The organism is Thioalkalivibrio sp. ALM2T, from assembly GCF_000381505.1.
Taxonomy (GTDB): domain Bacteria; phylum Pseudomonadota; class Gammaproteobacteria; order Ectothiorhodospirales; family Ectothiorhodospiraceae; genus Thioalkalivibrio; species Thioalkalivibrio versutus.
Genome location: NZ_KB906567.1, coordinates 1 through 56,983, shown reverse-complemented (window position 1 = coordinate 56,983; position 56,983 = coordinate 1). Strand labels below are relative to the sequence as shown.

At 64.9% G+C, this 56,983-nt stretch carries 51 protein-coding genes (1 of these 51 cut by a window edge); 19 read left to right on the top strand and 32 right to left on the bottom strand.

The window, feature by feature from the left end; all coding sequences use genetic code 11:
* From F816_RS0111455 to F816_RS0111435, 5 genes are all read left to right on the top strand, one after another.
* Positions 1-1,119, top strand: partial view of a nodulation protein NfeD gene (locus F816_RS0111455; protein ID WP_019594847.1) — the 3' portion only. It extends 423 nt beyond the left edge of the window; only the last 1,119 of its 1,542 coding nucleotides appear in the window; the start codon falls outside the window, past its left edge; its stop codon occupies positions 1,117-1,119.
* Positions 1,120-1,158: 39 nt separating this feature from the next.
* Positions 1,159-1,977, top strand: a complete 819-nt coding sequence (locus F816_RS0111450) for a slipin family protein (RefSeq protein WP_019594846.1) — start codon at positions 1,159-1,161, stop codon at positions 1,975-1,977.
* A 3-nt stretch (positions 1,978-1,980) separates the two neighbouring features.
* On the top strand, positions 1,981-2,886 hold the full coding sequence (xerD, locus tag F816_RS0111445) for a site-specific tyrosine recombinase XerD (RefSeq protein ID WP_018950504.1): 906 nt from the start codon (positions 1,981-1,983) through the stop codon (positions 2,884-2,886).
* Positions 2,887-2,981: 95 nt separating this feature from the next.
* A complete protein-coding gene (locus tag F816_RS0111440; protein ID WP_019594845.1) occupies positions 2,982-3,695 on the top strand; it encodes a DsbC family protein in 714 nt (237 codons plus the stop codon).
* A gap of 54 nt (positions 3,696-3,749) precedes the next feature.
* A complete protein-coding gene (locus F816_RS0111435; protein ID WP_019594844.1) occupies positions 3,750-4,151 on the top strand; it encodes an OsmC family protein in 402 nt (133 codons plus the stop codon).
* A 339-nt stretch (positions 4,152-4,490) separates the two neighbouring features.
* On the opposite strand, the gene trxA is transcribed toward F816_RS0111435, so the two are convergent.
* A complete protein-coding gene (trxA, locus tag F816_RS0111430; RefSeq protein ID WP_019594843.1) occupies positions 4,491-5,366 on the bottom strand; it encodes a thioredoxin in 876 nt (291 codons plus the stop codon).
* A gap of 337 nt (positions 5,367-5,703) precedes the next feature.
* Here trxA and parE point away from each other — a divergent pair, with 337 nt between their 5' ends.
* Positions 5,704-7,590 carry a DNA topoisomerase IV subunit B gene (gene parE, locus F816_RS0111425; protein WP_026333251.1) on the top strand — a complete coding sequence of 629 codons (1,887 nt, stop codon included), beginning with the start codon at positions 5,704-5,706 and terminating at the stop codon, positions 7,588-7,590.
* A 10-nt stretch (positions 7,591-7,600) separates the two neighbouring features.
* Here parE and F816_RS0111420 read toward each other — a convergent pair whose 3' ends face one another.
* The 9 genes from F816_RS0111420 to F816_RS0111380 form a co-directional block, all read right to left on the bottom strand.
* Positions 7,601-7,858, bottom strand: coding sequence for a type II toxin-antitoxin system RelE/ParE family toxin (locus F816_RS0111420; protein WP_019594841.1), 258 nt, complete (start codon positions 7,856-7,858; stop codon positions 7,601-7,603).
* On the bottom strand, positions 7,845-8,078 hold the full coding sequence (locus F816_RS0111415; protein ID WP_019594840.1) for a hypothetical protein: 234 nt from the start codon (positions 8,076-8,078) through the stop codon (positions 7,845-7,847). The genes F816_RS0111420 and F816_RS0111415 overlap by 14 nt, the downstream gene beginning before the upstream one ends.
* A gap of 81 nt (positions 8,079-8,159) precedes the next feature.
* A complete protein-coding gene (locus F816_RS0111410; RefSeq protein ID WP_019594839.1) occupies positions 8,160-11,243 on the bottom strand; it encodes an efflux RND transporter permease subunit in 3,084 nt (1,027 codons plus the stop codon).
* 12 nt (positions 11,244-11,255) lie between these two features.
* Complete coding sequence (locus F816_RS0111405; protein WP_019594838.1) at positions 11,256-12,890, bottom strand: efflux RND transporter periplasmic adaptor subunit; 1,635 nt, start codon at positions 12,888-12,890, stop codon at positions 11,256-11,258.
* A complete protein-coding gene (locus F816_RS0111400) occupies positions 12,887-14,146 on the bottom strand; it encodes a TolC family protein (protein WP_038085810.1) in 1,260 nt (419 codons plus the stop codon). Before F816_RS0111400 ends, F816_RS0111405 begins: the two co-directional genes overlap by 4 nt.
* A 78-nt stretch (positions 14,147-14,224) precedes the next feature.
* Entirely contained in the window at positions 14,225-14,596 is a 372-nt protein-coding gene (locus tag F816_RS0111395; protein WP_019594836.1) for a hypothetical protein, read from the bottom strand.
* 94 nt (positions 14,597-14,690) lie between these two features.
* Entirely contained in the window at positions 14,691-15,797 is a 1,107-nt protein-coding gene (locus F816_RS0111390) for an alkene reductase (RefSeq protein ID WP_019594835.1), read from the bottom strand.
* 92 nt (positions 15,798-15,889) lie between these two features.
* Complete coding sequence (locus F816_RS0111385) at positions 15,890-17,026, bottom strand: glycerate kinase (protein WP_019594834.1); 1,137 nt, start codon at positions 17,024-17,026, stop codon at positions 15,890-15,892.
* Between the two features lie 10 nt (positions 17,027-17,036).
* Positions 17,037-18,398, bottom strand: coding sequence for a GntP family permease (locus F816_RS0111380; RefSeq protein WP_019594833.1), 1,362 nt, complete (start codon positions 18,396-18,398; stop codon positions 17,037-17,039).
* 123 nt (positions 18,399-18,521) lie between these two features.
* Here F816_RS0111380 and F816_RS0111375 point away from each other — a divergent pair, with 123 nt between their 5' ends.
* The 3 genes from F816_RS0111375 (at position 18,522) to putA (ending at position 23,590) form a co-directional block, all read left to right on the top strand.
* The gene (locus tag F816_RS0111375) at positions 18,522-19,094 is read left to right on the top strand and encodes a Spy/CpxP family protein refolding chaperone (protein ID WP_019594832.1); all 573 of its coding nucleotides are present in this window, start codon (positions 18,522-18,524) and stop codon (positions 19,092-19,094) included.
* Positions 19,095-19,167: 73 nt separating this feature from the next.
* Positions 19,168-19,821 (top strand): cupin domain-containing protein, encoded by a 654-nt coding sequence (locus F816_RS0111370; RefSeq protein ID WP_026333248.1) that lies wholly within the window; start codon positions 19,168-19,170, stop codon positions 19,819-19,821.
* Positions 19,822-19,912: 91 nt separating this feature from the next.
* Positions 19,913-23,590 (top strand): bifunctional proline dehydrogenase/L-glutamate gamma-semialdehyde dehydrogenase PutA, encoded by a 3,678-nt coding sequence (gene putA / locus F816_RS0111365; protein ID WP_019594830.1) that lies wholly within the window; start codon positions 19,913-19,915, stop codon positions 23,588-23,590.
* A gap of 43 nt (positions 23,591-23,633) precedes the next feature.
* On the opposite strand, the gene F816_RS0111360 is transcribed toward putA, so the two are convergent.
* The gene (locus F816_RS0111360; protein ID WP_019594829.1) at positions 23,634-23,960 is read right to left on the bottom strand and encodes a DUF3634 family protein; all 327 of its coding nucleotides are present in this window, start codon (positions 23,958-23,960) and stop codon (positions 23,634-23,636) included.
* A 220-nt stretch (positions 23,961-24,180) separates the two neighbouring features.
* Here F816_RS0111360 and F816_RS0111355 point away from each other — a divergent pair, with 220 nt between their 5' ends.
* Both F816_RS0111355 and F816_RS0111350 read left to right on the top strand, forming a co-directional pair.
* The gene (locus F816_RS0111355; RefSeq protein WP_018938814.1) at positions 24,181-24,540 is read left to right on the top strand and encodes an MbcA/ParS/Xre antitoxin family protein; all 360 of its coding nucleotides are present in this window, start codon (positions 24,181-24,183) and stop codon (positions 24,538-24,540) included.
* A gap of 12 nt (positions 24,541-24,552) precedes the next feature.
* Positions 24,553-25,299, top strand: coding sequence for an RES family NAD+ phosphorylase (locus F816_RS0111350; protein WP_019594828.1), 747 nt, complete (start codon positions 24,553-24,555; stop codon positions 25,297-25,299).
* Positions 25,300-25,434: 135 nt separating this feature from the next.
* On the opposite strand, the gene F816_RS0111345 is transcribed toward F816_RS0111350, so the two are convergent.
* Together F816_RS0111345 and F816_RS0111340 are read right to left on the bottom strand one after the other, a co-directional pair.
* Positions 25,435-26,409 (bottom strand): hypothetical protein, encoded by a 975-nt coding sequence (locus tag F816_RS0111345; RefSeq protein WP_019594827.1) that lies wholly within the window; start codon positions 26,407-26,409, stop codon positions 25,435-25,437.
* A 231-nt stretch (positions 26,410-26,640) separates the two neighbouring features.
* Positions 26,641-27,096, bottom strand: a complete 456-nt coding sequence (locus tag F816_RS0111340) for a hypothetical protein (RefSeq protein ID WP_019594826.1) — start codon at positions 27,094-27,096, stop codon at positions 26,641-26,643.
* Positions 27,097-27,421: 325 nt separating this feature from the next.
* Between F816_RS0111340 and F816_RS0111335 the strand changes: the two genes are divergently transcribed.
* Positions 27,422-28,333, top strand: a complete 912-nt coding sequence (locus F816_RS0111335) for a D-hexose-6-phosphate mutarotase (protein WP_019594825.1) — start codon at positions 27,422-27,424, stop codon at positions 28,331-28,333.
* A gap of 136 nt (positions 28,334-28,469) precedes the next feature.
* On the opposite strand, the gene F816_RS0111330 is transcribed toward F816_RS0111335, so the two are convergent.
* From F816_RS0111330 to F816_RS0111295, 8 genes are all read right to left on the bottom strand, one after another.
* Positions 28,470-29,309, bottom strand: a complete 840-nt coding sequence (locus F816_RS0111330) for a hypothetical protein (RefSeq protein ID WP_019594824.1) — start codon at positions 29,307-29,309, stop codon at positions 28,470-28,472.
* Positions 29,309-31,420: a molybdopterin-dependent oxidoreductase gene (locus F816_RS0111325; protein WP_019594823.1), complete on the bottom strand. Its 2,112-nt coding sequence runs from the start codon at positions 31,418-31,420 to the stop codon at positions 29,309-29,311. Before F816_RS0111325 ends, F816_RS0111330 begins: the two co-directional genes overlap by 1 nt.
* A gap of 454 nt (positions 31,421-31,874) precedes the next feature.
* Complete coding sequence (locus F816_RS0111320; protein ID WP_019594822.1) at positions 31,875-33,593, bottom strand: TrkA family potassium uptake protein; 1,719 nt, start codon at positions 33,591-33,593, stop codon at positions 31,875-31,877.
* A gap of 32 nt (positions 33,594-33,625) precedes the next feature.
* Positions 33,626-34,009 carry a DUF6394 family protein gene (locus F816_RS0111315; protein ID WP_019594821.1) on the bottom strand — a complete coding sequence of 128 codons (384 nt, stop codon included), beginning with the start codon at positions 34,007-34,009 and terminating at the stop codon, positions 33,626-33,628.
* A 283-nt stretch (positions 34,010-34,292) separates the two neighbouring features.
* Positions 34,293-34,760 (bottom strand): HEAT repeat domain-containing protein, encoded by a 468-nt coding sequence (locus F816_RS0111310; RefSeq protein ID WP_019594820.1) that lies wholly within the window; start codon positions 34,758-34,760, stop codon positions 34,293-34,295.
* Positions 34,761-34,809: 49 nt separating this feature from the next.
* A complete protein-coding gene (locus F816_RS0111305) occupies positions 34,810-35,202 on the bottom strand; it encodes a hypothetical protein (protein ID WP_019594819.1) in 393 nt (130 codons plus the stop codon).
* Positions 35,203-35,726: 524 nt separating this feature from the next.
* The gene (locus F816_RS0111300; RefSeq protein WP_019594818.1) at positions 35,727-36,674 is read right to left on the bottom strand and encodes a hypothetical protein; all 948 of its coding nucleotides are present in this window, start codon (positions 36,672-36,674) and stop codon (positions 35,727-35,729) included.
* A 535-nt stretch (positions 36,675-37,209) separates the two neighbouring features.
* Positions 37,210-38,031, bottom strand: coding sequence for a matrixin family metalloprotease (locus F816_RS0111295; RefSeq protein WP_019594817.1), 822 nt, complete (start codon positions 38,029-38,031; stop codon positions 37,210-37,212).
* Between the two features lie 507 nt (positions 38,032-38,538).
* On the opposite strand from F816_RS0111295, the gene F816_RS0111290 reads away from it, so the two are divergent.
* Positions 38,539-39,021 carry a hypothetical protein gene (locus tag F816_RS0111290; protein ID WP_196801687.1) on the top strand — a complete coding sequence of 161 codons (483 nt, stop codon included), beginning with the start codon at positions 38,539-38,541 and terminating at the stop codon, positions 39,019-39,021.
* 481 nt (positions 39,022-39,502) lie between these two features.
* On the opposite strand, the gene F816_RS0111285 is transcribed toward F816_RS0111290, so the two are convergent.
* Entirely contained in the window at positions 39,503-39,874 is a 372-nt protein-coding gene (locus F816_RS0111285) for a rhodanese-like domain-containing protein (RefSeq protein WP_019594815.1), read from the bottom strand.
* 136 nt (positions 39,875-40,010) lie between these two features.
* On the opposite strand from F816_RS0111285, the gene F816_RS0111280 reads away from it, so the two are divergent.
* Positions 40,011-40,379 carry a rhodanese-like domain-containing protein gene (locus tag F816_RS0111280; RefSeq protein ID WP_019594814.1) on the top strand — a complete coding sequence of 123 codons (369 nt, stop codon included), beginning with the start codon at positions 40,011-40,013 and terminating at the stop codon, positions 40,377-40,379.
* Between the two features lie 192 nt (positions 40,380-40,571).
* On the opposite strand, the gene F816_RS0111275 is transcribed toward F816_RS0111280, so the two are convergent.
* Positions 40,572-40,775 carry a hypothetical protein gene (locus tag F816_RS0111275; RefSeq protein WP_019594813.1) on the bottom strand — a complete coding sequence of 68 codons (204 nt, stop codon included), beginning with the start codon at positions 40,773-40,775 and terminating at the stop codon, positions 40,572-40,574.
* A 199-nt stretch (positions 40,776-40,974) separates the two neighbouring features.
* Between F816_RS0111275 and F816_RS0111270 the strand changes: the two genes are divergently transcribed.
* Together F816_RS0111270 and katG are read left to right on the top strand one after the other, a co-directional pair.
* Positions 40,975-41,523: a glutathione peroxidase gene (locus tag F816_RS0111270; protein WP_019594812.1), complete on the top strand. Its 549-nt coding sequence runs from the start codon at positions 40,975-40,977 to the stop codon at positions 41,521-41,523.
* A gap of 233 nt (positions 41,524-41,756) precedes the next feature.
* Positions 41,757-43,949 carry a catalase/peroxidase HPI gene (gene katG, locus F816_RS0111265; protein WP_026333245.1) on the top strand — a complete coding sequence of 731 codons (2,193 nt, stop codon included), beginning with the start codon at positions 41,757-41,759 and terminating at the stop codon, positions 43,947-43,949.
* Positions 43,950-44,266: 317 nt separating this feature from the next.
* Here katG and F816_RS0111260 read toward each other — a convergent pair whose 3' ends face one another.
* Both F816_RS0111260 and F816_RS0111255 read right to left on the bottom strand, forming a co-directional pair.
* On the bottom strand, positions 44,267-45,469 hold the full coding sequence (locus F816_RS0111260) for an NnrS family protein (RefSeq protein WP_019594810.1): 1,203 nt from the start codon (positions 45,467-45,469) through the stop codon (positions 44,267-44,269).
* A gap of 229 nt (positions 45,470-45,698) precedes the next feature.
* Positions 45,699-46,031 carry a DUF3634 family protein gene (locus F816_RS0111255; RefSeq protein ID WP_018950663.1) on the bottom strand — a complete coding sequence of 111 codons (333 nt, stop codon included), beginning with the start codon at positions 46,029-46,031 and terminating at the stop codon, positions 45,699-45,701.
* A gap of 383 nt (positions 46,032-46,414) precedes the next feature.
* Between F816_RS0111255 and F816_RS0111250 the strand changes: the two genes are divergently transcribed.
* Positions 46,415-46,654 carry a type II toxin-antitoxin system ParD family antitoxin gene (locus F816_RS0111250; protein ID WP_026333243.1) on the top strand — a complete coding sequence of 80 codons (240 nt, stop codon included), beginning with the start codon at positions 46,415-46,417 and terminating at the stop codon, positions 46,652-46,654.
* Positions 46,655-46,658: 4 nt separating this feature from the next.
* Positions 46,659-46,949, top strand: a complete 291-nt coding sequence (locus F816_RS0111245; RefSeq protein WP_019594807.1) for a type II toxin-antitoxin system RelE/ParE family toxin — start codon at positions 46,659-46,661, stop codon at positions 46,947-46,949.
* Positions 46,950-47,253: 304 nt separating this feature from the next.
* On the opposite strand, the gene F816_RS0111240 is transcribed toward F816_RS0111245, so the two are convergent.
* From F816_RS0111240 to F816_RS0111205, 7 genes are all read right to left on the bottom strand, one after another.
* Positions 47,254-47,553 carry a type II toxin-antitoxin system RelE/ParE family toxin gene (locus F816_RS0111240; RefSeq protein ID WP_019594806.1) on the bottom strand — a complete coding sequence of 100 codons (300 nt, stop codon included), beginning with the start codon at positions 47,551-47,553 and terminating at the stop codon, positions 47,254-47,256.
* Positions 47,554-47,571: 18 nt separating this feature from the next.
* Positions 47,572-47,826, bottom strand: a complete 255-nt coding sequence (locus F816_RS0111235) for a YlcI/YnfO family protein (RefSeq protein ID WP_019594805.1) — start codon at positions 47,824-47,826, stop codon at positions 47,572-47,574.
* 358 nt (positions 47,827-48,184) lie between these two features.
* Positions 48,185-50,197, bottom strand: coding sequence for a DUF3732 domain-containing protein (locus F816_RS14670; RefSeq protein WP_081622701.1), 2,013 nt, complete (start codon positions 50,195-50,197; stop codon positions 48,185-48,187).
* The gene (locus F816_RS14665; RefSeq protein ID WP_081622700.1) at positions 50,194-50,658 is read right to left on the bottom strand and encodes a three component ABC system middle component; all 465 of its coding nucleotides are present in this window, start codon (positions 50,656-50,658) and stop codon (positions 50,194-50,196) included. Before F816_RS14665 ends, F816_RS14670 begins: the two co-directional genes overlap by 4 nt.
* A complete protein-coding gene (locus tag F816_RS14660) occupies positions 50,655-51,791 on the bottom strand; it encodes an adenylate cyclase (protein WP_081622699.1) in 1,137 nt (378 codons plus the stop codon). The genes F816_RS14665 and F816_RS14660 overlap by 4 nt, the downstream gene beginning before the upstream one ends.
* 347 nt (positions 51,792-52,138) lie before the next feature.
* Complete coding sequence (locus F816_RS0111210; protein ID WP_019594800.1) at positions 52,139-55,633, bottom strand: DNA methyltransferase; 3,495 nt, start codon at positions 55,631-55,633, stop codon at positions 52,139-52,141.
* A gap of 256 nt (positions 55,634-55,889) precedes the next feature.
* On the bottom strand, positions 55,890-56,258 hold the full coding sequence (locus F816_RS0111205; protein WP_019594799.1) for a nucleotide pyrophosphohydrolase: 369 nt from the start codon (positions 56,256-56,258) through the stop codon (positions 55,890-55,892).
* Positions 56,259-56,695: 437 nt separating this feature from the next.
* Between F816_RS0111205 and F816_RS15000 the strand changes: the two genes are divergently transcribed.
* Positions 56,696-56,983, top strand: a 288-nt coding sequence (locus F816_RS15000; RefSeq protein ID WP_019594798.1) for a transposase, incomplete at its 3' end; no start/stop codon positions are given.

Sequence of the window (56,983 nt, the reverse complement as noted above, 5' to 3'; positions counted from 1 at the left end):
GCCACGCCGGTGCAGATGGGGGGCGGTGGGCTCCCGGGCATGGATCCGCCGGAAGCGGGCGAGGACGCCGACGAGGCCAGTGGCGACGAACGCAGCGACGACGACGCGGACGAGGCGCCAGCGGGCGAAAACGGAGCGCCTGACGGCGAGGTGGATCCGGCCAGCGAGGAAGAACTGCTGGAGGACGATCCGGCACCGCGTCGCGGCGACGACGCGATGGGGCGCAAGGTGCTGGAGGACGCGGTGTCGTACATCCGCGGTCTGGCCGAGCGCTATGATCGCAACGCCGACTGGGCGGAGGAGACGGTACGCGAGGGCTCCAACCTGACCGCCTCCGCGGCGCTGGAGCAGAACGTCATCGACTTTGTGGCGGACAACCTGGACGACCTGCTCGCCCAGATCGACGGGCATACCGTGCGCATGCACGACGGTGAGCGCACACTCTCCACCGAGGGACTGGAGATCGTGCGCATGGACCCGGACTGGCGCACCCAGTTGCTGTCCGTGATCACCAACCCGAACATTGCCTATATCCTGATGCTGCTGGGGATCTACGGCATCATCTTCGAGCTGGCCAATCCGGGCGCGATCTATCCCGGAGTGATTGGCTCGATCGCGCTGATCCTGGCGTTCTTTGCGCTGCAGGTGATGCCGGTGAACTACGCGGGCCTGGCGCTGATGCTGCTGGGCATGATCTTCATGATCGCGGAGGCCTTTGTGCCCAGTTTCGGGGCCCTGGGCATAGGAGGAATCGTGGCGTTTACAACCGGTTCGATCATTCTGTGGGACGATCCCAACCTGAACGTGGCCCTGCCGCTGGTGATCGGCACGGCCATCGCCATCGGCATCCTGTCGGTCTGGGTGCTGGGGCGTCTGTTCAGCATGCGAGGCAAGAAGCCCGCCACCGGCCATGAAGAGATGATCGGCATGCTTGGCGAGGCGCGCGAGGACTTTGAACGCAGTGGCCGGGTCTGGGTCCACAGCGAGCAGTGGAACGCGGAGACCTCGGCACCCGTGCGCGAGGGGCAGAAGGTGCGGGTGACCGCCATCGACGGGCTCAAGCTGCAAGTCGAACCCGCGACCGAAGAGGACACCCCGGGCACTGCATCGACCGGCTGACCGGCCGGTGCAGTACTCACAACGTAGAAGGAGCAGGACATGAACGATCTCGGTTTCTTTGTCGTTCCGCTAGTCATCCTGATCGCCATCATCGTGATGTCGATCAAGGTGCTGCGCGAGTACGAGCGTGGCGTCATCTTCTTCCTGGGGCGGTTCCAGGCGGTCAAGGGTCCGGGCCTGATCATCGTCATCCCGGGCATCCAGCAGATCGTGCGGATCGACCTGCGCATCATCACCCTCGACGTGCCCAGTCAGGACGTGATCTCCCAGGACAACGTGACGGTACGGGTCAATGCGGTGTTGTACTTCCGCGTGGTGGATTCGGCCAAGTCGGTGATCCAGGTGGAGGACTACTACGCCGCGACCAGCCAGCTGGCGCAGACCACATTGCGCTCGGTCCTCGGCAAGCATGATCTTGACGAGATGCTCTCCGAGCGCGACAAGCTGAACAACGACATCCAGGAGATCCTCGACTCGCAGACCGACGCCTGGGGCATCAAGGTCACTAACGTCGAGATCAAGCACGTCGACCTGGACGACTCGATGATCCGAGCAATCGCCCGCCAGGCCGAGGCCGAGCGCGAACGCCGCGCCAAGGTCATCCACGCGGAGGGCGAATTGCAGGCGGCCGAGAAGCTGGTGCAGGCCGCGCAGAAGATGGAGGCGAGCCCCGCCGCGTTGCAGCTGCGCTACCTGCAGACCATGGCCGACATGTCGACCAACGGCAATGCCAACAGCATCTTCTTCCCGCTGCCACTGGAGCTGACCAAGGTGTTCGAGAGCCTGGCCGGAAAATTCCGCGCAGAGACCCCGGGGGCACCGGGCAATCCGGGCAATCCCGGGGACGGCCAGCCGTAACGCGTGACCACTGCCGAGACGGCCTCATCGGCCCTCGATCGTTTCCTGGACGAGCTCTGGGCGGTCGAGGGCCTCTCCGACCACACCCTGGCGGCCTACCGCCGCGACCTGGAAGGTCTGGGACACTGGCTGGAGCCCAGGGGCGTGGATCTGGAGACCGCCGGGGCGGCCGACCTGCTGGGGTACGTCAGCGCACGCATGCAGGCCGGGGCGCGGCCGAAGTCCATCACCCGGGCGCTGTCCAGCATTCGCCGCTTCTATCGCTATCGGGTCTATCAGGGTGAGCGCGAGGATGACCCCAGCGCCGGGATCGAATCGCCCCGCGCCGGGCGTCCGTTGCCGGACAGCCTGTCCGAGGCGCAGGTGGATGCCCTGCTGCAGGCGCCCGATCTCGAGACCCCGGTGGGCCTGCGCGACCGCGCGATGCTGGAGCTGATGTACGCCACCGGCCTGCGCGTCTCCGAGCTGGTGGGCCTGGAGCAGTCAGAGGTCAACAGCCGCCAGGGCGTGGTGCGCATCACCGGCAAGGGCGACAAGGAACGTCTTGTGCCGCTGGGCGAGGAGGCGGCCCACTGGCTGGCCCGCTTCCAGCGCGAGGCGCGACCGGACCTGATGGACGGTCACCCTCCCTGCGAGACGGTGTTCGTCACCCGCCGCGGGCGCGGGCTGACGCGCCAGGCCTTCTGGTACCGCATCAAGGCCCATGCGCGCCGTGCTGGCATCGAGTCGCCGTTGTCGCCGCATACCCTGCGCCACGCCTTCGCGACCCACCTGCTCGATCACGGGGCGGACCTGCGCGTGGTGCAGATGCTGCTGGGCCACAGCAGCCTGTCGACCACGCAAATCTATACCCACGTCGCACGCGCCCGCCTGCAAAGCCTGCATGCGGAACATCATCCCCGCGGATGACGTCTACTACGCGTTCTTGCCAGTAAAAAGCCCGAGGCCCCCGCGCCTGGGACTGCTAGACTGGCCCCGCTTTTTGTACAGCCACGAGAGAATCCATGCTCCTGAAACGCGTTCTTCCCCTTGCCGCGGCCCTGGCCGTGTTCAGTACCCCGGTCATGGCGACCGATGCCATTGAGGAATCCATGGCCCGGGTGATTCCGGATGCCGAGGCCGACAGCATCCGGCAGACCCCGGTGGACGGCCTCTACGAGGTGCGCTACGGCACCGATATCCTCTATGTCTCCGAGGACGGCCGGTATCTGATTCAGGGCAGTCTGGTCGATCTGGAAACCCGCGAGAATCTGACCCAGGCCGCGCTCAGCGGCGTGCGCGCCGACATGTTCGCCGCCATCGACGACAGCGAGCTGGTGACCTACTCGCCGAACGGCGACACTCGCGGTGTGCTGAACATCTTCACCGACCCGAATTGCCCCTACTGCCGCGAAATCCACCAGGACCTGCCGGAGTATCTGGCGGCTGGCATCAAGGTGCGCTACCTGATGTTCCCGGTCCTCGGTCGCGATTCTCCGGAGATCATGGATCGCATCTGGTGCGCGGATGACCGCGAAGACGCGATGGACCGTGCCAAGGAAGGCGACAAGCTGAACGACATCGACGGCAGCTGCGCCACGCCGCAGGATCAGCACATGGCCATGGGCCAGCAACTCGGGCTGCGCGGTACCCCGGCCCTGATCACCGAGGGCGGTCAACAGCTCTCCGGTTATCAGGAACCACAGGCCGTGATCGAGCGCATCCTCGGCAGCAACTGACGTCTCGACCGATTCGGGTCGCGCAAGGCGGTCCGGACCCCTGAGGGAGGGAACATGCTGGAGTATCAGCTGAACGTCGAACGGGTAGACGCGCACGGCAGCCTGGCCCGGGCCAAACAGGCCGAGGTCACGCTGGATACTGATATGGACGGGCGTGACGATGCGCTGAGTCCGCCGGAGCTGTTGCTGGCGTCACTCGGCGCCTGCATGGTGCGCGGCATCCAGCGGGCCCTGCCGATGCTGCGCATTGAGGTGGGCAGCATCGCCATCCAGTTGCGCGGCTGGCGTCAGGATGACCCGCCCGCGATGGCGAAGATCGAATACCGCGTCGAGATCGAAACCGATGCCGACGAGGAGATGCTCGAGATCCTGCACCGCAACGTCTGCAAGGGCACGATCTACTCGACCCTCGCCGCCGGCACCGAATTGACCGGCGAGGTGGTCGCCAAGCAATAGGTCGCCGGCCATCAGCTTGGGATGTCATCCCGGAAACCGCATCGCGGTTATCCGGGATCTCTCGGGCGTGGATGACAGCTTTGGGAGACCCCGGCTCCCCGCTTCGCTGCGGCCGGGATGACGAGGGTGTTGAGGTCGGGCCATAAGGCCGGGATGTCAGGGGTTGAGGGGAGTCTGGCCAGGATAGACCAGTGGTGGCCGGCAACGCCCCATCGGCGAGGGGGCTCGCCTCCTACAGAGGGCTTTGTATGTCTGTGGGAGGCCAGCCCTCTGGCCGATGGGACATGGTCGAAGTCGCTGGCGCCGAAAGTATTACAGCGGCGGCGACCGAGACCGGCTTCAGTACAGCAGCGAGGCCATCTGTCGGCGGAACTGTCCCACCAGCGGGTGATCGTTGCCGAGTACCTCGAAGGCAGCGAGCAGGCCCTTCTGGCCGGCGCCGTCGTTGTAGCTGCGGTGCTGTTTCATCAGCTGCAGGTACAGCCCCAGGGCCTCTTCGGCGCGGCCGGAGAGCATCGCGTAGGCCGCCATCTGCTCCAGAGCTTCGGGGCGAGGATTGTCACCTTTTAGTTCCTGTGCGACGGCCTGCGGGTCGACGCCGGCCGCCGTCTTGGCAAACACCAGGCGGGCGCGCAGGGTCTTGGCCTCTTCCTTCTCGCTTTGATCCAGCGGCAGTTTGGCGAGTTCGGTCTCGGCCGCCTCGGGATCGCCGGACTGGGCCAGGGCGCGCGCCAGCTCGATGCGCAGGTCGCCATTGTCGGGGTCCTCCTCCAGCGCGGCCCTGAGGGTCGCCAGGGCGCCGTCCACGTCGCCGGTCTTCGCCTGCTCGCGCGCCTGTTCGATCAGCTTGTCGGAGGGCTTCTCCAGGTACTGGTCGATCATCGCGCGGATGTTCGGCTCCGGTTGCACGCCCATGAACTGATCCGCCGGCTTGCCGTGGCGAAAGATCATGACGGTCGGCAGGCTGCGCACACCGTATTGCTGTGCCAGGGCCTGCTGCTCGTCGCTGTTGACCTTGGCCAGGCGGAACTTGCCGGTGTACTGCGCGGCGAGCTGCTGCAGTAGCGGCATCAACTGCTGGCACGGCCCGCACCAGGCGGCCCAGAAGTCCACGACCACCGGGCGCTGGTGGGACTCGTCCAGCACCGCCTGCTGGAAGTTTTCCTGCGTGACGTCGAGGATATCGTCGCCGGTTGCGCTTGCGGCATCTGCCATCGGAACCCTCCTAGAATACTTGAACACGAAATCTGCACTGCATTGTTGGGATCGCCCCCGGGATTGCAAGCAGCCTTTCCCCCGCAGGCTTTGGTACGCTGCGCACAGTCCGGCACCCGGGGTCGCTCCGGCAACGAATGCCAGCCACCCTCGTCATCGCGAGGCGCGCAGCGCCGTGGAGATCTCTGCGGGTGGCCCCGGCGCTGGCTGGAGCGGACGCCGGGCGTTGCATTGGGAGGTTGCTTCGTTGCCTTCGGCTCCTCGCAATGACGGTGCAGGATGACCGATGCCGTGCCCGGTACGGGGTGTGATCAATATCAATCAAGGGGATTCCTGCGTGAGCTATTCCGCATCCGATATCGAGGTCCTCGAGGGGCTGGACCCGGTGCGCAAGCGCCCGGGCATGTACACCGACACCACCCGCCCGAACCACCTGGCGCAGGAGGTGATCGACAACTCGGTGGACGAGGCGATCAGCGGCCACGCCAAGCGCATCGATGTGATCCTGCACAAGGACGATTCGGTCTCGGTCAGTGACGACGGCCGTGGCATGCCGGTGGATCTGCACCCGCGCGAGAACCGCCCCGGGGTCGAGGTGATCCTGTCCACGCTGCATGCGGGCGGGAAGTTCTCGGACAAGAACTACCAGTTCTCCGGTGGACTGCACGGGGTGGGCGTGTCGGTGGTCAATGCGCTGTCGCAAAAGCTCGAGGTGCAGATCAAGCGCGACGGGCGCGAATACCGGATGGCCTTCTCCGGCGGTTACAAGACGCAGGACCTGGAGGCGGTCGGCGACGTCGGTAAGCGCAACACCGGCACCACGCTGCACTTCTGGCCGGACCCACAGTACTTCGATTCGCCGCGATTCTCGGTGCCCCGACTCAAGCACATCCTGCGCGCCAAGGCGGTGCTGTGCCCGGGCCTGACCGTGACCTTCCGCGACGAGACCACTGGCGAGGCCTGCGAATGGTGCTACGCCGCCGGGCTGCGTGACTACCTGGTGGAGGCCCTGGATGGTCTGGAGCGCCTGCCGGAGGAGCCGTTCATGGGTTCGATCTCCGGGGCGACCGAGGCCGCCGACTGGGCCGTGACCTGGCTGCCGGAGGGCGGCGAGGTGGTCAGCGAGAGCTACGTGAACCTGATCCCGACCACCCAGGGCGGTACCCATGTGAACGGCCTGCGCACCGGTCTGACCGAAGCGGTGCGCGAGTTCTGCGAGTTTCGCAGTCTGCTCCCGCGCGGCATCAAGCTGGCCCCGGAGGATGTCTGGGAGCGGGTGGCCAGCGTGTTGTCGTTCAAGATGCAGGATCCGCAGTTCGCCGGGCAGACCAAGGAGCGGCTGTCCTCGCGCCAGGCCGCGCCATTTGTTTCCGGCGTGGTCAAGGACGCCTTCAGCCTGTGGCTGAACCAGCACCCGCAGCAGGGCGAGCGCATCGCGGAACTCTCGATCCAGAACGCACAGAAGCGCCAGCGCGCCGGCCGCAAGGTGGTGCGTAAGAAGATTACCCAGGGCCCGACCCTGCCGGGCAAGCTGGCGGACTGTGCCAGCCAGGATCTGGAGCGCACCGAGCTGTTCCTGGTCGAGGGCGACTCGGCCGGCGGCTCGGCTAAGCAGGCGCGCGATCGCGATTTTCAGGCGATCATGCCGCTGAGGGGCAAGATCCTGAATTCCTGGGAGGTCGATCCGGACCAGGTGCTGGGCTCGCAGGAGATCCACGACATCTCCGTGGCGCTGGGCGTGGACCCGGGGCAGGCCAGCCTGGACGGACTGCGCTACGGCAAGGTCTGCATCCTCGCGGATGCCGACTCCGACGGCGCCCATATCGCCACGCTGCTGTGTGCGCTGTTCCTCAAACACTTCCGCCCGCTGGTGGAGCGCGGGCATGTCTACATCGCGATGCCGCCGCTGTACCGCGTCGATGTCGGCAAGCAGACCTTCTATGCCCTGGACGACGACGAGAAGGCCGGCGTACTGGAGCGCATCGAGGCGGAGAAGATGAAGGGCAAGGTCTCCGTGACCCGCTTCAAGGGCTTGGGCGAGATGAACCCGCTGCAACTGCGCGAGACGACCATGAACCCGGACACCCGGAGGCTGGTGCAGCTAACGCTGGATGCCACCGACGACACCCTCCAGCTGATGGACATGCTGCTCGGCAAGAAACGCGCCTCCGAACGCCGCGCCTGGCTGGAAGGCAAGGGCCACCTGGCCGACGTCGAGGTCTGACACCGGCGCTTCAGCGATAGACCTCACGGCGGTGGCCGATCTTCACCACCGTGACGATCAGTTGGTCATCCTTGATTTCGTAGAGGATGCGATAAACGCCCTGCCGCACGCGGTAACGTTCCTGCGCGGATAACTTCTCGCTGCCCGGTGGGCGGGGGTCTTCCGCCAGTGAGGCGATGCGTTCCAGGATGCGGCGTACGTCCTTGTCAGGAATCCGTCGGAGGTCCTTGGCGACGGATTTGCGGACAACGACCTCAAATCTTGCCATGCGCCTTCAGGTCGTCGAGGAGTGCCTCGTAGGTCATGGTTGGCTCTGCGACGCGATCTTCGAACGCCTGCAAATCCTCCTGATCCTCGATCAGTGTCTGGCGCACGGCACGATTGACCAGATCGGAGACCGAACATTGCGTGGAGGCGGCCTTCAGGCGCAGTGCCCGGTGTAAGTCCGGTTCGAAATAGACGGTGGAACGTTTGTTTGGCTCGTTCATCGGGGCCTCCATGATGCTTGGTACCATGGACATCGTAACGCTGTGACGTCATGACGTCACAGCGATTGGTCCGAACCTGCGTCAGGCCCGCGCCGATGGGCGCGAGCGCAGCCAGTGGTACAGGGCTGGCAGCACCAGCATGTTGAGGGCGGTGGAGCTGAGCAGGCCGCCCAGGATTACGATGGCCATCGGGGCCTGGATCTCGGTGCCGGTCTCGCCCAGGCCCAGGGCCAGCGGGATCAGCGCCAGCGCGGCGGTAAGGGCAGTCATCAGGATCGGGGTCAGCCTCTCCAGCGCGCCGCGTTCCACGGCCTCGTCCAGCGGTACGCCCTCGGCCGCCAGGCTCTGGTAGCGGCTGATCAGCAGCAACCCATTGCGCACGGCGATGCCGAACAGGGTGATGAACCCGACCAGGGCCGCGATGGTCATCACGCCGCCCATGGCGAACACCGCGATGACCCCGCCGATCAGGGCCAGCGGGATGTTGACCATCACCAGCAGGACCAGGGTCAGTGAGCGCAGGGCCAGCTGCAGCACCAGCAGCATGGCGACCAGGACACCGGCGGAAACGATCACGATGGTCCGGGTGGCCTGTGCCTCGGCCTCGAACTGGCCACCCAGCTCCACGCGATACCCCTCGGGCAGCTCCACCCGCTCGTCGATGGCGGCGCGGACCTCGTTGGCCGCGCCATGCAGGTCGCGGCCCGCCACGTTCGCGCTGACCACCAGGCGGCGCTCGGCATTCTCCCGGTTGATTTGGTTGGGGCCGCGTTCAATCCGGGGTTCGGCGACCTCGCCCAGACGGATGTGGTGTCCGGTCGGCGTGCGAATCGGGATGTCCGCCAGCCCGTCGATCACGCGGTGTTCCGCGGGTAGGCGCACGACCAGGTCGAAGCGTCGTTCGCCCTCGAAGATCTGCGCGACGCGGGCGCCACGCCAGGCGGTCTCGATGGTCTCGGCGGCATCGGCCACGGTCAGGCCGTAGCGGGCGAGGGCGGTGCGGTCGGCATGTAGCCGGACCTGGGGCACCGCCGCGACGGGCTCGACCGACAGGTCGACGATGCCGTCGATTCCTTCCAGGGTCGCCTCGACCTGCTTCGCCAGACGCTGCAACTCGCCCAGCCCGGGGCCGAGAACCTTCACCGACAGGTTTGCGCGCACGCCGGTGAGCATGTGGTCAATGCGGTGCGAGATCGGTTGGCCGATGTTGAACTGGCCGGGAAAGGCGGTCAGTCCCGCGCGCAGCTCCTCGAGAAACGCCTCCTTCCCCTGCGGTAGCGGGCCCAGGCGGACATCCAGTTCGCTGAGGTGGGGCGGTTGGGTATGCTCCGCCCCCTCGGCCCGTCCGGTGCGGCGGGCGGCGGACAGGATCGCATCCTGCTCCAGCAGCCAGCGTTCGACCTGGCCGGCCATTTCCGCCGAGGTTTCCAGGCTGGTGCCGGGCGGCGTGGCCATCTCGATGGTCAGGCTGCCCTCGTTGAAGTCGGGCAGGAACGATCGCCCCAGCAGCAGCGTGGCTGCCAGCGTGGCCACGGCGAGGATGGTGGAGAGCGCGAGGATGCTGCGTCGGAACCGGAGCGTGGCGCGCAGCAGCGGTCGGTAGCCGCGTTGTAGCAGGGCGGCCACTGGCGGTTCGCGCCCGGCGTTGCGGCGCGCGATCGCGGGCAGCAGCCAGCGGGCGAGCACCGGCGTCACCGTCAGGGCCACCATCAGCGATGCGGCGATCGCGATCAGGTAGGCCACGCCCAACGGCTGCAACAGGCGACCTTCTACCCCGCTCAGGAAGAACAGCGGGGCGAACACCAGCATGATGATGACGGTGGAGAAGACCACCGGATAGCGCATCTCCGAGCAGGCCTGGCGCACGGTCTCGTCCAGACTGGCGCGATCGTGGTCGTCGCTGCCGTCCTCGCGCAGGCGGCGATAGATGTTCTCCACGAAGATGATGGCGTCGTCGACCAGTGCGCCGATGGCGATGGTCATGCCCCCCAGGGTCATGGTGTTGATGGTGATGCCCAGTGCCTGCAGGGCCAGCAGGGCGACAGTCAGCGACAATGGAATGGCGAGGACCGAGATCAGCGTGATCCGCACGCTCAGCAGGAACACCAGCAGGATCAGCACCACGAAGATCGCGCCGTCGCGCAGGGCCTCGGCGACGTTGGCCACGGCCGTCTGGATGAAATCGGCCTGACGGAACAGGTTGGGTTCGAGGGTGATGCCCTCGGGCAGCCCCGCTTCCAGCCGCGCGAGCGTCGCGTTGATCGACCGGGTCAGTTCGAGTGTGTCGGCATCCGGCTGTTTGGAGACGGCCACGACCACGCCGGGATGCCCATTCACGCCGCCATCGCCGACCGGGATGCCCGGACCCATCGCGACCTCCGCGACATGTCGCACCAGGATCGGCATGCCGTCGCGTACGGCGACCACCGCCTGCTCGATCTCATCCAGGCGTTCGGCGCGACCGAGGAAGCGGATCAGGTAGTCCTGCCCGCCGTCGCTCAACCGGTCGCCGCCCGCATTGCGGCTGGCCTGTTCCACAGCGTCGCGGACCTCGGTGAGATTCAGGTTGAACGCCGCGAGGCGCTCGGGGGATACCTGCACCTGGTACTGGCGGACCTGGCCGCCCAGGGTGGTCACCTGGGCTACGCCGGGGATGGCCTCCAGCTGGCGCGCCACTACCCAGTCCGCGACCTCGCGGGCGCGCATGCCGTCCTCGCGCGCCTCGTCGCGTACGCCCACATAGGCGATCTCGCCCATGACCGAACTGATCGGCCCCAGCTGCGGGGCGGCGACCCCTTCGGGCAGTTGCGACTGCACGCGGCCCAGGCGCTCGTTGACCACCTGCCGGGCCTGGTAGATCTCCTCGCCCCACTCGAACTCCACCCACACCAGCGAGAACCCGGCCACGGACTGCGAGCGCACGCGGCGCACACCGGATGCGCCGCTTACCGCGGACTCGATCAGGTAGCTGACCTGCTGTTCCACCTCCTCGGCGGCCAGGCCGGGGGCCTCGGTCATCACCGTCACGGTGGGCGCGGTCAGGTCGGGGAACACGTCGATGGGGGCCTGGCTTGCCTGCCAGGCCCCCAGCAGCAGGATGCCCAGGGCCCCGGCCATCACCAGCAGACGGTTGGCGAGGGACCATCGAATCAGTCGATCCAGCATGTCGCCATCCCCTTAGTGCGCGTGGCCGTGGCCAATGTCATCGGAATCCCGGCCCGCCAGCAGGACCGCATAGGCGCCCTGGGTCACCACGCGCTCATCCGCCTCGATGCCGGAGAGGATCTCCACTCGTCCGGCGGAGCGGGCCCCGGTATGGACCGGGCGTCGTTCGAACGATTCGCCCCCGGTTTGCACGATCACGATCGGCACGCCGTCGTCGTCGATCAACGCCCCGACCGGGAGCGTGACGCGATGGCGGGGTGGCCCGGCCGCGAGCGAGATCGTGACCGGCATGCCGGGACGGTATCGAGTGTCCGCGGCTTCCAGGGCGAAGGCGACTGGAAGCGTTTGCCCCGGGCCATCGAAGGCCCCGCCTTCCCACACCGGTTCACCCCCGACGGCCCGCCACTCGCGACTTCCCGGTTGGCGCACGGCTGGATCGGCCAGCGACGTGACCCGTGCCAGATCCGCCGGATAGAGGTGCGCCACCAGCCACACATGCTCGCCATCCAGCACGCTGGCCAGGTGCTGGCCGGCCTGTACGATCTCCCCGGGGCTGACATCCAGGGATTCCACCCGTCCGCCAGCCGGGGCGCGCAGGGCAAGCGTCCCGGAAGCAGCGCTGCCGTCGAGCCGTTCTTGGCGGTCACGGGCGTCGTCAAGCTCGGCCCGGGCGGTGTTGCGTTCGCGGCGGGCTTCCACCACCCGGCTGTCGGCGATCACGCCCTCCTCGGCAAGGCCCGTCAGACGTTCCAGGTCGGCCTCGGCCGCGGTCAGGCGTTCCTGCGCCCGGGCGAGATCCAGGGCCAGACCGCTGGAGGTGCCGCTGTCCGGCAACACCGCCAGGCGCATCAGACTGTCGCCGGCGTGCACTTCGCGGCCGGGTGCCGGCCAGTCCCCGTCCGCCGTAATCACCCCATCGGCGGGTGCGACCAGTCGGGTGCGTTGGCCGGGTACCTCGCGGATCGTCCCGGGGACCTCGATGCGCTCACCGAACGGCTCGTAACGGGCTGGGGCCGTGGCAAACCGCATGCGCCACTGCGTCTCCTTGAGGAAGGTAATCGTGTCGTCCGCGTGTCCCTCGTCGCCATGTCCGTGGTCGTTGTCGTGCGCGTGCCCGTGGTCATCCCCGCCGTGGGGATGGCCCCGGTCGTCGGCATCATGGTCGTGCCCGTGGTCCTTGCCGTGGGCATGCCCCTCGTCGGCGGGGTGCGTATGGTCGTCCTCGTGGCCATGACGGTGTCCGCCCGGGATCTCCACCTGACCGAGGGTGCTTTCGCGGATGCCGTTGGCATCTTCGTGCACGCCGGTCAGGTAATAGCGCCCGGCGTCCGGCAGTTGCAGGGTGACGGCGAAGATGCCCTCGCGGTCGAGATGGGCAGTGGCTTCGCTGAATACCTCCCCGTAGCGGTTATGCATCTGCAGGGTCAGTTCCCCGGTGGTGACTGGACGGAAGTCGTCCAGCCAGGTGGCGTGCACCAGGAAGTTCTCCGAGGCCCCGGGCTCCAGGGGCCCGGCCTCCAGGAACCATTCCAGTCCCGCATCCCAGTGGGTGATCTCGAGGTCCTCGGCCAGGGTGGGGCCGGTCGCCAGGGCCAGGACCAGCAGGATGGCGATGCGCGTAATCCGGTGGGTGATTCGGTATGTCATTGGGTGTCCTCCACGAGGCCGAGCCCCGCTGCGATGCGCAGTTCGCGCCACTCCGCCCAGCTCTGGGCAAGCAGATCCTGTTCCTGCTCGATCGCGTTGAAATGGGTGTTGTAGGCCTCGAGTACTTCCAGCAAAGAGGCCTCGCCGCTCTCGTAGCCGCGGTAGGTCAGGTCGCGCACGCGCCGGGCGGGCACCAGCGTCTCGTTGTGGTGGCGGTCCAGTTCGTCCAGCAGGTGCGCCAGATGCACGCGGCCGACCTCGACCTGGCGGGTCAGGTCGCGCCGCAGGGCCCGGACCTCGGTCTGGCGTGTGTAGTGGTCCGCCACGGATTCGCGGACGCGCCCCTGGTTGCGATCCCATAGCGGCAGTTCGAGCTGCAGTGCGACGCCAGTGGAGGTTTCCCGGCGGCCGTCGATCACGTCGCGCTCCTGAAACAGCCGGATGCCGATATCCGGGCGCCCCTCGGCACGTGCGTGGGCAATGTCCAGCTGTGTGGCCTGTTGCTGTTCGGACGCTGCCCGCAGGGCGGGGTGCTGGTCCACTACCGTCTGTGGTTCGATCCCGGCGGGTTGCGGAGGCGGGTGATCAAAGGCGGGGGCCGTGCCCAGCGTGGCGGGGTGCCGGTCGAGCCAGGCGGCCAGGGTGGCCCGGGCCTCGGTCCGCTCGCCCTCGGCAGCCTCCAGCTGGCGCACGGCCTCGGAGCGGAACAGGCCGATGCGCAGACGCTCGCGCTCGGACAGATCGCCGCGTTCCTGTCGCAGTCGGGCAATGCGCTCCAGGCGCTGGGCCTCGTCCAGACGCTCGCGCGCCCGTTCAAGCCCCGTCTCCGCCTGCTGCCAGGCATGAAACGCTGCGCCGATGTGGCCTTGCAGCTCGAGGCGTTCGGCGTGGGCCCGCGCCTCGGTCGCGGCGAGTCGCGCGGTCGCGGCATCACGTCGATGTCCGATCTGCCCCCATAGCGGGAGCGGCTGGATGACGGCGATCCCGCTCAGCGAGTAACCGCCGCGCTGGTCCTCCAGCCCCATGCGGTTCGAGGCTTCGGCCTCCAGTGTCGGGTTGGGCCAGCGCCCCGCCTGATCCCGCGCGCCGCGCTGGGCGTCAATGCGGTGCTGGAAGGCTTCGGCCTCGGGGGCCACGGACAAACCGTGAGTAACCGCCCGATCGAGCGTCCAGCGGTCCGTGTCCGCGAGCGCGGCGGGTATGCAAAGCAGTCCGATCAGTCCAGCGACCGACCAGGAAAAAACCGAATACGGCATGGGAGACACTCCCCATTGATGACGATCCAGGCTGCGCCCCCGGGGGAGACGTCAGCGCGCTACGTTCGAATCAATGGGTCAGGCGGGCGGGCCGCGCAGGGGGGGTGCGAGCCAGGGAGGGGATGCGCGAAGGGGGTGGGTGCGGTCCGCGATGCGAGGAGGTGCGCGCGGGGCCGCCACGGACAGGTCGCCGGCCGTCGTTGGCAGAGCCGCGCCGGGCAGATCCAATACGGTGACCGGCTTGCCGGTGGTGGCCTGCGGTGTCAGATCGACCTCGGCCGACTCGTCGTGATGGTGCGTGTGTTCGGAATCGTGCGCTGCATGCGGCGACGAATGGTGTGCATCGCCCACGTGCAGGTGCAGCCCCGCCCCCTGCAGCAGGGGCACGGCCAGCACCAGGCTCAGGACCAGCAGGGCGTGCAGCCACGTATGACGGTTGGTAGTGCGCATCGCGCCGGAATCTACGCCGGGTCCCGGACAAGCGCAAGACGCCGCGCGTGCATGGGTTGCGTAAATAGCCCCCGGGGGCTCCCGGGGGCCGGTTTCAGTCGGACAGCGCTGCGTAGTCGGTGTAGCCGTGTTCGTCGCCGCCGTAGAAGGTGGCTTCGTCCCACTCGTTGAGCGGGGCGCCCTGGCGGAAGCGTTCGGGCAGGTCCGGGTTGGCGATGAACGGGCGCCCAAAGGTGACCAGATCGCAGCGGCCGGCCTCGATGCGCTGGCGGGCCTCGTCGGCGGTGTAGGCGCCGTTGCCGATATAAGTGCGGCTGAAGCGCGTGCGGATCGCGTCGACGATAGATTCCGGGCGGCCGGATTCGTGGTTGCCCTGGAACGAGTCCTCCACCACCTCAATGTAGGCGATGCCGGTGGCATCCAGGGCCTCGGCGAAGGCGCTGTAGGTGGCCAGCGGGTCAGCGTCCTGCATGCCGTTGAAACTGCCGGTCGGGCTCACGCGGATCCCTACGCGTTCGGGACCCCAGACCTCGACCACCGCATGCACCACCTCCAGCGGCAGGCGGATGCGATTCTCCACTGACCCGCCGTAGGCATCGGTTCGGTGGTTGCTGCCACTGCGGATGAACTGGTCCAGCAGGTAGCCGTTGGCCGCATGGATCTGCACGCCGTCGAAGCCGGCCGCCTTAGCATTCTGCGCGCCCTGGCGATACTGCTCCACGATGCCCGGCAACTCGTCGAGCTCCAGCGCGCGTGGCTCCTGCACCTCGACCATGCCCGATTCGGCGCTGATGAAGGTATAGGCGCCCTCGGGCTGGATGGCGGAGGGCGCCACCGGCTTCTGGCCGTCGGGTTGCAGCTCCGGGCGCGAGATCCGGCCTACATGCCACAGCTGTGCCTGGATGCGCCCGCCCGCGCGATGCACCGCGTCGGTGACCTTGCGCCAGCCGTCCACCTGCTCCGGCGAGTGGATGCCCGGCGTGAACGCATAGCCCTTGCCCTGGGGCGAGACCTGAGTGGCCTCGCTGATGATCAGGCCGGCACTGGCGCGCTGCGCGTAGTACTCGGCGTTCAGATCGGTGGGCACATCGCCCGGTTGCCCGGCGCGCGAGCGTGTCAGTGGGGACATCAGCACCCGGTTCGGCAGCTCCAGCGGGCCCAGGCTGTAGGGGCGAAAAAGCGCGTCATCGTGCTTGGTCATGGGGGCTTCCTTTGGGTTCGTATCGATCCGTGCTGCGAGTCGGACCGGGATCAACCGAACACGTTCCTTTCAGACGGGAGCATTCCGCTGATTCACGGTCGGACACCCGGTTCGGCCGCCTCGATCAGGGCACGGGTGCGCTCGGCGATGTAGTGTGCGGGGCGGGCCAGGGCCTGGTCCAGGGTGATGCTGCCGTCGCACAGGGCGCGGGCGTCGCTCAGGCCGAAGGCGCCGATCTCGGCCTCGTCGCAGGCGATGGCGCCGGCGATCGCCACCACCGTAACCCGCAGCTCTCGGGCACGGCGAACCACTTCCGCGACCACCTTGCCGTGCGAGGTCTGGCCGTCCAGCTGGCCCTCGCCGGTGATAACCAAATCGGCTTCGCGGATTGCGGCATCCAGCCCGATCAGTTCGGCCAGGTAGCCCGCGCCCATGCGCGCGCCACCGCTGAGGACACAGTCCAGCGCGAACCCGAGCCCGCCGGCGGCACCGGCGCCGGGGGTGTCGATGGGTCGGCGGAGGTGTCCCGCAGCGTCGATCATGCAGGCCAGGCGCTCCATGTGGGTATCCATTGCCGGGATGTCGGCGGTCTTCAGGCCTTTTTGCGGGCCAAAGACAGCCGCCGCGCCATGCGGCCCGGTCAGTGGGTTGTCCACGTCGTTCAACACCGTAATGTCGATGTGGGCCAGGCGCGGGTCCAGTGCGTCGAAGTCGACCCGTGCCAGATCGGCCAGCCCGGCCGGGTGGGGCGCAAGCGCGTGTCCTTCGGCATCCAGGAAGCGCACGCCCAGGGCGGCCAGCATGCCCGCGCCGCCGTCCACGGTTCCGCTGCCGCCGAGGCCGATCAGCAGGTGTTCGGCGCCGGCGTCCAGCGCCGCCCGCATCAGTTCGCCGACACCGAAGCTGTGGAGCTGCCAGGGGTCGTGCTGGTCGTCGGGGATCCGGTCCAACCCGCAGGCGGAGGCGACATCAATGACCGCCCGCTGCTCGTGGTGGTCACAACCCCAGCCGGCGCTCAGGTGGGCGCCGGTGGGGCTGCTCACATCCGACAGATGCCAGGCCCAGCCGAGGGTGTGGCTGACCAGCCGGGCCGTGCCCTCGCCGCCATCCGCCATGGGCAGGGAGCGCACCCGGGCGTCGGGCCGGGCAGCGTGAACCCCGCGCGCCATGGCGGCCGCCACCTCCTCGGCCTCCAGGCTTCCCTTGTAGCTGTCCGGGCAGACCACCACCCGGAGAGTGTCAGACAAAGATCAGCCCCAGGATGTAGATGGTGATCATTGCACTGATGCCCTGCAGCAGGGTGGCGGTCGTGAACGCCTTGTACGCGGTGGACACCTTCATGCGGCTGAACTGGGTAACCACCCAGAAGAAGCTGTCGTTCGCGTGCGAGACGGTCATTGCACCGGCGCCCACGGCCATCACGGCCAGGACCATGCCCATGGTGGAGTCCAGACCCAGCGAGGCCAGCATCGGCGCAATCATGCTGGACGCGGTCACCAGGGCTACGGTGGAGGAGCCCTGCGCGGACTTCAGCGCCGCCGCAATCAGGAACGGCACCAGCAGGCCCAGACCCAGACCGCTCAACATGTCGCCAAGTTGGTCGCCGATCGGCGTCTCGCGCAGCACGTTGCCAAACGCGCCCCCGGCCCCGGTGATCAGGATGATCGGGGCCGCGAGCAGGATGGCGTCCACCGTCATCTGGTGGAAGCGATCCTTGATGCCGGCGCCCTTGATCAGCAGCAGCGCGAAGATCACGCCGATGGCCAGGGCCACGACCGGGGTCCCGAGGAAGATCAGTGCGTTGGCGAATATCCCGGCCTCGGTGTCGCGGGTGGCCAGCAAGGCAACGGAGCCGATGGAGATCAGCACGATGGGTGCCAGGATCGGCATGAACGCGCCCAGGGTCGTCGGGCGATGTTCCAGCTTGATCTCTTCCTTCTCGACCTCCTGCCCGGTGGCCTCGCTGATCGGATCCGGTTCCAGCAGCTCTTCGTCATTGGCATGCGCGTAGCGGCTGGCCCACAGCCAGCCCACCGCAGCGGCGACCGCGGAGACGAACAGGCCCACCAGGATCACCAGGCCTAGCGCATCGGCGATGCCGACGTTGCTGGCGGCCGCAATCGGTCCGGGGGTAGGCGGCACGAAGTTGTGCGTGGCGAACAGCCCGGTCGCCAGCGCGACACTCATGGCCACCACCGAGATGCCGGCGGTCTTGGCCAGCGCGTTCTTCAGCGAGTTCAGGATCACGTAGCCGGAGTCGCAGAACACCGGGATGGACACGATGTAGCCGATGATCGAGACCGTCAGGGTGGGGAAGCGGTCCGACAGCGCGCGGATGATCGCCTCCGCCATCACCACGGCCGCGCCGGTGCGGTCGAGGATGACCCCAATGATCGTCCCCAGGGCAATCACGATGCCGATGTAGCCCAGGGTGCTACCGAAGCCGTCGTTGATGACGCTGATCGCTTCGCGCGGCGCGATACCGCCGATGATCGCCATCACGAAGGCGGCGATCAGCAGGGCGAGGAACGGATGTACGCGCAGTTTCGCGGTGGCGAACACCAGCGCGGCGACGACCACAATCAATCCGATAATCAGCATGTCGCGTCCTTTTGCCTTTTAATGAGTATCGATCCGGAGTCTAGACGTCCGTGAGCGATTCGGTGTCCCATGATCGATGGGGCGCTACAATCCAGACGCCATTTCTTGCCAGGAGATTCCTTCATGTGTCGTGTGATCGCGTTATCGGGGTTGGTGGGCGCGAGCCTTGCGCTGGTGATGTCCGCATCGGCCGCGGCCAATCCGTATTCCGGGTTGCAGGAGCGCGAGATCAAGGCACTCTCCGCACAGGAGACCGAAGACCTCCTGGAAGGGCGCGGCATGGGGATGGCGCTGCCGGCCGAGCTGCACGGCTACCCGGGCCCGCTGCATGTGCTGGAGGTGGCCGGGGAGCTGGACCTGACGGCCGAACAACACCGCGAGACCGAGCGGCTGTTCGAGACCATGCGGGAGCAGGCGCGCGAACTGGGCCGGCGCATCGTGGAGCGCGAAAGGGAACTGGACGCGCGCTTTGCGGAGGGCGGGATCTCCAGCGATACCATCGAGACGTTCACGGTCGAGATCGGCGAGCTGCGCGGCCGCCTGCGCCACCTGCACCTGTCCTACCACCTGAAGATGGATGCGTTGCTCAGCGCCGAGCAGAAGGTGCGCTATCGGCAGGCCCGCGGTTATCACGGCGAGGCGGAAGACCGCCCGGGAGATGGCCATCATCACGGCCATCCGGGCCACCACCACTGAACGCCCGTGCCCTTCCCGGCAAGGAACTAATTGCGTGGCACCGCGTTCGACTGAAGAGACGATCGGAGCGCGCATGACGGGAGCCCTGAACCTGGATCTGAACCGGCCGGTGGTCGTGGAGACGGCGGCGCAGCCCTGGAGCGGCAGCCGCGCCGACGGCGTGGTGCGCAAGCCGCTGGAGCGCGAACAGGCGGAAGCGGGTCGCGCCACCAGCATCGTGCAGTTCCAGCCCGGAGCCCGTTTCCCGCCGCACACGCATGCGCTGGGCGAGGAGATCCTGGTACTGGACGGCGTGTTCTCCGACGAAACCGGTGACTATCCCGCCGGCACCTACCTGCGCAATCCACCGGGTTCCCGCCACACGCCGCACTCGGACCCCGGCTGCACGCTGTTCGTGAAGCTGGAGCAGTTCGCGACCGAGGACCGCGAGAAGGTGGTGGTGGATACCCACTCGGCGCCCTTCCAGCCGGGCATCGGCGGGTTGCGCGTCCTGCATCTGCACAGCTTCGGGACCGAACACACCGCACTGGTGCACTGGCCGGCGGGCGAACACTTCCAGCCCCACCGGCACTGGGGCGGCGAGGAGATCCTGGTGCTGTCCGGCGAGTTCATCGACGAGCACGGGCGCTATCCCGCCGGCACGTGGATCCGCAGCCCGCATTCGAGTCAGCACGATCCCTGGGTGGAGGAGGAGACGCTGATCTACGTGAAGACCGGTCACCTGTGATGCCCTGCGCCCGGGCCTGCGCTTACACCGGGTAAGGTGACCGAAGGCGCTCGGGCCGGGTACAGCGACCCCCTTACACGGGAGCAGGCCGATGCAGCAGCCCGAATCCCAGCAGGATCCTGTCCTCGACCCGTATCGTGCCCGCATCCGGGCGGCATACGGGGCCGACGAGGCGGCCGTGCTGCGCGACCTGCGGGCCGCCATCCGGCTGGATGCCGAGGCCCGCGCCCGTATCGCGGCCGAGGGCGCGCGCATCGTCGAGCGGGTCCGCGCCGAGACATCGCCGTCGCTGCTGGAGAGCTTTCTCGCCGAGTACGGCCTGTCCACCGAGGAGGGTGTCGGCCTGATGTGCCTGGCGGAGGCCCTGCTGCGGGTGCCGGATGCCGAGACCATCGACGAGCTGATCCGGGACAAGATCGAGCCCTCCGACTGGGGCGCCCACCTCGGGCATTCCTCGTCGTCGCTGGTGAATACCTCCACCTGGGCCCTGATGCTGACCGGCAAGGTGCTGAGCGACGACCTGCAGCGCCCGGCCGCCGCACTGCGGGGGCTGATCCGGCGGGTCGGCGAGCCGCTGGTGCGTACTGCCGTGGCGCAGTCGATGAAGCTGCTGGGGCGCCAGTTCGTGCTCGGCGAGACGATTGCCCAGGGGATGCGCAACGCGCGCGAGATGGAGCGCGAGGGTTCCACCTATTCCTACGACATGCTCGGCGAGGCCGCGCGCACCGATGCCGACGCCCGGCGCTATCACGAGGCCTATGCCACGGCCATCGCGGAGATCGCGAAGCAGGCGCAGGGCGACGTGCGTTCCAGTCCCGGCGTCTCGGTCAAGCTTTCCGCGTTGCATCCCCGCTACGAGTACACCCACCGCGCGACGGTGATGGCGGACCTTGTGCCGCGGGCACGGGAACTGGCACGGCAGGCGGCGCGGGCCGGGATCGGCTTCAACATCGATGCCGAGGAGCAGGATCGCCTGGAGTTGTCGCTGGACGTGATCGAGGCCCTGCTGGCGGATCCGGAGCTGGCCGGCTGGGACGGCTTCGGCGTGGTCGTGCAGGCCTACGGCCGCCGCGCGGCGGCGGTGATCGAGGCGCTTTACGCGCTGGCTGCCCGCCTCGACCGGCGGATCATGGTGCGCCTGGTCAAGGGCGCCTACTGGGATACCGAGATCAAGCTGGCGCAGGAACGGGGCGTGGAACACTTCCCGGTGTTCACACGCAAGATGAATACCGATGTCAGCTACATCGCCTGCGCGCAGATGCTGCTGGACCGGCGCGACCGCATCTACCCGCAGTTCGCCACCCACAACGCGCATACCTGTGCGGCGGTGCTGGCCATGGCCGGAGACGATCGTGAGGGCTTCGAGTTCCAGCGCCTGCACGGCATGGGCGAGTCGGTCCACGCCATCGTCAAGGCAACGGCCGGCATCCGCTGCCGCATCTACGCCCCGGTGGGGGCGCATCGCGACTTGCTGGCCTATCTCGTGCGTCGCCTTCTGGAAAACGGCGCCAACAGCTCCTTCGTCAACCAGGTCGTGGACAGCGCCATCCCGCCGGCGGAGATCGCCCGCGACCCGCTCGCCGATCTGGAGGTACTGGGTGACACTATCGCCAACCCGGCGATCCGCAACCCGACCGATCTCTACCAGCCGCAGCGGCAGAACTCGCGTGGCTACTGCGTCAACGAACCCGCCTCTATCCTGCCGCTGCTCAAGGCGCGCGCGGCCTTCGCGCGGACGCGCTGGCAGGCGGCGCCGATGCTGGCAGCGGGGCATGCGCCACAGGGCGAAACGCGCGACGCGGTTTCACCAGCCGATCCCGAGGACCTGGTGGGGGAGGTGCGCGCGGCTACGGCGGTGGAGATCGAGCAGGCCCTGCGCGCCGCATTGATGGGGTTTGTCGACTGGTCGGCGCGTCCGGTCGCGGCACGGGCGGATCTGCTGCGCACCATCGCGGAGAGTTACGAGGCGCACGCCCCCGAGCTGATCGCGCTGGCCAACCGCGAGGCCGGCAAGACCGTATGGGACGGCATCGCCGAGGTGCGCGAGGCGGCCGACTTCCTGCGCTACTACGCCGGCGAGGCCGAACGGCTGGAACAGGAGGCGGAGCTGGAGCCGCGCGGGGTGTTCGTTTGCATCAGCCCGTGGAACTTCCCGCTGGCGATCTTCACCGGGCAGGTCGCCGCGGCCCTGGCGATGGGCAATACCGTGCTGGCCAAGCCGGCCGAGCAGACCCCACTGATCGCCACCCGCGCGGTGGAGCTGATGCGCGAGGCCGGTCTGCCGGAGACCGCCCTGCAGCTGCTGCCGGGCGACGGCCCGTCCGTGGGCGGTCCGCTCACCGCCGATCCGCGCATCAGTGGGGTCTGTTTCACCGGCTCCACCGAGGTGGCGCAGCGGATCCATCGCAGCCTGGCGGACAACGCCGGGCCGGACGCCGTCCTGATCGCCGAGACCGGTGGGCTGAACGCGATGATCGTCGACAGCTCCGCGCTGACCGAACAGGCGGTGCGCGACATCCTTGCCTCCGCCTTCCAGTCCGCCGGGCAGCGCTGCTCCGCGCTGCGCATGCTGTACGTGCAGGACGAGGCCCATGACCGGTTGCTGGAGATGCTGCAGGGCGCGATGGACGCGCTGACGATCGGTGATCCTTGGCAACTGGCGACCGATGTCTCGCCGGTGATCGATGCCGAGGCACAGGCGGATATCCGCGACTACCTGAAGGCGCAGGAGGAGCAGGGGCGTCTGGTGAAGGCACTGCCGGTGCCGGAGACCGGACGCTTTGTCGCCCCCTCTATCGTCCGGCTCCCGGGGATCGAGGCCCTGGAGCGCGAGGTATTCGGCCCCGTGCTGCACGTCGCGCGTTTTCGCGCGCGGGACCTGGACGCCGTGGTGGATGCCATCAATGCCCGTGGCTACGGCCTGACCTTCGGCCTGCATACCCGCATCGACGATCGCGTGCAGCAGGTGGTCGAGCGCCTGCGCGTGGGCAACCAGTACGTGAACCGCAACCAGATCGGCGCCATCGTCGGCTCCCAGCCGTTCGGCGGCGAGGGGCTCTCCGGCACCGGCCCGAAGGCCGGCGGGCCGCTGTACCTGACCCGTTTCGGGCGCCGCCCGCCGGTCGCCGCGGATCACCCCGCGGCGCCGGATGCGGAGGCCCCCGGGATCACGCGGGACACCCTGCAGCAGGCCCTGGACGCGCTGGATGCCGGTGACTGGGCCGCGCGCACCGACCGGATGGAGGTGCTGCGCAAGGCGTTGCCGGAGCGCACGGGGCTGTTGCGCCAGGCCCTGGCGGAAACCGCGGCGTTCGACACGAGTCCGCAGACGCTGCCGGGGCCGACCGGCGAGAGTAATCGCCTGTGTCTCTATCCCCGCGGTCCGGTGCTGTGCCTGGGGCCGGGTTCGGAGGTTGCGTTGGCGCAGGCGGTGCAGGCGCTGGTGGCGGGGTGTCCGGTGGTCATGGTGGTCCCGGGTGCCGAACGCGCTGCGCGGGCGCTGCAAAAGGTCGACGTCCCGCTGCGGGGGATCGACGGCGTCGTCGGGCCGGAAACGCTGGCTCTACTCGACGGTCTGGTAGCGGTCGCCGCGGTCGGTAGCAGCGAGTGGACCCGCAGTTTGCGCAAGGCGCTGGCGCTGCGCGACGGGCCCATCATTGCGCTGGAGACCACACTGATCGCGCCGGAGCGCTATGTGGTGGAGCGTCACCTGTGCATCGACACCACCGCCGCCGGCGGCAACACCAGTCTGCTCGCAGCCGCTGACTGATGCCGGCTACGTTGTGCGGTGGCGTCGGTCTGGCCTGGGTGCGTTACCGGCGCTTCTTGCGGCGCTTCTGGCCCACCTTTACGCGCTGGAGTGCGGCCTGCAGCTCACCGTGCGCCTCCTTCGGGATGGAGGACGAGCTGCGCAGGCGCAGACCCTTGCTGGTGCGAACGGCAGTCAGGCGACCGTTCTCGATGCCGTAGCGGCGGACGATATCCCGCGCCGCATGTTCGAAGTGCATCGGCGGGTCGCCGCGCCGCACCCGCAGCGTTCCGTCCGCGATCTCCAGGCTGAAGATGATGCTTGCCTGCCAGATCAGCAAGGCGCCCGCCACCAGCAGCAACACAATCATCAACAGCAGCGTGATCAGCATGGCGTCCTCTCCGGTGGTGCCCCGACCTGCATGAGTCTGGGGCAGGGCGTAATGAATCCGTCGCGCCGATCGTAGCACTCGAACGCGCGGTTGCGTCTCGCGCGGCCGGACCGATGGGCGCGTGCGGTGCCGGATGGCCAAAGGTCGCGCAGGGTTTGAATGTGCAGTATGCACATGGAGTGCTAGTATGTGCTTAATGCGGTTTGTCTGGAGGTGAGCCATGAGCACTGCAGAGCTTCTGGCCCCGGAACGTTCCGAGGTCCTGCGCGAGGCGCTGGTCAATGCCGGCAAGGCGCTGGGCCTGACCCAGGCGGAGCTGGGCGAGGTAGTCGGGCGCGGCCGCACGGATATCAGTCGGGGCAACATCGACCCGGCCAGCAAGCCGGGTGAGCTGGCGCTGTTGCTGATTCGCTGCTATCGCGCGCTCTATGTCCTCACCGGCGGGGATGTCGGTGCGATGAAACACTGGATGCAGACGCACAACCACCACACCGGAGGGGTGCCCGCCGAGCAGATCCGCACGGTTCAGGGTTTGGTGGGCGTGCTGGAATATCTCGACGCGATCCGCGGCAAGCTGTGAGGGCAACCTGACATGCCGGACTGGGATGCCCTGGTCGAAGCGGCGCCGCGTGTCACGCTGAGAGGGGAGGTCCTGCGCCTGGTCGAGAGCCAGGAGCAGGTTGCCACCAACCAGATTGTCAGCTCGCTCGACCGCCAGGCCGTTCTGGAAGAGATGCTGGAGGCCACCAAGCCGCCCCGGCGTCCGGGTACGGAACGGCTGCACTACCTGCTGGCGACGCCGTTTCGCTACCCGCCGCTACGTCACGGATCGCGCTTCGGCCGTCGCCACGAACCCAGCCTGTTCTACGGCGCCCTGCGCGAGCGCACGGTCCTCGCCGAGGCGGCCTACTACCGGTTTGTGTTCTGGCATGGCATGGCGACCCCGCCACCGCGCAAGCTCGATACCCAGCACACATTGTTCGCCGCACGCTACCAGAGCCCCAATGGCTTGCAGCTCCATCAGCCCCCGTTCGCTGAACACGCGGACCTGTTGCGTCATCCCGCCGACTATCAGGCCACCCAGGTCCTGGGCGCCGCGCTGCGCAAGGCCGGCATCGACCTGTTCGAATATCCGTCCGCCCGCGACCACCAGGCCGGCCTCAACCTCGCGCTCTACAACGCGACCCCGTTTACCCGCAACAACCCCACGCGTCAGGACCCCTGGCTGTGCCAGCTCACCGCCGACCACGTCCGCTTCCTCAAGCCCCGCGACGGCGCCCTGCACGACTTTCCCCTGACCCAGTTCCACTACCAGGGCCGGCTGCCGCTACCCGCCTGACAGCCGTACCCACACCGGTCATGGCGAGGCCTCGCAGAGGCCGCGGCAATCGGTCGGACCCGCCCACAGGGCCTCGATCCCCTCCCTGTGAATGTGCTGCGGAGTCCGGGCTGGAACCCGCATGGCTGTTGTGCCTCATGGAGACTGTGCGACCTCGGAGCGATCGGTATCGAGCCGGATCCAGGGAACGCCGAGGCGGCCTGGGTATTCCTCCAGAAGCAGCTGGTCACCTGCTCGAACAGAGTGGTACAGCCAGCGATCGACGCGGATTCCGCGTTTCTCTTGAGGGCCGTCCCACCCGGAGAGTTGCAGGTAGTGAAGGGTATAACCACGCCCCCGCTCGGCCGTCTTGTCGCGCACTTCAACAGGGTGTTCCAGAGCGGGGGACCGGTCGAAACTCATATTGATGTCCCGAAGAAGTCCGTAGCTGGCCATGGCAGCACCGATCAATCCGGCTAAAGCCAATTCGGTCAAAACGAGATGGGTACGGGAGGTGCGTCCCAGCCAGACGATGGTCAAGGTAGCCAATAGCGCGAAGACGATTACGCCCGTGATTATCGAAAGTGACACCATCTCCGATGCCCGGATGGGGCCGGGCAGCGGCAAGAAAATTCTCTGGTGCAGATACAGAAAGCCGGTGATCAGCATGGCCGAGCTGATACTGACGATCATTACGGCCTTCCAGGCCAATGAGTCTTTTGGACCGCGTGCGGCTTCGGGAAGCTCCGATTCCATGGCTTCGGAGAGCTGGCGAAGCAGTGGTATGAATGCCATTACGGGCGCCGAGAGTCGACTGCCAGCCCTGTGTTTCTTCGCCACTACCTCGACCCATACCCGCTGACGCCGTATCCGCAACTGCCTGAAGCGGAGTCCGTTGACTTCGCACTCGCGGTAAATGCGAAGCATAGCCTCCTGCGTGGTACGGCACTCTTTCAGCGTCCGGCAGAGTGGTGCCTGGTCGGCGACCAAATAGAAGGTCCGGTCGAATTCGAGGTTGCCTGTGCGGCAGGCCACCGAAAGCCCTATGGTGGTGAACAGCACATCCCACCAGCGACGCACTTTTACGCGGAACTCGACATCCGGTGCCGGGTAGTAGCCAATGCGCTCCACGGGTACGGAATGGCGGCCTCGGTAGACATAGTTGTAGAGCGGGTCCCCGAGTGAGGGCGCTTGTTGGTGACCCGGTACTGGCTCAGGTGTTGAAGAAGACCGGCGTTCCCATCGATCCTCGAGCCGACGTCGGTAGATCCACACTGCCATTCCGATCATCGTCACCAATCCAGCAAACATCCACATGCGCACGTCCCCTGTGAGAGCGTGTGACAGCGAACCCGTCGGGTCCTACTCGGTGTCATTCCGGGGTGAGCGGCCGGGCCGCCACTCGGCCTGCATCGCAAACAGTTCGATCAGAGCCTGGGCATTCGGATCGTCACAGCCGTGTTCGTCGATGCGCTGCCTTACCTGGGTCTGGATGTCTTCCTGGCCACGCAGCAGGGTGGCCGCGATCTGTTCTCCCGTCGCTTCGGGGTGCTGGTCCTCCAGCGCCATGACGGATTGCAGGTAGATCATTTGCTGGTTGGCCAGAAACGCGACCATCTGCTCGTCATCGATATCGTCACAGCGGGCCGCGGCTGTACTGGATGCGACGAACTGACTCAGGATGTTCAGGATCTCGGGCCGCTCGTCGGCGCTTGCCGGGCTGGCGAGGCCGAATATCAGCAGGAACAGCCCGGCCGTGGCGGCGAGAAGCCGGCGAGGTGGGGGGCGGGTAACGGGGCATGGGGCGGCAGGGCGCACATGCCCCGCGCGGACAGAACTAGAGAATCCTTTCTTCATCGTTTCCCTCCCTGGAAACATCGCGAGCCCATTGATCGGTCGCGCCCACAATCTAGCTGCTGTTTCCCGACCTGTCATCCCTCGTCCTTCTCCGGAGCACCACGTCATGGCGAGGCCTCGCAGAGGCCGTGGCAATCGGTCGGAGCGTGCTGGGCCGCCGGTCGGTCGCAATGCCGGGGCAGAAGGCCCGACCTGATCCGGCGCCGTTGATCTCGGCGCCCGTGCAGGCACTCGGTGTGCCACGGGGTCTGCTACGCTTCGGCCCTTGTCGGATAGGAGAGATCAGATGACGGTTGCAGCGCTCACGGAACAGTTTCCGCATCCCGAAGTGCGGTTTCGCCAGCAGGATGCGCTGGTGATGGTCGATATCGAGAACGCGCACGGCAGCGCGACGATCACGACCTTTGGCGCGACGCTGCTGAGCTATCGCCCGAAGGGTGGCGCCGACGTGCTTTGGGTGAGCGATACCGCACTGTACGACGGCAAGAAGCCGGTGCGCGGCGGGGTCCCCGTCTGCTGGCCATGGTTTGGCCCGTACGATCCGGCCGCGCTGGGTCCCGACCCGAGCGACGAACACAAGAAGGGGCACGGGATCGCCCGCTATGCGTTCTGGGATGTCGAGTCCGTGGAATCGGTCGGCGATGCCACGCACGTCGTGTTCGTGCTGACCCCGGACGACGATATCCGCAAGGCCTGGCCGCTGGAGTTCTCGCTGCGCCTGCACGTCACCCTGGGCGAGGCCCTGGAGATGACGCTGGAGGGCGAGAACCGCAGCGATCGCGAGTGGCGTGTGTCGGAGGCCCTCCACACCTATTTCGGCGTGGGCGAGGCCGAGGGCCTGGTGGTGCGCGGGCTGGACGGGACCACGCGGATCGACAAGCTGGCGGACGGTGAACGCGGGACGCAGTCCGGCGACGTCGCCATGACGACCCCGATGGAGCAGGTGTTCGTCGGCCACCCGGGCACACTCGTGATCGAGGACCGGGACAACGCGCGCGAGATCGTCATCGAACGCGAGAACAGCGCCAGCAGCGTGCTGTGGAACCCCGGCCCAGAAGGCGTCAAGTCGTTCGCCGACATGCCCGACGATCAGTATCGCAAGACGGTCTGCGTCGAGGTCGCCAACGCCCTGGACGATGCCTACCCGCTCGCCGCTGGCGCAACCCACGCCATGACCATGCGGCTCTCCGTGCGCTGAACGGGTAGCCGGGAGGCGCCCGGGGGCTCGCATCCCGGCCTCCAGCATTGGCTGGATCGGCGGGCGTGGCCGCATCTCCCCAACCCATCACCGCGAGGCCTCACAGGACGCCAGCTCCGGGCGCGGTGCCTCTTCGCTACAGCGAGTGCCCGGTGAGCCGGCGGTAGATGGCGAAGCCGGCGGCACGGTCACGGCAGCGCAGGATGGCGGCGCGGCCCGGCGTTGACGGATCGGGTTGCACGTCGACGCTTGCCGTTTTGGCGGCCTGCAGGTTTTCGTCGTTCAGGTCGGCCTCGCCGAACACCGAGATCACGAAGCCGCCGGGGATAGGCGGTGGTGGGGTGAACGGCTCGCCGTCCGCCAGGGCCACCCAGGCCGGGATGAACGCGGGGCCGTAGAAGTCGAAGAAGCCGTTGGAGCCGCGCAGGTGAGCCTCGATCGGCTGGCCGCCGATCAGCTCGATGTTGCAGATGCCGCTGTATCCGCCCAGGTTGCGCTGCACCCAGTCGGCGATCCATGGCTCGACCTCCGGTGCATCCGCGCCGATCTCCCAGTAGACGGGGCGGGCGGCGTCCTTCTGCTCGGAGCCGCGGGTGTGAGCGAACCAGCGTACTGCGCCGGCCTCCACCAGGCAGTCGGTGCTGGTGTGGGTGCCTTGCAGGCGCGGGCACCAGAAGCTTCCGGGTTCCACTGGGACGGCGTCGGCTGCCACGGTGCGCGCGTTCAGCCCCATGCCGGCGAGGTTGGTGATTGGCTTGACGAAGACCTCGTGGTCCGCGGCGATGCCGAGATCCGTGGGCGCTACGCCGCAGGGCGCGGCGGTGAGTCCGGCATCCAGGGCCAGGTGCAGCTTGTCGTAGACGTGTCGATAGTCCGGGTTGAGCCGCCATGCGGCGGCGTCGGACACCCCCACCTCCCGGCGCGGTTCGGGCCGGAAGATGTGCTCGCGTTCGGGGAGGACACCGACAAACGGCACTACCCGGCCTCCGCCTGGCGTTTTTCGTGGCCCGCCGCCAGGCGCTCTACCTCGCATAGGAGCGACTTGAATGCGGGAAACCCGCTGATCGGGTCCAGCGCGCGGTCGTCGGTCAGCTCGTTCACGTTGGCGTGGTTCCAGCCGTGCTGGCAGTGCGCCACGCCGGGCTTGATGCGGTCCGTGACCTTGGCCACGAACGCCACGCGCCCGCGTGGCGAACGCACCTCTACCGTGTCGCCGTCCGCGATCCCGCGCGCGGCGGCATCCATCGGGTGCAGCTCCACCAGCGGTTCCGGCATCGCCCGGCGCATGCGCTCCAGGTGCTGGTGCTGCGAGTGGGTGGCGTGCTTGTGGCGGGCGCCGCTGGTCAGCACCAGCGGATAGTCGCGGGCGAGCTCCGGCGTGGAGACTGGGCTCTCCGCCGGTTCGCGGTACACCGGCAGGCCGTCGTGTCCGGCCGCGCGCAGTTCCGCGGCGTCGAACTCCACCTTGCCGCTGACCGTGCGGAACCCGTTGATCCGGTACTGGCGGTCGCCTTCCTCGAAGCCGTACTCGAGCATGTCGTCCAGCGCCTTGGCGAACACGGTGACCCCGTCCGGGTCATTGTAGACCTGCTCGCGGATGGTCTCGGGGATGCCCTCGGCGGCCTCGGCCCAGCTGGCCTCCAGGTCGCCGTTCCAGAATTGCTCTCCCATGCCCAGGCGTACGCCCAGCTCCAGGAACACCTCGCCATCCGGGCGGGCCTCGCCGCGCGGGGCAACGGCGGCGTGGCGGTAGCGCAGTTCGCCGCGGAAGTTGCAGCCGGGGTAGGCGATCAGCGCCGCGCGCTCCAGGCTGGTGGCGGCCGGCAGCACGATGTCGGCCATGCGCGTGGCCGGGTTGTGGAAGAAGTCGGAGGCGGCGAAGAAATCCAGCGCGCCTAGCGCCTGTTCCATGCGCTTCGAGTTCGGCCACATCGCGGTGTTGATGCCCATCGCCACCAAGGCCCGCACCGGCTGTGGCCGTCCCTCAAGGATGGCATCCGGCAGCAGCATGCTTTGCGCCGCCGGCCAGTGGGCCGTCCACACCGGGAAGGTCTCATCGCCGATGCGTGGTGGCAGGTGTGCCTTGCAATGGTCGAACAGGTCGATGGGCTTGGGCGTGACCTTGTCGTTGAAGAAGCGGTTGCCGCCCTCGCGGTCGATGTTGCCGGTCACCGCGGCCAGCAGGATCACCGCGCGGTGGTTTTGGAAGCCGTTGGAATGCTGCACGGTGGCGGTGGGGGAGAGCATGATCTGCGCTGGCGCGTTGGCGGCATAGAGCTCGGCGGCACGGCGCAGATCGGCCGCGTCGATGCCGCAGATCTGCGCGACGCGCTCCGGCGGGAACCCGGCCACATACTCGCGGAAGGCCTGCACGCCGCTGCCCCATTCGTCGAGGAAGGCCTGATCCTCCCAGCCGTTTTCGAAGATCAGGTAATGCATGCCCAGCGCCAGCGCGCCATCGGTACCCGGGCGGATCTGCAGGTGCACCTCGGCCTGCTCCGCCAGCGGGGTTACCCTCGGGTCCACCACCACGGTCGTGCAGCCCGGGCGGGTCGCAGCCAGGGGGTGCTGGTGGAACGGCGGGATCGAACCGCGCGGGTTGGTGGACCACACCAGCAGGCAGCGGGTGGCATCCGAGGCGACGGTGGAGGAGGTCTTGATCTTGGTGCCGAAGGTCACCTCCTCCGCGACCTTGGTGGAGGAGAAGCAGCAGCCGCTCTCGGTCAGGTAGTTGGGCGAGCCGAAGGCATGCGCCAGGCGCTGGAGCTGCGGGCGCGCCTCCTTGGTATAGCCGGCGAAGAAGGCCGCCGCCGGGGCCCCGTGTTCCTCGCGGGTGGCGCGCAGGCGCCCGGCGATGATGTCCAGTGCCTCATCCCAGGAGATGCGCTCGAACTGGCCGCTGCCGCGCGGACCCATGCGCCGCAGCGGGTACAGCAAGCGCTCCGGATGGTTGCGCCGGTCCAGCTGGACGTAGCAGCGCGGGCAATCGGGGCCGTCGATGGCGACTGGCTCGCCGACGGCGTCCAGGGTGACGTCGATGGCGCAGTTGGCATCGCACTCGTAACAGGTACTTTTCACGGTCGCCATCGGGGCGCTCTTCCTTGTTCAGCGGGCGGTCTTGGTTGCTGCGAGGGCATTATGCCGGGAGCCTTGGGTCCCCCACGAACAACGCCTGGAACCGCGGGGCCACCTCATTATTCGTGGCTCGGATGCCGATTAGTTCGTTGGAGGTAAGGCAACACCTGGCACGGTCACCCGTGACCAATCCCGCCCCGTCATCCGGGACGGAGCGGGGCGCAGAGCCGAGATCTCGGGGTTGAAGAGCCCCGGTGGGGAGGTCCCGGCTCACCGCTTAGCGGTGTCCGGGATGACCTGGCGTGGGGGCGGAACTTATCGGCCCCCAACCCTTTGCTTCTGCCTATGCCCGTTGATGGGCCCATGCCATGCTGGCGGGTCTGCCTTGCGCGTCTTCCTGGGTTACGAGCCGATCGCGGTCCGCCCCCCTGGTTCCCTGTGCTTGCAGTCGGCGGCCGCCGGGGTCTCAGGCCGGTTGTCGACGGGTCGCGCGCAGGGCGCGGCAGATCCAGCCTTCGGGGGTGTCTTCGCCGGTCAGCAGGTAGCGCAGGGCGTGCGGGTCGCGCAGGGTGTGGGAGATCGTGAGCGCGCTCGCGAACCGGCCGCAGAACAGCATGTGGTCGCCGGGTTGCAGGGGTGTGTCGTCATCGGGTGCGAGGATGTCCTCGCCTCCGGTTTCGCGCCGCAGTAGCAGCACAAGGCAGGCGTGTCGCTGGCGCACGGGATGGTCGGCGCGCAGCAGCTGGCCCAGGGTCACCGGCTCCTGCTCCAGATGGGCAAGGAGGGCCGGGGCTGTCCCCTCGTCCAGTTGCTCGGTCCAGATGGCTGGCACACGGTCGCCGACCACGGCCGTGATGGAGCTGACTCGCTCGTTCGCCCAGTCGGTTGTCTGGTTGCGACTCAGTTCCAGGAAGCGCGGCAGGAGCGGCGAGGTCAGATGGGCCAGGATCGCCTCGGCAATCACCCGGTCGTGGCGCATCACCAGCGGCAGGTCGGCCGCCGCGAACAGGAGCGAATCGCACTCGCGGTTCTGCCGCGCGACCATAAACAGGTCCGGGTTCAGCTCGCGCGCGGTCATCACGATGGACAGGTTGTAGTCGTCGCGGCCGGTTCCGGCCACGATCCCGGAGGCGCTCTCGATGCCGGCCTCGTGCAGGGTGTCCGCCTCGGTGCCGCGGCCCTTGATGCAGTCGGGCGGACAGTCCGCGCCCTCGGGGTCCGTTTCCACCAGGGTCACCTCCACGCCCTCCTGGATCAGGCCGGCGTGCACGGCCTTGCCGAAGCGCCCGAAGCCGCACAGGATCCAGCGACCGCAGGGCGGGTCGATCGGCATCGGCAGCGGGCTCCCGGGGATGCTCCCAAGCCATTCGTGCAACAGGTGATGCGCGGGGGAATGCAGCGCGAGGGCGAGGCGCTGGCCGAAGATGTCGAACGGGTTGATGACCTGGTCAGTCCCGAACGAGGCCATGTTCTTCTCCGTGTCGTGGCTCTCGGCACGGCAGATCACGGGGCGCTCCGGGTTGAGGAGTTTGGCGGCAATGGCGATGCGCAGGTTCACCGCATCGTCGCTGGTCAGCGCCACCACACCCTGGCAGTGCGGGTTGAGCAGCCCGGCATCAAGCAGGCGATTGGCGATGCTGGCATCCGCGCACAGACCGGGGATCTGCAGCGGGTAATTCTCCAGGACCAGCTCGTTGATGCGGTCCGGGTTCTGGTCGATGACCACGGCAAAGCCATTGCGGCCGAGCAGGGAGCGCACCACCAGGGCCCCAGTGTCGCCATACCCGCACACGATATGGAACGGCCGCTGCAGCTTGCGGATCGTGCGGTCGAACGCGTGCTGGCTGACGGCCAGGCGGAAGGCCGGGTCCTGGATCAGCGCGAGGATCTTGCCGATGGCATACAGCCAGGCCACCACCGACAGGTAAACGGCAAACACCGTCCACATCCGCTGCGCCTCGGAGAAGGTGTAGGGGATTTCGCCGAAGCCGATCGTCGTGGCCATGTAGGTCACGAAGTAGAAGGCATGGAAGAAGTCCATGCGCCAGGGTTCCCCCTGGTCGTCCACGCCGGGTATCAGCACCAGGCCAAGAACGGAGATCGCGTAGGCCGCCGTCAGCGCGAGCAGCGGCGCCCGCATGCGGCGGAGGAACAGGAACAGAACCTTGTTGATGGTGGGGCCCACGGTTCTTGTAGTGGCAGCTGTCGCGGCCGGCCTCAGCGGCGCAGCGCCACCGTATCCGCGATCAGCAGCAGCACGGAGATCAGGTTCGCCACCATGGCCCCGCCCGCCAGGGAGACGATGCTGGCCATGAACATCGCATCCATGCCCCCGGCATGCACATGGGTGGCATAGCCCCACACCACCGCGGCGGCCAGTAGCTGCAGGACCGCTACCAGGGAGCTGGCCAGCAGCAATGCCCCGGTCTGCGTCCGATCCCCCAGTTTCAGGGCAGTGGCGATGATGTTCACCACGATGGCCGCGAACAGCTCGTATACGTTGTGATGCGCCGGATCATCGATCTCGCCGAGGAAGAACCCGAAGTTCAGCGTGAACGCCAGGATGATGAAAAAGCCGAAGATCACCTTCTCCAGGTTCATGCGCATGCTCCTTGTTATTCGAGATGACGGGCTCTGATCGATGCCGAAACGCGGGCCCGTCTACGTCCGCCCACAGCATGGAGCATGGCTCAACAAGCCCCGGATGGCGAGGGCAGGGCGCGGATCTCCCCACGTGCCGAAACGCCAGGGGCCCCGTCATTGCGAGGCCTCGCAGAGGCCGTGGCAATCGGTTGAAGCGCCACGGATGCGGACCGCTCGTGATCGGGCAGGGCAAAAGGCAAGACGGGACCCAAAATATCTGGCTTCGCCGACCCCGGGGCCGCTAATCCCAGAGGTGGCCCCAGCGTTTCCACCAGTCGCGGGCGATAGCGCGGTTGGCCGCGTTCTCGCGTTCGTCGAGGACGGTCCCCAGGCGGATGTACTCGCCCCCGGTTTGCGAGGTCACCGCCGGATCCTGCGTAGCCAGCATCAGGGCATACAGCGCCAGTTTCAGTTCCCACGGGTCATCGGAATCGAGGTAGGGCACGAGATGCGGGACCGCCGGCGCACCGATCCGGCCGAGCGCCTCGGCCGCCGTGTACCAGGTGCGCGGATGCTCCTCGCCCCCGTAGGTCTCGGTGAACGCGCGATCCGACAGGCGCTCGAGGTAGTAGTGGATCTCGTCCCGGAGGCTGGCGAGCCCCTCCGCGGGTCCGTCTGCCGCGGCGGCGGGCTGCTCCTGCGGCGCGGCACCCGTGGCGGCCGGTGGCTCTGCCGATGGCGGCCCGCCGGCGCAACCACCGAGCAACATCCCGCCGGCCAGCCATGCGGCCAGCCACCCGGGAGAAAGGGGGGCGGGTTTAGTTTTCAAACGGCTCCCATTCGGCGAGCGTGGCGTACAGCTCGCTCATCGTCTGGATTCGCGGAGCGTCGCAACCATGCTGATCCACGTACTGGTCCACGCGGGCTCGGACCTCCTCCCGTCCGTGGCGCAGACCGTCGGCGATCTCCTCGTCCGATGCATCCGGGAATCGCTCCTGCTGGACCATCCGCGCGCGCGCATGAACGATCTGCAGATTGGTCGCGAAGTCAGCCAGCTGCTCCTTGCCCACGTCCGCGCAGCGCGCCATCGCTGCGTCCGCCGCCACCAACTGGTTCAGGATGTTGAGGATCTCGGGCGGCTCGTCGGCGCCTGCCGGGCTGGAAAGCCCGAGCAACAAAAGCCACGGCACGGCCGCCCGTGTCGCCTGCAAACGCCTCCTGTGCGTCCTGCCGCATGCGCCGCTACGTGAAGCAGAGGAGCGCGCTTGCCCCCTCCGGAGAAGACCACTGAATCCATTCATTACTGCCTCCCTCCCTGGAAACACGAAGTACGCCCCGGAAACCGGGTGCCGCCCCAATTTAGATGCTCACCCCGAGGCTGTCACCCGAAGTCTTTGTAGGGGTCCGCCTCGTTGTGCGCGCACGCGTTGACTGTCTGTGCGGTGACGCAACTGTAAACGGCCACGTATGCGACGTCCTGTCGCGTGGGGCCGCGGGTTGGGCTTCTGGCGCAAGACCGGCGCAGATCTGGGGCGATGCGCCAAGGGCATCCCCGAAGAGTCATCATCGCTTCAGGGGTTCGCAAAAGGCGAGGCCCCCTGTTTACAGGGGGCCTCGCGCAGCCGTTAAAGCAGGATGGCTAGCAGGATGAGGACGGGAATCGGGATGCCGATCGCCCAGAGCAGTATGTATTTCATCTGAATCTACCTCGCTGATTGTCAGCAATCTGTACGGTTCAATAGGGGACGCTGTCGCGCTGCCGACCGCCGATCGTGGCGGCAAAGCTGGCGCTGAACGCCCCGATCAGCAGTCCCAGGAACGTCCACAGAGAAAGTTTTGCCATCGCGCTTCGGGCCTCATCGGCTGCCTGCCGCGCCTGCATTTCCAGTTCCTCCATCTGCGCCTGGACTTCGCGGATTCGGTTCTCCGCCTGGGACTGGCTGACGCCGGTGTTCTGCGCGATCAGTTGCGCGAGATACGCCCTGTCGGTATCCGACATATCCTCCCAGCCGCGGGCGAGAATACGTACCGCCTCGGTGCGCATGGCGGTTCTGTTGGAGTCGGTTGCGCCGGCGTCGGGAGCCGCCCTGGCGCGCTCTGGGCGAAACAAGATATCCGCGAAATAGTCGAGCGGGCCGGTGGCGTCGCCTTCGGTCTGCCCATTAGCGCCTGCCATCATGGCAGCGCCGCCAGTCGTAGCCGCCGCTCCGACAGCCGAAGCACCGGCCTGGGCGGTGCCGCCGATGATTGCCGCGGAGGCGGAAACGAGCAAAGCCGCCGTGACGACCACGCTAAGCGCCCAGACGAGGAAGCCGTGTGCGGTATCCCGGAAGAATACTTCGTCGGTATGCAGATCGGTCCACTGGGTGCGCAGTCGGCCGGCCAGGTAGCCGCCCATGGCGCCGGCGATGATGTGCACGAGTATCAGCCAGACGATGCTTGCGAACCCGATGCCCTCGGCCGACACGCCCTCTCCAGCCCACGGCGAGACCGCCGAGAATCCCAGGCCCGTGCCCAGGAGCAGGAAACTGAGCGACAACGCCGTAGCGACCACGGCGCCTGCGATCACCGCGCCCCAGGAAACGCCGGAGCGCCGTGCCTCGTTACCGATGTCCGTGGTGAATGGGTCATGCATTCCCGATGTGGCGGAACGCCCCGCCAGAGTGGGCTCGACAGATGCCATGGCGACTTTCCTTCGTGACAATTGGATGAGACTGCATGCTGCGGTGCAGTCGCTCCGGGGTTCTGTGCGTTGCCACACCTTGGCGTCCCGGCTCCTTTCCATCTGCTCGAGTTTCTGCGCTGTTTCAGGTTTCCACGGCGCGGGTCGCGAGGCGCGGGGCCATGCCCGCAAATGCCCGCAGCGGTGAGACCGGTCGATCCCGGCCGCTGCCAGGCAACCCGCTGTAGGCGCCCCGGCCTCCGGGTGATTGCGGTATCCACAGCACCCCATCGGTCAGAGGGCGGACCGCCTGAACAAACCGCGTCATTGCGGGGCCTCGCAGAGGCTGCGGCAACGGTTGAAGTACCAAAGGGGGGTGGGCGAATTACGGTGGAGCGGGGACAAGGGGGCAAGACCTGCCCCGAATTTCCGAAACCCCGTCATTGCGAGGCCCCGCAGGGGCCGCCGCAATCGGTTGACGTGCCACGGGTGGGGGGGGGGCAGCTCGTGGTGGAGCAGGGGCATGGGCAAGACCCGCCCCTGAATCGACTCGGGGCTATTTCTCGCCGATGGCAAGGTCGCCGCCGACACCGGTCACGGGCAGGATGCGGTCGTCGTGGTCAAGGAAGGGGTCGCTGGTGAATGCGCTTCCCTCGTTCTCGGTTGGCATCTCGGCCAGTTGGGTGTCGAGGGTATCGGCGGGGCGCCCGTAGAGCCGCTGGACTCCGCGCAGATCGCCGGGCTGCAGGTCGGCGAAGTCCTCGGTGTACCTGAATCCCATCACCTGCCCGGATGGCCCGGGATGGTCCAGGCCGATGGCGTGACCGATCTCGTGAGTCAGCGTATAGCGGATGTCGTAGACATCCTTGTTGCCGTCGAAACCGACCTTCCACTCGTGAGCAGGATTCAGACACACCAGCGACTGTTCGATGGTGCGCACACCCACTTCCGCATCGGGCGAGTAGGAAACATTGGAGAAATCGCCTGAATCGTGCGCGTAGGCTACGTTGGCGAATGCCCGTCCACGCGGCTGCCCCTGGGCACCGAGGATGATATCCGCCTCCCGTGCATCGCTTACCTTGTGGAATGACAGGCCGGCCGCGCGCTCCCAAACCCGAAACGCCGCCGCGGCCTCGCGATCCAGCGTCTCCATGGAGAGGGCTTCGCCCAGAAGCTCGTCAATCGGTGCGAGATCGCGGCAGTTGTGCGCATCATCGAACCGTAGCGCCTCCCCGGCAAAGGCATAGCTGATGCTGGCCCCCACCCCTAACTGCTGGTCTCCCCACTTCACCTTGTAGCCATCCAGCTTGAGCAGCCGATACCCACCGTCGTCGGCAAGGGCCGGCAGCGGGAGTGCCAAGGGCAGAAAGCCGGCCATTATCAAGGCCAGCGCGGGAAAGTGTGCATGCGTGACTGATCGCACCGCAGTCTCCTGATCGGGCCCCGTCAAGAGCGCCTTCAGGGCGCGCGAGGCTCCCGCGCAGCGTAACATAACGCACGACTAACGCTAATGTTCGACACCGAACCGACGAAGCATTCGCTCATCCTCAGAGTCCGAGCCGGGTCCCTGCAGTCTGCGAACCGTACTCCGCTCAATCAACGGGTTGGTCCCGCGCAGGCGAGGGTGGGGCGCGTATCCAAAGCCGAGCCAAGCACACCGCAGTGCCGTCATTGCGGGCCTCGAAGAGGCCGTGGCAGCGGACTGAAGCGCCACGAATCCGGGTCGCTGGCTCGGGAGCAGGGGTATGACCGAAGCCCTACGGGGGTCAGACTTTGCCCTTTGCCCGCACTACTGCCCGCGAAGCCCTACGGGGGTCAGACCTTGCCCTTTGCCCGCACTACTGCCCGTGCCGGAAAGCCAGACTGGATTGGAGAGACACGTTTGATGAATCGATCGTGGCCCGTGCTGGGCCTTTGCATCTCCCTGGTTTTCGCCGGCGCAGCCGGGGCGGACACCACGGAGCTGGAGGGCGACTGGGCCTGCCCGGCCGTAATGCAACTGGCAGCCATTGGCTCGAGCCAACTGAATCTGCAGCTCGATACGCGCTCCCGTCTGCATCCGGACGGGCGGTACAAGAGCGAGGGCGATGCCGTGGCCCAGTTCGGCCTGTGGCCGCTCACGCTGATCGCGACCAGCGAGGGGCAGTGGCAGCGCGAGGAGCAGCAGCTCACACTCACCGTGGAAGCCCTGGACCTGTCGCCTGGCTCCCCATCAGGTGTAGAACTCCAGCGCCACCTGATCCGGCAGATCACTACGCTGCTACCGGAACTCCCGCATACGGAGGTCACGCGGATCGTCACCGAATCGCCCACGCGCCTCGTGGTCGAGCACGCCTCCGGCGAACAGTACACCTGTCAACGACTGTGAGCCCTCGCGCGGGCGCAGACCGAGATCTGCCCCGTCTACGCCTTTCTTGATTAAGCACGAGAGTCAGCCAGTCACGGGGATCATCCGGGGACGTAAATGGCCCGTCGCAGGTCGCTTTAGTCCGGGCGTTCTGGGAATGTCACCCTCCCCGGCCCTGGCCCCTGCACGGTCATCCCGGCCGGAGCGAAGCGAAGAGCCGGGATCTCCCCCGACGGGGCAACCCCAGCCGCCGCGATCCCGGATAACCGCTACGCGGTTTCCGGGATGACGAAGAAGGAGCGGCGTGGAGCCGTGAAGCGCGTACCGCTGCGCTCCATGGCCACCTTCGGCCGCCGGGTGTGGTACACACCCGGGCCCGCACGGTCCTTGGATCTGGCTGACCGAAGTGGCTAATCAGGTCGCCTTTTGCCGTGAAGGCGGGGGCCACAGGCAAGGTCGGAAAATCCGAAGGTGGACCCCAGACCCCAAGACCGTCCGGTCGTCAGGCGGAGCTCTCCGAAGTGTCGTTTGCCTTCTGGTAGGCGCGCAGTCCCCCGGCGATGGAGAGGACATTGGTATAGCCCAGATCCACCAGCTGGGTCGCCGCCAATGCCCCGCGGTTGCCACCATTGCAGAAACAGACCATGGGCGCGTCCTTGTCTGGTGCGACTCCCTCGATCTGACGCGTGATGGAATCCAGCGCTACATTGCGGGCGCTCGGCAGGCTGCCTTTCTGGTATTCCTCGGGCTCGCGCACATCAATGGCCACCGCACCGGATGCCAGGCTGGCGTCTACCTGTTGCGGCTCGATCTCCTTGATGCGAGCGCGCGCGGCTTGCGCCCGACGGAGAAACTCGTCGTCGTGATGATCCATAATGGTTTTCCTTTCGGCGGTGGTTTTTCGCGCGGTCAGTGCTGGGAACAGCCCATCCTCGCCTCGTCGCAAATTAGGTACGGGACACAAGACAAAGTTCGACCGCGTTCTTGCCCGTGGACAGGAGGTGATCACGATGGGTTTGAGCCAGTGGTGGCCGTTCGGCCGCGTGCCGGAAATGAGCCCCGAGGAACTGGCGCAGGCGATGGAGAACGCCCAGGTGCAAGTGCTGGATGTGCGCACCGGTGTCGAGCATCGTCGGAGCGGTATCCCGGGCGCGCGTCACCTCCCGATCACGCAGTTTTCCAAGCGCCGCCTGGCGGACCTGGAACTCGATCCCGATCGTCCCGTGGTGGCCATCTGCCTCAGTGCACACCGCAGCATCCCCGCCGTGCGTAAGCTGCGGGCCCGTGGCTACGAGGCTCGCCAGCTTCGCGGCGGCATGCTCGCCTGGTGGCGGGCAGGACTGCCATGCGAGCGGGAAAGCGAAGGCGTCGGTGGATAAAGACCTGCGACCGTTACGCGGGCCCGGCAAGCCGAGAAACGGGGCAGCCATCCCCCTTGGCCGCATGATCTTGGAGTGCAAGGGCCCCGTTTGCGGCCCAGGGTCCAGCGTGCGCGCCCTTGGAGCGGCCGTTGTGGTCAGGAGCGCCGAGTAAACGCAGTTCGCGGCTTGCGTCTGTTCCCGACCGGCATCTCAGTCGTCGTCCTTGTCCTGCTTGTTGCCCGGAGTGACGGCACGTCCCACCGCTCCGGCGGTCTTGCCGGTCGCCTTTGCGGCGCCGGTGGTGACGCTGACGGCGGCGCTTCCAGTGGCACCGGCGACCTTCACGGCCGTGCAGCCCGTGGTCAGCGGCAGGATGATGGCGAGCAGCAGGAGCGGGCGGGTGTAGGCAATCATCGGCTAGAGACTTCGTTGATGTCTGCGGTCAAGGGTACGCCCGTCATGGCCGTGAGGCCATGGCGTGTCCGGAAGGGGGCACCGGCATGGAGGATGTTCGACGCCATCGTGGCCCCGGGCTGGCGGTCACGAACCAGCCTTCCGCAGAACCTGCAGGTGCGCCGCTGGTCTGAAGGCCAAGCCCCTGTGGAGACTTGCGATGTCCCGTTTTGCGCCCCTGTTCGCTTCCCTGTTGCTGGTGCTGCCGATGGCCTGCGCAACCGCCACGGAGCCCGATACCGAGGCCTTGTTCCAGCACGAGCTGGGCCGGTTGCACGCGTCCGAGATTGTCAGCCTGCAGGAACGCTTCCAGGGCCATCCGCTGCTGATCATCAATACCGCCAGCCATTGTGGTTACACCGACCAGTTCGGTGGGCTGGAACAGTTGCATCAGGACTACCGGGACCAGGGGCTGAAGGTGGTGGGCTTCCCTTCCCATGACTTCAATCAGGAGGCCGACGACGAGGCCGAGACCGCCCGGGTGTGCTTCGAGAACTTCGGCGTCACCTTCGACATGTTCAGGCCGATCGGCGTGCGCGGCGCGGACGCCCACCCGATCTTTCGCGAACTGGCCCGCCAGGCCGCCGCCCCGCGCTGGAACTTCTACAAGTACGTGGTGGACCGAGAGGGGCGGGTGGTCGCGCACTTCCCCAGCCAGGCCGGCCCCGGGTCTCCCGAGCTGCGCCGCGCGATCGAGAGCATCTTGTAGCCCATCGCGCTATAGAGCCTCTCGCGGAAAGATAGCGGGAGACTATCTCGATCATGGTGAATATCAACTGGCACTAATGGCTCGTGGGGCCTAGCTTCAAGGGCAGGTGGACAGTGAAGCCCACCCGGGCCGAAGGTGGCCCTGGGTCGGAGCGGCTTGCGGTCCCTGAGGAAAGCCATCGATTACACATGGATGACGGCTTCCGAAACACGAACCAGCTGAACGCAGCGAACATGGAGAACGATATGGGTGAGCATCAGAACATGGGCAAATGCCCGGTCATGCATGGCGGCGAGACCGCCGCAGGCCACTCCGTCATGGACTGGTGGCCGGAAGCGCTGAACCTGGACATCCTCCATCAGCATGACCGCAAGACCAACCCGATGGGCGAGGACTTCGACTATCGGGAAGAGGTCAAGAAGCTCGACTTCGACGCCCTGAAAAAGGATATGCACGCGCTGATGACCGAGAGCCAGGCGTGGTGGCCGGCCGACTGGGGCCACTACGGCGGGCTGATGATCCGCATGTCCTGGCACGCGGCCGGCACCTACCGTATTGCCGATGGCCGCGGTGGCGGCGGCACCGGCAACCAGCGTTTCGCGCCGATCAACAGCTGGCCGGACAACGTCAGCCTGGACAAGGCGCGCCGCCTGCTGTGGCCGATCAAGAAGAAATACGGCAACAAGATCAGCTGGGCGGATCTGATGATCCTGGCCGGTACCGTGGCCTACGAGAACATGGGTCTGAAGACCTTCGGCTTCTCCTTTGGTCGCGAGGATATCTGGCATCCCGAGAAGGACACCTACTGGGGTGCCGAGAAGGAATGGCTGGCACCCTCCGACGAGCGCTACGGCGACGTCGACAAGCCCGACACCATGGAGAACCCCCTGGCAGCCGTCCAGATGGGCCTGATCTATGTAAACCCGGAAGGGGTCAACGGCAAGCCCGATCCCCTCAAGACCGGCGAGCAGGTCCGCGAGACCTTCGCCCGCATGGCCATGGACGATGAAGAGACCGCGGCGCTGACCGCCGGCGGGCACACCGTGGGCAAGTGCCACGGCAATGGCGATGCCGGTGCGCTGGGTCCGGAGCCCGAAGGGGCCGATGTCGAGGAACAGGGCTTCGGCTGGAAGAATCCCAACATGCAGGGCAAGGCCGCCAACGCCGTCTCCTCGGGCATCGAGGGTGCCTGGACCACCCATCCGACGAAGTTCGACATGGGGTACTTCGACCTGCTGTTCGGCCATGAGTGGGAGCTGAAGAAGAGCCCCGCCGGCGCCTGGCAGTGGGAGCCGATCGAGATGAAGGAGGAGGACAAGCCGGTGGATGCCAGCGATCCCTCCATCCGCCACAACCCGATCATGACCGACGCCGACATGGCGATGAAGATGGACCCGAAGTACCGGGCCATCTGCGAGAAGTTCATGGCGGATCCCGCGTACTTCCAGGACTGCTTCGCCCGCGCCTGGTTCAAGCTGACCCACCGTGACCTGGGCCCGAAGACCCGCTACATCGGTCCGGAAGCGCCGCAGGAAGACCTGATCTGGCAGGACCCGGTGCCGGCCGGCAACACCGACTACTGCGTCGAGGCGACCAAGAAGAAGATCGCCGAGAGCGGCCTTGGCATCGCCGAGATGGTCAGCACGGCCTGGGACAGCGCCCGCACCTTCCGCGGCTCCGACATGCGCGGTGGCGCCAACGGCGCCCATATCCGCCTGGCCCCACAGAAGGACTGGGAAGGCAACGAGCCGCAGCGCCTGGACCGGGTGCTCAAGGTCTACGAGCAGCTCTCCGCCGAGACCGGCGCCAGCGTGGCCGACCTGATCGTGCTGGGTGGCAGCGTGGGCATCGAGCAGGCCGCCCGGGCGGCTGGATACGATGTCCTGGTGCCGTTTATTCCGGGGCGTGGCGATGCCAGCGCCGAGATGGTCGACGCCGATTCCTTCGCGCCGCTGGAGCCGCTGGCGGATGGCTTCCGCAACTGGCTGAAGAAGGACTACGTGGTCAAGCCGGAGGAGATGCTGCTCGATCGCGCCCAGCTGATGGGCCTGACCGCGCCGGAGATGACCGTGCTGATCGGCGGCATGCGCGTGCTCGGCACCAACCACGGTGGCAGCAAGCACGGCGTGTTCACCGGCCGTGAAGGCCAGTTTACCAACGATTTCTTCGTCAACCTGACCGACATGGCCAACGCCTGGAAGTCTGCGGACAACGGCACCTACGAGGTCCGCGACCGCAAGAGCGACCAGGTGAAGTGGACCGCCAGCCGCATCGACTTGGTGTTCGGTTCCAACTCCATCCTGCGCAGCTACGCCGAGGTGTACGCCCAGGACGACAACGAAGAGAAGTTCGTGAACGACTTCATCAAGGCCTGGACCAAGGTGATGAACGCCGACCGCTTCGATCTGGAGCAGTACCAGCAGTAAGCACGGCCTGAACCGGGCAGTTTGCCCGGCCTGCAGACCAGGACGCCCGGGACCATCCCGGGCGTTTTTTTGTGTCTTGGGTTCGGCTCCCGCGACCGCCGGAGGGCAACCGCCCGCGCCTGATCCTCCAGGCCTGTCTGGCCCCTGCGAGCCCGCACCCACTCGGTCTCCGGGTGATAAACACCGTCCGTCCTTCACCCAACGCCTGTTTTGGCGCTCAGGTCGGGCCGTCCAGGACCTTCAACGAGCCCTTCGAGCCCCCGGACAAGCTCGTTAAGCCAATCGGTTACCGTAGTCCGGCCTCGGCAGTTCGGTAGCTAGCCGTAACGCCCGTCGATGCGCGGTTTCACCAGCATCGGGGCATAAACCCAGAGAAACCCGGCGAAGGCCGCGATCCACAGGAATTGCGAGGCGCTGATCCAGCTGGCGGTCAAGGCCGGCCCGAGCAGGGGGCCGGCCACCCGTACCAGCGCCCCGATGGCCAGCAGGCCGAAGAGCAGCCCGAGGACTCGCGGAGGGTCAAACACGTTGCGTCCGGTATGGCCCAGGGCGACGCGCGTCATCATCCCGAGGGTCATCATGCCGATACCCCCGTAGGTGAAGGCGTGCAGCGCGACCATCGGGCTGAGGGGCGTGAATTCGGCCACGGCCCGCAGGGCAAAGCCGACCACGATCCAGCCATAGGCCATCATCAGCACCCAGAGCAGTGGCTTGCCCCACAGCGCCGGCGTATGCCAGCCCGCCCAGCGCATGCCATGCGCCACGGCCAGACCGGCCGCCAGCCCCGCCGCGACCGGTGCCCATGGCAGGAACACCTCCACCAGCCAGAAGGCGAGCAGCAGTACCAGGGCGAGGCGGTCCAGCCAGTCCCGGTTCACCGGCGTAAAGGCACCATCCAGCCCCCGCTCGATAAAGAACGGGATGACCCGGCGCCCCATCATCAGGATCAGCGACAGCACCAGGTAGACCCCGGAGTAGAGCCCCAGGCGCTGACCGCCATCGAGCAGATCGAAGGCGCCCAGGTAGAACAGGCCGTTGCTTGCCCCCAGCAGCGCGATCTTCCCGATCACGGCGAGCTGGGCCCATTGGCGCGTCTTCCATACCGGGCGGGCCAGGGCGGCCAGCAGCCACAGCGTAAAGCCGAGATCGAACAGCGCCATGGCCACCAGCCCGGGGTCCCCGAACAACGCCGCCACCCGGCCGCCGAGCCAGAGCCCGGCCAGTACCAGCAGTGCGGGCCCGTGGGTCGTCTGTATCCCGGTCCAGTTGCGCACAGCCGTGAGCAGGAACCCGGCGACCACCGCCATGGCGTAGCCGAAGATCAGGGTATGGCCGTGCCAGGCGAAGGGCCCGCCAAAGGCGGCTGTGGGCAGCGCCGCCATGTTGAACGGGTAGAGCCAGGTCCACAGACCGACGACCAGCACGGCGTACAGCCCTGCCAGCAAGAAAAACGGGCGAAAGCCCAGATGGCTCAGGGCAAATCGATATTGTCCCGGCTCTTCGATATTCAGCTCCAACATCGCCCCCTTGGCCCTGCGCGGTTGGTACCCGTTACCTCTGCGCGAACCACCCAGAAGACGGGTTCGCACCCGCTCATATAATGCATGCGGTGTAAAGCTTTTGGCGAGCTTGGCCCCTTCGTCATTACGAGGCCTCGAAGAGGCCGTGGCAATCGGTCGGAGTGGCCTGGATGCCGCTCGATTGCCACGGGACCAAAAGCCAGGGATTGACCCCGAACCCCGCGCCTCGTTATCCCGTCGCGCGCATGCCGCCGCCGCCCCCTCCGCCGGGCGGGGGTGTCCAGACGTTGCGAAAGGCCTGATGCGTCTTCGGTGGGAGGTGGCGGGAGAAGCGCAGTTCAACACCCCGGTCGGTGCGCACGGCCTGGATCCGGCCCTGCTTCAGCCCGTAACGTCGTGCGACATCCTCGCAGCCCCTCACGAACCCGGAGGGCGGCTTGCCGCGCCGCACGCGGGCAGCGCCATCGCGCAGCTCCACCGAAAACACCAGCCGGGCATGCCAGAGCATCAGCGCAACGCCAAGCCCCAGCAGGGCAAACAGGATCAGGAACGTGAGCAGCATGATGGATTGCGGGACAAGGGTGCGCCCCAGTGTAGCGCACACCATCCGCGGTACTTCGCCTCCGCTCGTCGGCGACTCGTCAACGCAAGAGCCCATTCACGGGCCCGAAAGCCCCGTTGGAGCCCTGGAAATAGCCCTTCAAATTCGCAAAGCCGCGTTAAGTCAGTCCGTTACCGTGGTCCGACCCTATCCTTTCAGGAAAGTCTCGTCCCTACAGCGGGTTACCGTGGTCCGACCCCGCCTTTGGAGCACCCCGTTATATATGGGGCTATGGGGCTACAGGTCCGTCCCGCAATGTTCCTGCGGGTCCGGCCCGATGACGACACCGCCTTGTTGACCTATACTCATGGCAATCTTTGCCAAGCCGCAACGCGGAGGTCGCTATGGCGACAATGAATATCTCACTGCCCGATCCCATGAAAGCCTGGGTGGAGGAGCAGGCGCAATCCGGCCAGTACAGCAACAGTAGCGATTACGTGCGGGACCTGATCCGCCGTGACCGGGAACGGGCGGTGAAGATTGCGAACCTGCAGGCGCTGACCACCGAAGGGCTGGAAAGTGGCCGCGGCAAGCGAACGATGGAGGAGCTTAAGGTAGCCGCCAGGAAGAACAGCGACCGCTGACAGCATGCGATATGCCCTAACCCGCAAGGCGGAAGACGACGTCATCGCGATCTTCCGCAGCAGTGTCGAGCAATTCGGCCTGCAGCAGGCAGAACGCTACCACGGCCTCCTGGCTGCCACCTTCGAGTTCCTGGCAGAGAATCCCCGAGCAGTGCGCCAACGCGAGGAAATCTTTCCGCCTGTCCGCGTTCACCCCGTCGGCTCACACATCGTGCTCTACCGGATCGATGGCGATGAGATCCTGATTATTCGCATCCGCCACGCGCATGAAGACTGGGAGGGAGAGGCGCAGTAATCCTTCCCCGCCATTCCACCCGACCTGCATCCCCGGGTTTGCCGGACCTGGGTGACGGGGAGAGGTGTTCACGCCTTGCCTATTGCCCCGCTTGGCACACCCGGCCACAACTGGCTGGAATACCACCCATTCGTGGCTGCAGTCTGGGCAGTCCGTAGCGGTTGACGCGTGTCATGAGTTTCCTCCCTGGAACGTCATTTTTGGTGCTGAAATGGGCCTTCTAAGGCTTCTCAGAGGGGTTGTATATAGGCTATCCGATTGAAACTAGGCCGTTCCTGGAGGTCCGACCCCGCTATGAAAGGCCTCAGAAATAGTCGTCCTCGCGCTGATGCCGAAACGCCAGCAGGGTGACCGTCTCGGCATCGTCGATCTCGAACAGGGCGACATAACCCGAGCGGCCAAACGGGATCAGGAGTTCGCGGATGCGGGGGTGGGAAGCGTCGGGCATGCGGCAGCTCAGCGCAAAGCGCTCCAGGAGCGACACCGCCTCGCCGATGGCGGCTCGGGCATGCGCCGCGGCCGCCGGATCGCGCTCCGCGAGGAAAGCGACAAGCCGCAGGAGATCTTCGCGAGCTTGCGCCGTAAATCGTACCGAGTAACTCATCCTTGAGACTCCAGCCGGTCAGCGTCTCCTTAACAAACGGTCGAGATCGTCGAGCACCGATTGGGCCGGGTAGTACTCATCCGTTTCCCGGGCGCGGCGCGCGGATTCCAGACCGCGTGCCAGGAACTCGGCCCGGGCCTGTCGGCGGTCAATCTCGTGGCGAACGGCATCCTCGATAAAGGCCGACAGCGTTTCTCTCTCGCCAAGGGCCTGCTCCACCTGATGCCGAAAACCATCGCTGACCCGCAGGGCCGGTAACGTCGTGTTTTTCATACCGCGTCTCCGCAAGGACCTTCACGGATTGTATCGCAAATGCAATACAGCGCGCATCAGTGGACCAGTCCTCGCCGCTCGTCTCCCTGGTCCACTGGGCGAGCATGTAGCGGACACCCACCGATCCCCGCCACCAGCCCCGCAGGAGGCAAGCCCCCAGGCCGAACAGGCACGTCCAACACCCCCTCGCCCTGGGGGCTGGGCTCCTACGGGAGAAGGGCGCTGCAACGGCATGTGACCAGGATGGCCGTTCGAGGAGATGGGTGTCCTCTGTCGCTACGCTTTTCAGCGGTTATCGCATTGAATTGGATCGGTTTCTGGAGGTCCGACCCCGCTATGTAAGTTAGATTTAGATTATTTATTCTTTAACAGGATGAATCAAGCCACGCGTCCGCCATCTATTATCATTAACCAACGACTCGAACGACACTCCATTAGACATTGTCAAATGATCCGCATGGTCTGTCACTATAATTTGTGGACTAAAGCCGTTCTTCAACTCAAGTTCATTGCAGTATATGGAAAGTCGGCTGAATAAGTTTTGAACGGCCTTGACGTCTTCATCAACAGGCCTTTCTTTTTCTGTTCGCTGCTCGGCTTCCTGACTCTTTTGCTCATCGAAGCTTTCAGAAGAATCGCGGTTAAAGTTAGGGAAATACACTTGCGTCGGCTGATCTAAAAACAATATTGAAGGGATGGCACATTCATCACCGAGTTCAGCAAAATACTTATGCAATGCTAAAAATAACGTAAGGTGGCAGTATAGCCAATTGGCGCCGCTCCCCATCGACCGCAAATAGATCTTTTCTTCACCCTGCAAGTGATATAAATAGAACGTTTCAAACGAGAAACAAAGGTTAATTGGCTGATAGCTTTCCTCAAACTCGAAATGCTTTCCGATTTCAGCCATGTATTCATTAACTTTAGCCGACGCGTCATCCAAACCTTTTTGTACATTGTATTGTTTAAGGTCTTTATCAACGCCATTGAGTTGCTTTTTTAACGCTTTAATTTCCCTATCAAGCTCCTCGTCGTCGGCCGCATCGAAAGCATCGAAAATCGCAAATAGTTTTGCTTTCTGCATCACAATGCTTTCATATAGGCTCTTTTGCTCTTCTAACTGCTTATTTGTTTGCTCAATTTCTCTTATTTGTTGGTTGAGCTCCGTCAATTTTCTACTTGCGCTTTCAATGTCGCGTTGCACTTCGACCAAAGACGATTCAAACTTTGCTTTCATCGGGCGAGCTTGAGCAAGATTTCCCGATACTTTAGTGATGGCCTGCTGAAGCTTTTCAGCGCTTTGTCGCAAGCTATCTTTTTCAGTATGGCAAAATGGACAGACAGAAGCAGAGATATGTACATGCTTAGCTGAGCTAAACTGCATCACGTTATCAACAAACCGTTCTTCTTCCTGAATATGCTTCCTAATTGACGAAGCTTGGCGTTGCAATTTCCTTAATTCAGCGGTATTTTTATTACGATCCAATATCAACTGATCGTAGCGTTGCGTGATAGCATCGGAATTATAGTTAATTTTATCAGAGACTATGAGGTCATCAAGTTGGTCTTTGGCATCTTGTGGGTGGAGAAGAACTCTATCTAAAGATATGGGTTCATCTTTAAAACCCATCAAAGCGTAAAGCTGGCTTAAAGCTGGAGCGACCTTTAGTTTGTGCCTTTCGGACGTGCGCTTGTTGGTTTCTTTTCGGCGCTTTAAAACCCGTTCTTCTGCGCTTAATCTCTCTTTTTCCTGTGACAGGTGAAAGAATGGTTGATCAACAATTCCTAAAAAGATCTTAGTATGTTCAATGACCTGATCTCGCTTTTCCTTCTCGTCGAATCGATAAAATAGCGCGTGCTTGTTGGCGATAAGATTTTGATGCTGAAGCATAAAAGATGAAAAACTGCGAACCGAAGGGGTGGGCGCTTTCTGGTTAAACCGCCGATTGGCTCTCGCGGCCAATGAGGTATCAACATCGTCTATATCTAGGAAAAAGCTCCTTAAATGTTTTTTAAATTCGTCTAATGGCCGGAAATAGCTGTCATTAAAATAGTATCGGTCAATCTTTTCTTTATTGAATGTCTCAACACGACGAAAGAAGGCTTTCGACGAACGATCAGGATCACGCGCAATGACCATGTCTTGATCATTAACTGCAAGCGCCACATAGTAAATGGCAGCACTGGTGGTAATAACGCCTTTTGGGATGTTGTTTTCACTACTGCCAAAGCAATAGTCGAAAATTTCGATTAAGGCGCTTTTGCCGGTCGATGACTTACCGGTAACGACGTTAAGCCCAGCCTTAAACGTTACAGGGTGTTTGATTCCCTCTTTATCGATCACGCCAATTTCATGGATGAGTGCCTTCATCGCGGTTTCACTCCTAAAAAAACATAAATCTCGACCACTGAGTGACCACTAAATAATCGCCCTAACTGTTTTGCACTGCGTTGTTCGTTAAAAGCTGTGTCAGACCCATCAACGTTATGAATGGATAAATTCTGTTCACTGACTGATAACCAGTCATTGACTAGGCAGTATTGAACGCATTGCTCGGTTAAAATTTGAAACCCGTCAATTCGTTCTTGAAGGTCATAAAATTCCGTGCGGTCGTCAAAAATAGACCATATAGAGCTTCGTTTCTTGTCCCCAAATACAGCACCAGAAATCGTTTTATTAAAAACAGGATGGCTGCACAGCGGGATAACGAGCTGTGCAAGCAAAAGATTGTTTTCTGACTCCGCTAAATGCGTGAAGAACGAAGCCATATAAGGACCATACTCAAACGGGTTGTACTTTAATTCGTATAGCGCGTCCACGATACTGCTCATGGCTCAACTCTCCACTTCAAGCCTCGCTCGTCATCGTCCATGGCGTCGTGGATCAAGCCATTTCTAAAAACAATATCTGGATTTTGGTAACCTTCAATGCCAAACGGCGCTTCGCTGGTTACTTGGTCATATAAGTCTTTAGACAGCGCGACTAGGCTACCTTGCTGTCGGTTAGCACGACGGTATTTGGCAGAAAAGGTTCGAATCAACCGTTCTCGGTATTCACTAACTGTTTCCCGAAATTGTGGGTAACCATTTAGCTCTTTGATCAACGAGTTTCTTAATTCCAACCAGTTACCTATGGCCTCGGGAAGGACATCTTCATACTCAATGTCTAGAATCTTTTTAGAGAATAATGCAGTGATGTATACATCGACTTCGTCTTGATTTGCGTCTCTGGCATTGAAATCTGGAATCGTAAATAAATTAGGCCCCCATTTTGCTGTTAGAGCCTCTCGCTTTTGATCAAACGTCGTTTTATCGATAATCCATTCTGTGCCCGTCGCCTGCTCGTATATAAAACCAATCAGTCCTTCAGAAAAGGCTTGTTTATTCGAAGTCGGTATATAACCACTGAGCTTATCAAAGTAGCTCTTTTTCAACGCGTCTAAATCTTCTGATTCAACATGCAATACGACCTTTTCGAGTACAGCCATCAAATCTTGATGATCTGCGGTGATCATAACGGATTTCTGAAGTCTGATGATTTCAGATGGTTTCTCGGCATTGAGCTGCTCTTCAGTGCGCTCGGCAAAAATCGCCTTGAGTACAGCCCAACGTTGCTCGGTGGTTTGTGTATTCCATTCCTTTAGGCGTGTTGTGGAGCCAAAGGCCTGAGTCGTATGCAGGACTAAAACGCCATATTGCGTATGACAGAACTCTGGGGCCAGCCAGTTTTTGAGTGTTTTCCACAGGTTCTCGTGGTGGTCAGTGAGTGGGGCGGCATAATCTTTTACTTCGGTTTGAGTTGACGACAAAACGTCTGGAGAAATCAGACTAACGTCACCGTCCTTTTCGAACCATACTGACTGGCCTTCGTCGAGCGAGAAGCATTTGTCTAATCCAATCAGCACTTGGTAATGAAAGGCTAAGGCGGTTGTTAGAGCAGAATTGTTGGCTTTCCCTCCGCTCATACCTTTCAGCTCCTTATATTAATGTATGAAAAAACTTTGGGTGATAGAGGTGGTAAAATATCTTCGATACAAATGCGCACAATAGTTTCAACGACGTATGACGGTGATTGGATAGCGCACACGGTTATTGGATGAACGCTCGTAGGTGTTTATTGGGATATTGATCCGCCTCACGACCGCCGGACCGCGCGTAGAATCAGCCGGTTGCGCATGTGCTAGCGTTGGTTGAGCCGGGAAATATCGCAAGCCCGCCCGCACGGCAGGTTCAAGGGGCTTGTTCGAAACTCGCCACGGGAGCTGCGGAATGGGTGGGGCTCGGCCTAGCCGGTCAGGGGATATAGCGAAAGTCATGTCAGGCGCCAGTGATCGTCGTTTTCGGAGGCCTGTCCCAGGACCTGGAGGGCGGCGAGAACCTGGGTGATGGATTTGGTTGGTTTGCGCTTGAAGTGGCTGGCCAGGGTGTCCGGGGTTTGGGGGCCGATGGCGAGGAGGCGGCGGACGGCTTCGACCTGGTCGGGCATGGATTTGGGCCAGGTGGGCTTTTTGGCCGGCTCCGTGGTGGTTTCGGCGGCGGCTTCCGGCTTCGCTTCCAGGGTGGCGGTGGTCTGGGTGGCTTCGGGGGCCTGGTAGTCGGGGCGTAGCCAGCGGATGTGGCCCTGGGCTTCTTCGGCGGCGCGTTCGGCGTTGAGGGCGACGAGTCGGCTGAGGAGTTCTTCTTCGGCTTCGGCCTGGTCGGCGGGCTTGTCCGGCAGGGGTGTGGTAGCGCCCGGGCGGCCGACGAGGACGTTGGCCAGGTCGCTCCAGCCGTAGGCGTCGAAGACGGCGCGGTCGAGCTCGTCGTGCAGTTCGCGCAGCAGGGAGACGAGGCCCTGTTCGTGGATGGTGCGTTCCTTGGCGGTCAGCGGTTCTTCGGCGCGCAGTTTTTCCAGCACGTTGTACATGCCGGTGAGGGTGAGGTCCGGTTGTTCGGCCTGGCGAGCCTTGCGGTGGGCGTCGATTCGTTCGGCGATTTCGCCGATCTTGGCGGCCTGTTGGCCGTCGAGGTCCGGGAAGGGGAACGTCTCGAGACACCGCGTCTTATTGTAGCGGGGGCGGTCTTCTAGTGTCCCACCCATAGCAAGCGACCAACTAACGTGAGTTCGGCTGGACAGGATGCCTAAGTACAGAGGGTCTCCTAACGCAATACCGACCAACATGTGGTCAGGAAGCACTGTGGACTCCATGCGCTGGAAAATCCGATGCTTTGTAGTCTCAACGGTTGCGATGTAATTTCGGAGCGTTTCGGACATTGCGCGCCAATCGGGTCGAGGCCGTCCGGCGAGCCACCAATTCTCTCGAAACCCCCGGTCACGATTCTGGTCGCGTTCAGGCTTCACATGGTCGAGGATCCAGTGGTATACAGTTGGATACTCGGCCCGGACCTCCTCGATGGAAAATCCAAATAGATCAATGACTTTAAGATTCCTGGAGTTTTGCATCAGATCACGGCCATTCCGGTATTCTCGAATGACTCGGCTTAGCGAGGGGATAGAGTAATATCCTAAATTCGCGGCTTGATCGGGTGTCAGCAAAAATCCGGATCCCGCAAGCATTATTCCGTTCGAGGAAATTCCTGCGTTCGCTCTAAGTGGCTGAGCGCCGGCTATGTCAGCGCCTGCAGATAGGTTTGAGAAGATTTTCCCGTTTATTGACGCTAGTGACACTAGTCGCGCTTCGTCGCCTGTGTTTGACTCATTGATCACGGTTTGAAGCTTTCCTGAAATGTCGCCCTTGATTCCCACTGTCATCGCGATTCGGACGGCAGCTCCATCTGTACTATCTACCCAAGGATGGTCCGGAATGGAAAAGACAAGGGACAAAGGTCTCTTGCTGTCGTTTAGATGTGGCTCGAGTACACGGCGATTAAAAATCTGCCGCAGGCTATTTGTGGTGATAAAGCCGAAGCGGCGGGCTTCTCCCTTGCGCACCTTTTCGGCGGCGATGTGCCACCAATACATGACGAAATCGGCAGAGTCGGGAACGGCACCGTCGAACGATTTCCGAAGCGCATCGACGTAGCCGCCACCCAATGCGTCGCGGATTCGGCTCTTCCCGATAAACGGCGGATTCCCCACGATGTATTCCGCCTCGGGCCATTCGGCGCGGCGCGGGTTGCTGTAGTGGTAGACGGGGGTGCGGGCGGTTTCGTCGGGGATGAGTTCGCCGGTGGTGGGGCTTTTCTTGTAGCTGATGCCGTCCCAGATGGTGACGGGTTGGCCGTGCTCGTCGAGCATGGGTTCGCGGCTGTCGTATTCGATCAGGGCGTCGCGGTGCTCGATGTTGTGGAAGTCGCGCAGGATGGGTTCGGGCAGGCTGAGGCGGCCGTGCAGGCGGTAGTGCCATTGCAGGTAGCCGATCCACAGCACGATTTCGGCGATGGCGGCGGCGCGCGGGTTGATCTCCAGCCCGAGGAACTGGTGCGGGTCGACGGTGAGGCCTTCGGTGTCGAAGCTGGCCTGGCCGGCGCTGAGGTCGCGGATGAGGTTGAGGACTTCGCCTTCCAGCCGCTTGAAGTGTTCCAGGGCCACGTAGAGGAAGTTGCCGGAGCCGCAGGCGGGGTCGAGCACGCGGGTCTGGCACAGGCGGTGGTGGAAGCCCTGGAGTTCGGCCAGGGCCTTGTCGGGCTTGTCCTGTTGCAGCCAGGCCTCGGCGGCGACCTGCACGGTGTTCCATTCGGCGCGCAGGGGCTCGATGAGCGTGGGCATGACCAGGCGTTCCACGTAGGCGCGCGGGGTGTAGTGGGCGCCGAGTTTGTGGCGTTCGCGTGGGTCCAGCGCACGTTCCAGCAGGGTGCCGAAGATGGCGGGCTCGACGAACCGCCAGTCGGCCTTGCCGGCCTGGATGAGCAGGCCGATCTGCTCGGCGTTCAGCGGGATGGGGTCGATGTTCTGGAACAGGCCGCCGTTGAAGCGCTGCAGCTTGTGCATCAGCTGGCCTTCATAGCCGCCGGTGTTCATCGTCTCCCACAGGGAGTGCATGGCGTCGGGGAAGTGTTCGGGGTTTTGCTGCAGGCGTTCGAGCAGGGCGGTGAAGCTGCCCTTGGGCAGGAGCTCGACGTCCTCGCTGAACATGGTGAACAGGCAGCGCTTGAGGAAGTGGGCGACGCGTTCGACGTCATAGCCGCCTTGTTCCAGGGATTTGGCGAGCTCGGCCAGGCGGGCGCTGACCTCGCGGGTGACGCGGGCGGCGTGCTTGCTGGCGTCGAGCTGGTCGGGCGCCAGCCACAGGTGGTGCAGGCGCTGCTGGATCTCGGGGTCGCGCAGGTCTTCCAGGCCGATACGGTGGCGGCTCGGGTCCGGGAACGGGACGTAGGTGCCGCCGGAGCGGGAGAACTCGGAGTAGAGCTCCAGGCTGCGGCCGACATCGGTGACGACGATGAACGGCGGGCGGCCTTCTTCGGTGGTCAGAGCGCGTACGTACTGGTCCGCCTGCTTCTGGGCGGCGAGCATGGCCTTGTCCCAGCCCTGGGTGTGCAGGCCCTTGCCGGTCTGCTTGGCCTCCAGCACGAAGCAGCCGCGGCGGTAGAGGTCGATGTAGCCGCGGTTCTCGCTGCCGTCCGGGTTGCGGATGGTGACGCGGCGTTCGAAGACGTAGGCGTTGTCGCGGGTGTCGTCGCTGGCCGGGTCGGGTTGCGGCAGGTCCAGCAGGGCGCACAGTTCGGTCAGGAAGAGCTGGTAGTTGGCGCGCTCGCTGCCGCCGGTGTCGCGCCAGCGGTCGATGAAGGCCTCGACCTGTGCCGGTGCGGCGATGGGGGCGGGGCCGGATTCTTCGGCGTGGCTGGGGCGGGGCGCGAGTGCGTCCATGTGATGAAAGTCCGTTTGCGTATTGGGGAGACCTTACCGATCCGGGGCGATTTTGTCGTGTGTAGATCGAGGAAAGCGATTTGCAGGAACGGGGGGCGATGGGCAGAGGGCCCGATCAATGCGGTTTGTGGCTCGGGATATCCGGGGGGCTGGATGCAATGTGTTCCCTTGAATACCGTTTGCGGTTCCTGATTTTCCCGGCTTCCTGTGAGTCGCTTTTCGGGGTTGTGGCGTGGCGGCCTTGTGATGCTGGGTGCTACAGCTCCGAGTACTTGCGGGCGTTGCCTCGGGCCTTTTCCACGGGGTACTTGCGTGCGTTCATCTCCAGTTTGTCGTTCGCTGCCTGTACCAGATCGATATCGAGCTTGCGCGCGAGGAGCAGCAGGTAGATCTGCACATCCGCGATCTCTTGCCGGACCGCCTCATGGGCCTCGCCGGAGAGATTCCGCGACTGTTCCTGGGTCAGCCACTGGAAGTTCTCGATCAGTTCGCCGACCTCGCCCGCCAGGGCCATCGAGAGGTTCTTGGGCGAATGAAATTGCGCCCAGTCCCGTTCTGCGACGAACGCCTCTACCCGGGAGGCCAGCACGTCCAGTTCCTGTGTACCGCTCGATTTTGCGTTCATCGTTGCTCCTTGGCGTGAGTGCCTTTGTTGACGGCATCGTAACGGACTCGTTCTCCCTTGTGATCACGGCCCGCGTGCCCTTGGCGGCCAGTGGCTTCTTGAGATGCCCCGCCAGGAAGACGTTGCGTTTTCTGGATGGCGGGGCATGCGGGGATGGTCTGTAGGAGGCCAGCCCTCTGGCCGATGGGAGTTGGAGAGGCCCGATCGGCCAGGGGGCTGGCCTCCTACAGGGGATGGGTGTGGCGTTGGAGATCCCGGCTCTTCGCTGCGCTGCGGCCGGGATGACGGGGGGGAGGCGCTGTGGCTGGGATGACGGGGTTGTGGGGGGGGCAGCCCTCTGGCCGATGGGGGGCTGGAGAGGCCCGATCTGTGCTGGTCTAATTTCCGTGGACACCTCGTTAGGTGGGACGATAACCCCCTGGACGAGGAGAACAACCATGGCACGCAAGCGCCGAAGCTTTTCAAGCGAATACAAGGAGCGCGTGGCCCGGATGGTGGTCGATGACGGTCTGGAGGTCTCGGTCGTATGCCGGGATCAGGATCTAGGCGAGACGGCCGTTCGGCGCTGGGTCGATCAACTCAAGGCGGAGCGCGCGGGGCAACTGGGCGAGGGTCGGCCGCTGACGGCGGAACAGCAGCGGATCCGCCAGCTCGAGGAAGAGAACCGGCGATTGAAGGAGGATAAGGAGCTGTTAAAAAAAGCGTCGGCCTTCTTCGCCCGGGAA

What these genes read in the sequence shown, in the direction of transcription:
- F816_RS0111415 (WP_019594840.1), bottom strand. Translation starts at nt 8,078, where the DNA reads ATGAACGAGCCAAACAAACGTTCCACCGTCTATTTCGAACCGGACTTA.
- F816_RS0111410 (WP_019594839.1), bottom strand. Translation starts at nt 11,243, where the DNA reads ATGCTGGATCGACTGATTCGATGGTCCCTCGCCAACCGTCTGCTGGTG.
- F816_RS0111325 (WP_019594823.1), bottom strand. Translation starts at nt 31,420, where the DNA reads ATGGCGACCGTGAAAAGTACCTGTTACGAGTGCGATGCCAACTGCGCC.
- F816_RS0111420 (WP_019594841.1), bottom strand. Translation starts at nt 7,858, where the DNA reads ATGGCAAGATTTGAGGTCGTTGTCCGCAAATCCGTCGCCAAGGACCTC.
- F816_RS0111440 (WP_019594845.1), top strand. Translation starts at nt 2,982, where the DNA reads ATGCTCCTGAAACGCGTTCTTCCCCTTGCCGCGGCCCTGGCCGTGTTC.
- F816_RS14660 (WP_081622699.1), bottom strand. Translation starts at nt 51,791, where the DNA reads ATGAGCGGAGGGAAAGCCAACAATTCTGCTCTAACAACCGCCTTAGCC.
- F816_RS0111335 (WP_019594825.1), top strand. Translation starts at nt 27,422, where the DNA reads ATGACGGTTGCAGCGCTCACGGAACAGTTTCCGCATCCCGAAGTGCGG.
- F816_RS0111450 (WP_019594846.1), top strand. Translation starts at nt 1,159, where the DNA reads ATGAACGATCTCGGTTTCTTTGTCGTTCCGCTAGTCATCCTGATCGCC.
- trxA (WP_019594843.1), bottom strand. Translation starts at nt 5,366, where the DNA reads ATGGCAGATGCCGCAAGCGCAACCGGCGACGATATCCTCGACGTCACG.
- putA (WP_019594830.1), top strand. Translation starts at nt 19,913, where the DNA reads ATGCAGCAGCCCGAATCCCAGCAGGATCCTGTCCTCGACCCGTATCGT.
- F816_RS0111300 (WP_019594818.1), bottom strand. Translation starts at nt 36,674, where the DNA reads ATGGCATCTGTCGAGCCCACTCTGGCGGGGCGTTCCGCCACATCGGGA.
- F816_RS0111380 (WP_019594833.1), bottom strand. Translation starts at nt 18,398, where the DNA reads ATGCTGATTATCGGATTGATTGTGGTCGTCGCCGCGCTGGTGTTCGCC.
- F816_RS14665 (WP_081622700.1), bottom strand. Translation starts at nt 50,658, where the DNA reads ATGAGCAGTATCGTGGACGCGCTATACGAATTAAAGTACAACCCGTTT.
- F816_RS0111270 (WP_019594812.1), top strand. Translation starts at nt 40,975, where the DNA reads ATGTCCCGTTTTGCGCCCCTGTTCGCTTCCCTGTTGCTGGTGCTGCCG.
- F816_RS0111375 (WP_019594832.1), top strand. Translation starts at nt 18,522, where the DNA reads ATGTGTCGTGTGATCGCGTTATCGGGGTTGGTGGGCGCGAGCCTTGCG.
- F816_RS0111245 (WP_019594807.1), top strand. Translation starts at nt 46,659, where the DNA reads ATGCGATATGCCCTAACCCGCAAGGCGGAAGACGACGTCATCGCGATC.
- F816_RS0111435 (WP_019594844.1), top strand. Translation starts at nt 3,750, where the DNA reads ATGCTGGAGTATCAGCTGAACGTCGAACGGGTAGACGCGCACGGCAGC.
- F816_RS0111235 (WP_019594805.1), bottom strand. Translation starts at nt 47,826, where the DNA reads ATGAAAAACACGACGTTACCGGCCCTGCGGGTCAGCGATGGTTTTCGG.
- F816_RS0111260 (WP_019594810.1), bottom strand. Translation starts at nt 45,469, where the DNA reads ATGTTGGAGCTGAATATCGAAGAGCCGGGACAATATCGATTTGCCCTG.
- F816_RS0111290 (WP_196801687.1), top strand. Translation starts at nt 38,539, where the DNA reads ATGAATCGATCGTGGCCCGTGCTGGGCCTTTGCATCTCCCTGGTTTTC.
- F816_RS0111315 (WP_019594821.1), bottom strand. Translation starts at nt 34,009, where the DNA reads ATGAACCTGGAGAAGGTGATCTTCGGCTTTTTCATCATCCTGGCGTTC.
- F816_RS0111250 (WP_026333243.1), top strand. Translation starts at nt 46,415, where the DNA reads ATGGCGACAATGAATATCTCACTGCCCGATCCCATGAAAGCCTGGGTG.
- F816_RS0111210 (WP_019594800.1), bottom strand. Translation starts at nt 55,633, where the DNA reads ATGGACGCACTCGCGCCCCGCCCCAGCCACGCCGAAGAATCCGGCCCC.
- F816_RS0111280 (WP_019594814.1), top strand. Translation starts at nt 40,011, where the DNA reads ATGGGTTTGAGCCAGTGGTGGCCGTTCGGCCGCGTGCCGGAAATGAGC.
- F816_RS0111355 (WP_018938814.1), top strand. Translation starts at nt 24,181, where the DNA reads ATGAGCACTGCAGAGCTTCTGGCCCCGGAACGTTCCGAGGTCCTGCGC.
- F816_RS0111350 (WP_019594828.1), top strand. Translation starts at nt 24,553, where the DNA reads ATGCCGGACTGGGATGCCCTGGTCGAAGCGGCGCCGCGTGTCACGCTG.
- F816_RS0111405 (WP_019594838.1), bottom strand. Translation starts at nt 12,890, where the DNA reads ATGACATACCGAATCACCCACCGGATTACGCGCATCGCCATCCTGCTG.
- katG (WP_026333245.1), top strand. Translation starts at nt 41,757, where the DNA reads ATGGAGAACGATATGGGTGAGCATCAGAACATGGGCAAATGCCCGGTC.
- F816_RS0111395 (WP_019594836.1), bottom strand. Translation starts at nt 14,596, where the DNA reads ATGCGCACTACCAACCGTCATACGTGGCTGCACGCCCTGCTGGTCCTG.
- F816_RS0111205 (WP_019594799.1), bottom strand. Translation starts at nt 56,258, where the DNA reads ATGAACGCAAAATCGAGCGGTACACAGGAACTGGACGTGCTGGCCTCC.
- F816_RS14670 (WP_081622701.1), bottom strand. Translation starts at nt 50,197, where the DNA reads ATGAAGGCACTCATCCATGAAATTGGCGTGATCGATAAAGAGGGAATC.
- F816_RS0111400 (WP_038085810.1), bottom strand. Translation starts at nt 14,146, where the DNA reads ATGCCGTATTCGGTTTTTTCCTGGTCGGTCGCTGGACTGATCGGACTG.
- F816_RS0111390 (WP_019594835.1), bottom strand. Translation starts at nt 15,797, where the DNA reads ATGACCAAGCACGATGACGCGCTTTTTCGCCCCTACAGCCTGGGCCCG.
- F816_RS0111240 (WP_019594806.1), bottom strand. Translation starts at nt 47,553, where the DNA reads ATGAGTTACTCGGTACGATTTACGGCGCAAGCTCGCGAAGATCTCCTG.
- F816_RS0111255 (WP_018950663.1), bottom strand. Translation starts at nt 46,031, where the DNA reads ATGCTGCTCACGTTCCTGATCCTGTTTGCCCTGCTGGGGCTTGGCGTT.
- F816_RS0111285 (WP_019594815.1), bottom strand. Translation starts at nt 39,874, where the DNA reads ATGGATCATCACGACGACGAGTTTCTCCGTCGGGCGCAAGCCGCGCGC.
- F816_RS0111295 (WP_019594817.1), bottom strand. Translation starts at nt 38,031, where the DNA reads ATGGCCGGCTTTCTGCCCTTGGCACTCCCGCTGCCGGCCCTTGCCGAC.
- F816_RS0111370 (WP_026333248.1), top strand. Translation starts at nt 19,168, where the DNA reads ATGACGGGAGCCCTGAACCTGGATCTGAACCGGCCGGTGGTCGTGGAG.
- F816_RS0111275 (WP_019594813.1), bottom strand. Translation starts at nt 40,775, where the DNA reads ATGATTGCCTACACCCGCCCGCTCCTGCTGCTCGCCATCATCCTGCCG.
- F816_RS0111360 (WP_019594829.1), bottom strand. Translation starts at nt 23,960, where the DNA reads ATGCTGATCACGCTGCTGTTGATGATTGTGTTGCTGCTGGTGGCGGGC.
- F816_RS0111310 (WP_019594820.1), bottom strand. Translation starts at nt 34,760, where the DNA reads ATGTTGCTCGGTGGTTGCGCCGGCGGGCCGCCATCGGCAGAGCCACCG.